The 57671-nt window shown below is 38.1% G+C and carries 48 protein-coding genes (1 of these 48 running past the window's edge); 16 read left to right on the plus strand and 32 right to left on the minus strand.

From position 1 onward, the window contains the following. Nucleotides 1-691: 691 nt before the first annotated feature. The 10 genes from H4J39_RS03685 to H4J39_RS03730 all read right to left on the minus strand — a co-directional run bounded on the left by H4J39_RS03685 (nt 692) and on the right by H4J39_RS03730 (nt 11592). Nucleotides 692-1498: an enoyl-CoA hydratase gene (locus H4J39_RS03685; RefSeq protein WP_182226052.1), complete on the minus strand. Its 807-nt coding sequence runs from the start codon at nt 1496-1498 to the stop codon at nt 692-694. Continuing rightward, nucleotides 1498-1968 carry a PaaI family thioesterase gene (locus H4J39_RS03690; protein ID WP_182226053.1) on the minus strand — a complete coding sequence of 157 codons (471 nt, stop codon included), beginning with the start codon at nt 1966-1968 and terminating at the stop codon, nt 1498-1500. The genes H4J39_RS03685 and H4J39_RS03690 overlap by 1 nt, the downstream gene beginning before the upstream one ends. 14 nt (nt 1969-1982) lie before the next feature. Beyond that, on the minus strand, nt 1983-3233 hold the full coding sequence (locus H4J39_RS03695) for a phenylacetate--CoA ligase family protein (protein WP_182226054.1): 1251 nt from the start codon (nt 3231-3233) through the stop codon (nt 1983-1985). A gap of 47 nt (nt 3234-3280) precedes the next feature. Then, nucleotides 3281-4102 carry an ABC transporter ATP-binding protein gene (locus tag H4J39_RS03700; RefSeq protein ID WP_182226055.1) on the minus strand — a complete coding sequence of 274 codons (822 nt, stop codon included), beginning with the start codon at nt 4100-4102 and terminating at the stop codon, nt 3281-3283. 84 nt (nt 4103-4186) lie between these two features. Next, nucleotides 4187-5434: an ABC transporter substrate-binding protein gene (locus tag H4J39_RS03705; protein WP_182226056.1), complete on the minus strand. Its 1248-nt coding sequence runs from the start codon at nt 5432-5434 to the stop codon at nt 4187-4189. 122 nt (nt 5435-5556) lie between these two features. Next, nucleotides 5557-6630 carry a branched-chain amino acid ABC transporter permease gene (locus H4J39_RS03710; RefSeq protein WP_182216632.1) on the minus strand — a complete coding sequence of 358 codons (1074 nt, stop codon included), beginning with the start codon at nt 6628-6630 and terminating at the stop codon, nt 5557-5559. Nucleotides 6631-6714: 84 nt separating this feature from the next. Next, complete coding sequence (locus H4J39_RS03715) at nt 6715-7608, minus strand: branched-chain amino acid ABC transporter permease (RefSeq protein ID WP_182216630.1); 894 nt, start codon at nt 7606-7608, stop codon at nt 6715-6717. After that, a complete protein-coding gene (locus tag H4J39_RS03720) occupies nt 7605-9557 on the minus strand; it encodes a long-chain fatty acid--CoA ligase (protein WP_182226057.1) in 1953 nt (650 codons plus the stop codon). The genes H4J39_RS03715 and H4J39_RS03720 overlap by 4 nt, the downstream gene beginning before the upstream one ends. After that, the gene (locus tag H4J39_RS03725) at nt 9557-10363 is read right to left on the minus strand and encodes an ABC transporter ATP-binding protein (protein WP_182226058.1); all 807 of its coding nucleotides are present in this window, start codon (nt 10361-10363) and stop codon (nt 9557-9559) included. The genes H4J39_RS03720 and H4J39_RS03725 overlap by 1 nt, the downstream gene beginning before the upstream one ends. A gap of 185 nt (nt 10364-10548) precedes the next feature. Further along, nucleotides 10549-11592, minus strand: coding sequence for a DcaP family trimeric outer membrane transporter (locus H4J39_RS03730; protein ID WP_182226059.1), 1044 nt, complete (start codon nt 11590-11592; stop codon nt 10549-10551). Nucleotides 11593-11861: 269 nt separating this feature from the next. Here H4J39_RS03730 and H4J39_RS03735 point away from each other — a divergent pair, with 269 nt between their 5' ends. Then, entirely contained in the window at nt 11862-15338 is a 3477-nt protein-coding gene (locus H4J39_RS03735) for a PAS-domain containing protein (protein WP_182226060.1), read from the plus strand. Here H4J39_RS03735 and H4J39_RS03740 read toward each other — a convergent pair. Beyond that, nucleotides 15311-15967: a response regulator transcription factor gene (locus tag H4J39_RS03740; protein ID WP_182226061.1), complete on the minus strand. Its 657-nt coding sequence runs from the start codon at nt 15965-15967 to the stop codon at nt 15311-15313. The genes H4J39_RS03735 and H4J39_RS03740 overlap by 28 nt on opposite strands. A 247-nt stretch (nt 15968-16214) precedes the next feature. On the opposite strand from H4J39_RS03740, the gene H4J39_RS03745 reads away from it, so the two are divergent. The 4 genes from H4J39_RS03745 (at nt 16215) to H4J39_RS03760 (ending at nt 23642) form a co-directional block, all read left to right on the plus strand. Next, the gene (locus tag H4J39_RS03745) at nt 16215-16562 is read left to right on the plus strand and encodes a DUF2946 domain-containing protein (RefSeq protein WP_182226062.1); all 348 of its coding nucleotides are present in this window, start codon (nt 16215-16217) and stop codon (nt 16560-16562) included. Between the two features lie 94 nt (nt 16563-16656). Then, a complete protein-coding gene (locus H4J39_RS03750) occupies nt 16657-17781 on the plus strand; it encodes an efflux RND transporter periplasmic adaptor subunit (protein WP_220462117.1) in 1125 nt (374 codons plus the stop codon). Between the two features lie 14 nt (nt 17782-17795). After that, nucleotides 17796-20951 carry an efflux RND transporter permease subunit gene (locus H4J39_RS03755; protein ID WP_182226063.1) on the plus strand — a complete coding sequence of 1052 codons (3156 nt, stop codon included), beginning with the start codon at nt 17796-17798 and terminating at the stop codon, nt 20949-20951. Nucleotides 20952-21284: 333 nt separating this feature from the next. Next, nucleotides 21285-23642 (plus strand): hypothetical protein, encoded by a 2358-nt coding sequence (locus H4J39_RS03760; protein WP_182226064.1) that lies wholly within the window; start codon nt 21285-21287, stop codon nt 23640-23642. Between the two features lie 136 nt (nt 23643-23778). On the opposite strand, the gene H4J39_RS03765 is transcribed toward H4J39_RS03760, so the two are convergent. The 6 genes from H4J39_RS03765 to ffh form a co-directional block, all read right to left on the minus strand. After that, complete coding sequence (locus H4J39_RS03765) at nt 23779-24027, minus strand: transposase (RefSeq protein WP_404842679.1); 249 nt, start codon at nt 24025-24027, stop codon at nt 23779-23781. Between the two features lie 149 nt (nt 24028-24176). Continuing rightward, nucleotides 24177-24530: a 50S ribosomal protein L19 gene (rplS, locus tag H4J39_RS03770; RefSeq protein ID WP_070375882.1), complete on the minus strand. Its 354-nt coding sequence runs from the start codon at nt 24528-24530 to the stop codon at nt 24177-24179. Between the two features lie 37 nt (nt 24531-24567). After that, a complete protein-coding gene (gene trmD, locus H4J39_RS03775; RefSeq protein WP_259368749.1) occupies nt 24568-25389 on the minus strand; it encodes a tRNA (guanosine(37)-N1)-methyltransferase TrmD in 822 nt (273 codons plus the stop codon). A gap of 1 nt (nt 25390) precedes the next feature. Then, complete coding sequence (rimM, locus tag H4J39_RS03780; protein WP_404842677.1) at nt 25391-25921, minus strand: ribosome maturation factor RimM; 531 nt, start codon at nt 25919-25921, stop codon at nt 25391-25393. 26 nt (nt 25922-25947) lie between these two features. Continuing rightward, nucleotides 25948-26196 carry a 30S ribosomal protein S16 gene (rpsP, locus tag H4J39_RS03785; RefSeq protein WP_070375880.1) on the minus strand — a complete coding sequence of 83 codons (249 nt, stop codon included), beginning with the start codon at nt 26194-26196 and terminating at the stop codon, nt 25948-25950. Nucleotides 26197-26514: 318 nt separating this feature from the next. Then, a complete protein-coding gene (gene ffh, locus H4J39_RS03790) occupies nt 26515-27900 on the minus strand; it encodes a signal recognition particle protein (RefSeq protein ID WP_182181764.1) in 1386 nt (461 codons plus the stop codon). Nucleotides 27901-28164: 264 nt separating this feature from the next. On the opposite strand from ffh, the gene H4J39_RS03795 reads away from it, so the two are divergent. The 3 genes from H4J39_RS03795 (at nt 28165) to H4J39_RS03805 (ending at nt 31513) form a co-directional block, all read left to right on the plus strand. Next, nucleotides 28165-29274 (plus strand): SO_0444 family Cu/Zn efflux transporter, encoded by a 1110-nt coding sequence (locus tag H4J39_RS03795; protein ID WP_182226067.1) that lies wholly within the window; start codon nt 28165-28167, stop codon nt 29272-29274. Between the two features lie 78 nt (nt 29275-29352). Continuing rightward, nucleotides 29353-30153, plus strand: a complete 801-nt coding sequence (locus H4J39_RS03800) for a cytochrome c biogenesis protein CcsA (RefSeq protein WP_182226068.1) — start codon at nt 29353-29355, stop codon at nt 30151-30153. 76 nt (nt 30154-30229) lie between these two features. Beyond that, nucleotides 30230-31513, plus strand: a complete 1284-nt coding sequence (locus tag H4J39_RS03805; protein ID WP_182181761.1) for an HlyC/CorC family transporter — start codon at nt 30230-30232, stop codon at nt 31511-31513. A 559-nt stretch (nt 31514-32072) separates the two neighbouring features. On the opposite strand, the gene H4J39_RS03810 is transcribed toward H4J39_RS03805, so the two are convergent. After that, a complete protein-coding gene (locus tag H4J39_RS03810) occupies nt 32073-32693 on the minus strand; it encodes a hypothetical protein (protein ID WP_182226069.1) in 621 nt (206 codons plus the stop codon). A 547-nt stretch (nt 32694-33240) separates the two neighbouring features. Continuing rightward, nucleotides 33241-34812 carry a glutamate--cysteine ligase gene (gene gshA / locus H4J39_RS03815; RefSeq protein WP_310649711.1) on the minus strand — a complete coding sequence of 524 codons (1572 nt, stop codon included), beginning with the start codon at nt 34810-34812 and terminating at the stop codon, nt 33241-33243. A 259-nt stretch (nt 34813-35071) separates the two neighbouring features. Between gshA and H4J39_RS03820 the strand changes: the two genes are divergently transcribed. Continuing rightward, on the plus strand, nt 35072-36433 hold the full coding sequence (locus H4J39_RS03820) for a Na+/H+ antiporter NhaC family protein (protein ID WP_182226070.1): 1362 nt from the start codon (nt 35072-35074) through the stop codon (nt 36431-36433). Further along, entirely contained in the window at nt 36434-37141 is a 708-nt protein-coding gene (locus tag H4J39_RS03825) for a TIGR01621 family pseudouridine synthase (RefSeq protein WP_310649712.1), read from the plus strand. It abuts the gene before it with no gap. Nucleotides 37142-37447: 306 nt separating this feature from the next. Here the strand turns inward: H4J39_RS03825 and H4J39_RS03830 are convergent, their stop codons facing one another. Further along, a complete protein-coding gene (locus H4J39_RS03830; protein ID WP_182226071.1) occupies nt 37448-38803 on the minus strand; it encodes a sodium-dependent transporter in 1356 nt (451 codons plus the stop codon). Between the two features lie 242 nt (nt 38804-39045). After that, nucleotides 39046-39528: a YajQ family cyclic di-GMP-binding protein gene (locus H4J39_RS03835; RefSeq protein WP_182224577.1), complete on the minus strand. Its 483-nt coding sequence runs from the start codon at nt 39526-39528 to the stop codon at nt 39046-39048. Between the two features lie 143 nt (nt 39529-39671). Between H4J39_RS03835 and H4J39_RS03840 the strand changes: the two genes are divergently transcribed. Next, entirely contained in the window at nt 39672-40034 is a 363-nt protein-coding gene (locus H4J39_RS03840) for a VanZ family protein (protein ID WP_182226072.1), read from the plus strand. A gap of 1 nt (nt 40035) precedes the next feature. Further along, nucleotides 40036-40965, plus strand: coding sequence for a ketopantoate reductase family protein (locus H4J39_RS03845; RefSeq protein ID WP_182226073.1), 930 nt, complete (start codon nt 40036-40038; stop codon nt 40963-40965). A gap of 9 nt (nt 40966-40974) precedes the next feature. Here the strand turns inward: H4J39_RS03845 and thiI are convergent, their stop codons facing one another. The 3 genes from thiI to pomA all read right to left on the minus strand — a co-directional run bounded on the left by thiI (nt 40975) and on the right by pomA (nt 44328). Continuing rightward, complete coding sequence (thiI, locus tag H4J39_RS03850; protein WP_182226074.1) at nt 40975-42429, minus strand: tRNA uracil 4-sulfurtransferase ThiI; 1455 nt, start codon at nt 42427-42429, stop codon at nt 40975-40977. Between the two features lie 177 nt (nt 42430-42606). Next, nucleotides 42607-43548 carry a flagellar motor protein MotB gene (locus H4J39_RS03855; protein WP_182226075.1) on the minus strand — a complete coding sequence of 314 codons (942 nt, stop codon included), beginning with the start codon at nt 43546-43548 and terminating at the stop codon, nt 42607-42609. 12 nt (nt 43549-43560) lie between these two features. Then, nucleotides 43561-44328, minus strand: a complete 768-nt coding sequence (pomA, locus tag H4J39_RS03860; protein ID WP_182226076.1) for a flagellar motor protein PomA — start codon at nt 44326-44328, stop codon at nt 43561-43563. 443 nt (nt 44329-44771) lie between these two features. Here pomA and H4J39_RS03865 point away from each other — a divergent pair, with 443 nt between their 5' ends. From H4J39_RS03865 to H4J39_RS03880, 4 genes are all read left to right on the plus strand, one after another. Next, on the plus strand, nt 44772-45035 hold the full coding sequence (locus tag H4J39_RS03865; protein WP_182226077.1) for an exodeoxyribonuclease VII small subunit: 264 nt from the start codon (nt 44772-44774) through the stop codon (nt 45033-45035). Further along, complete coding sequence (gene ispA / locus H4J39_RS03870) at nt 45035-45925, plus strand: (2E,6E)-farnesyl diphosphate synthase (protein WP_182226078.1); 891 nt, start codon at nt 45035-45037, stop codon at nt 45923-45925. Before H4J39_RS03865 ends, ispA begins: the two co-directional genes overlap by 1 nt. Nucleotides 45926-45963: 38 nt before the next feature. Then, nucleotides 45964-47847 carry a 1-deoxy-D-xylulose-5-phosphate synthase gene (dxs, locus tag H4J39_RS03875; protein WP_182226079.1) on the plus strand — a complete coding sequence of 628 codons (1884 nt, stop codon included), beginning with the start codon at nt 45964-45966 and terminating at the stop codon, nt 47845-47847. A 345-nt stretch (nt 47848-48192) separates the two neighbouring features. Next, nucleotides 48193-50184, plus strand: a complete 1992-nt coding sequence (locus H4J39_RS03880) for a TonB-dependent siderophore receptor (RefSeq protein ID WP_182226080.1) — start codon at nt 48193-48195, stop codon at nt 50182-50184. Nucleotides 50185-50251: 67 nt separating this feature from the next. Here H4J39_RS03880 and ribBA read toward each other — a convergent pair whose 3' ends face one another. The 8 genes from ribBA to H4J39_RS03920 form a co-directional block, all read right to left on the minus strand. Next, on the minus strand, nt 50252-51361 hold the full coding sequence (gene ribBA / locus H4J39_RS03885; RefSeq protein ID WP_182226081.1) for a bifunctional 3,4-dihydroxy-2-butanone-4-phosphate synthase/GTP cyclohydrolase II: 1110 nt from the start codon (nt 51359-51361) through the stop codon (nt 50252-50254). A gap of 97 nt (nt 51362-51458) precedes the next feature. After that, nucleotides 51459-52124 carry a riboflavin synthase gene (locus H4J39_RS03890; RefSeq protein WP_182226082.1) on the minus strand — a complete coding sequence of 222 codons (666 nt, stop codon included), beginning with the start codon at nt 52122-52124 and terminating at the stop codon, nt 51459-51461. 55 nt (nt 52125-52179) lie between these two features. Further along, nucleotides 52180-53316 (minus strand): bifunctional diaminohydroxyphosphoribosylaminopyrimidine deaminase/5-amino-6-(5-phosphoribosylamino)uracil reductase RibD, encoded by a 1137-nt coding sequence (ribD, locus tag H4J39_RS03895; RefSeq protein ID WP_220462118.1) that lies wholly within the window; start codon nt 53314-53316, stop codon nt 52180-52182. A 1-nt stretch (nt 53317) separates the two neighbouring features. Next, on the minus strand, nt 53318-53773 hold the full coding sequence (nrdR, locus tag H4J39_RS03900) for a transcriptional regulator NrdR (RefSeq protein WP_182226083.1): 456 nt from the start codon (nt 53771-53773) through the stop codon (nt 53318-53320). Nucleotides 53774-53973: 200 nt separating this feature from the next. Then, nucleotides 53974-55230, minus strand: a complete 1257-nt coding sequence (gene glyA / locus H4J39_RS03905) for a serine hydroxymethyltransferase (RefSeq protein ID WP_182181744.1) — start codon at nt 55228-55230, stop codon at nt 53974-53976. 306 nt (nt 55231-55536) lie between these two features. After that, the gene (locus H4J39_RS03910; protein WP_182226084.1) at nt 55537-56226 is read right to left on the minus strand and encodes a hypothetical protein; all 690 of its coding nucleotides are present in this window, start codon (nt 56224-56226) and stop codon (nt 55537-55539) included. After that, a complete protein-coding gene (locus H4J39_RS03915) occupies nt 56223-56825 on the minus strand; it encodes an RNA polymerase sigma factor (RefSeq protein WP_182226085.1) in 603 nt (200 codons plus the stop codon). Before H4J39_RS03915 ends, H4J39_RS03910 begins: the two co-directional genes overlap by 4 nt. 31 nt (nt 56826-56856) lie before the next feature. Continuing rightward, nucleotides 56857-57671, minus strand: partial view of an ABC transporter permease gene (locus H4J39_RS03920; RefSeq protein ID WP_182226086.1) — the 3' portion only. Its footprint extends 349 nt past the window's final position; 815 of the gene's 1164 nt are visible here — the last part of the coding sequence; the start codon falls outside the window, past its right edge; it ends in the stop codon at nt 56857-56859.

Here is a 57671-nt window from a genome sequence, read left to right on the forward strand (position 1 = left end):
GCATGCCTGCCTCCATAAAAACGGCCCCTGCACTGATAAAGTTAAAGTTTCTAAAATATTCAACGTTATCAAGTGGGCTGTAAATAAAAACCTCATCCAATTTGAGGTCTTTTGCAATAGCGAGTCATGCCAATAAAGCATAAGACGCTTTATATATGAGGCATGACCATAATATTCATTAGTGGTGTACAGCTTTATTTGCACTAAAATTGTAAAATCGCTGTTCAACATTATTAATAACAAGTTACATCAGTAATTCGTCGCAATTATTTAATAAGTGAATAAGTCAGCCAGAATAACGGAGAAATAATAGTCTCATTTAATAGAATATAAGGGAGTAAATAAATAGATTAAGAGATTATTCTAATGAGGTTTATTTAAATTAAAACTAATAATTTCATAGCTTAATGTAGATAAAACCAGTAAGTAGCAGTAAAAATATATACAAGTACTTTTGTCGTGATAATAGCTTAAAGGTAGCTTGAACACGTTATTGATTTAAACATAAAAAGGGTTACTTATATCAATAGATACAACCGATATTGAGTGGCGAAGGACGCTCAGAAAGCACAATGAGTTAAATGACAAATATTTATACGATTAAGCTGTTCATTAATCATTACTGTTTAATAAACAAGCATTAAATAATCAATAAAAATATATTATTTCTTCACGCATTCACATATACGTTTCAGAGATCTCCCCACTGTGGTTCACGTTTATCAAAAAAAGCACAAACACCTTCCTCACATTCCTCTGAAAGCATCGCTGCAACCATGCTTGCGCCAGCATGAGCGAAAGCAGCTTCAATTGGCATTTCTAGTTGCTGATAAAAAGCGTCTTTACCCGCTTTTATACCGATAGCAGATTTACTGGCAATTTTTTGTGCCAGCTTTTCTGTTTCTTCCATTAGAAAATCAGTAGGTACAGCACGATTAAGTAAACCAAAACGTACCGCGTCTGCTGCTGAAAAAAGATCGCCCGTTAACGCTAATTCCATAGCATGTTTGCGGTGAATATTTCTTCCTATGCCTACCAAAGGTGTACTACAAAAAGTACCAATATTAACGCCTGGGGTACAAAACTTAGCATTTTCACTGGCAATCGCTAAGTCACACATTGACACTAACTGACATCCAGCTGCGGTTGCAGTGGCTTGCACACAAGCAATAATTGCTTTGGGTGATTTTACTAATGACATCATCATGTCTGCACAGCTATTTAAAACGTCGTTAACACGCTGTTCGCGCGTTAACGGGTCATCTAACGTTCTACCACTCATTTCTTTTAAGTCATGACCTGCCGAAAATACTTTACCAGAGCCGGTGATCACAATAACTTTTACTTCACGGTCATTGTTCGCTAAGGTTATTGACGATTTCAGTGCCGAGATCATGGCTGAAGAAAGTGGATTTCTTGCTTCAGGTCTATTTAATGTTAGCCATAGCACTCGACCTGACATCCGGGATAAAACATAGGGCTGTGCTGAGTCACTCATCACTTTACCGCCATAGTTGTGGGCATTTTTACAGCGATCACCGTCCCTTTTGCACAAGTAACCCCCTTAGCTGAGACAGTAACTTCTACGATTATTTTTCGTTCTTTTACTTCAACAAATGTGCCTATTAGTTCAAGTTCAACCGCCTGAGGCGTTGGCGCTAGATAATTAATATTCAGCGCAGCAGTAACAAAACGTAGCGCAGGAGAGCTGCCCATTTCTCGATCTTCACACTGATACGCCATGGCAGAGGCACTTCCTGTGCCGTGACAATCAATTAATGACGCAATTAGACCACCATAAACAAAACCAGGGATCGCTGTGTGGTAAGGCTCAGGGGTAAAATGAGCAATTGTTTTCTCACCAGACCAATAACTTTTTAACTGATGCCCCTCGGGGTTATTGGTGCCACAACCATAACAATGACTTAAATCGTCTGGGTAACACGCTTGAAATGCTTTGCTGTTCATATTTATTCCTTAAATTAAGAGAGCGTTCTCAAATCATCAATAACTTTGCCATCATCTTTTAATTGCTTTAGTGGTAATAATTCCACATTACCTGATAATTTGGTAATAGACTTTAGGCTTAACGAAATAGCTAATACCAGCGCGGCTGCTTGCTCAATCGAATAGTTTTCATGGTTAATTTCACATTGTAAAAGCATACTGTCATTAAAGTTTTCACTGGTGATCAACAAACGAACCTTAGCAATTTCAGTATGGGCTTGGCGTACTCGTTCAATTTGAATAGGATGTACAAACATCCCTTTTATTTTAGCGGTTTGATCAGCACGGCCTAACCAGCCTTTAATACGTTTATTGGTGCGACCACAGGTACTGATTCCTACTTTTATGGCTGACAAATCACCGGTTGCAAAACGAATGAGTGGGTAATCTTTATTAAAATTAGTGATGACCACTTCACCCACTTCACCATCAGGCACAGGCTCTGTTGTGCCCGGTCTAACAATCTCAACAATAATATCTTCAGCAATGATTAAGCCATCAGACTGCGCACTTTCATAAGCAATTAAACCCACATCTGCTGAGGCGTAGGCTTGTAAAGTTTCAACGCCTCGTGCTTGTAATTCACTTCGCAAGCCCTCGGGTAAAGCCTCACCCGTTACTAACGCTCTAGAGATACTAGAGATATCTCTATTTTGTTGTTGAGCTTTATCTAATAATATTTTCAAAAATGAGGGTGTGCCGCAATAGCCTGAGGGCTTTAAATTTTCAATGACCTCAAGTTGCTGTTCGGTTTGTCCTGGCCCTGCGGGTATAACGGCACAGCCACAAGCTTTCGCGCCCGAGTCCATAATAAAACCACCCGGCGTAAGGTGATAAGACAGGCAGTTTTGTATACGGTCTCCCGTGCGAAAGCCAGCCGCATAAAAGGCGCGCCCCATTCGCCACCAATCATTACCCTCACCTTCTGGATCGTTTATTGGTCCTGGTGATTGAAAAATTCGTCCAATATTGGCTGACTTAGCATCTAGACCCGCAAAAATAGGTTGTGCTTGTTGCAAAGCAATTAAGTCTGATTTATGCATTATCGGCAATGAAGCAAGTAAAGCCCTAGAGCTTATTTTTTCAAGAGTAATGTCAGCTAGCTTGTCTTGGTAATACGAGCATTGATTTTGAGCAAACAGAAGTTGCGTGGGTAATTGCGCAAATAATGTGTTTTCTCGCTGCTGTTCACTTTGGTGTTCTTTGTCATCATAAAAGCTATTCATGTCGTTGTTCATTCCTTAATATTATTTGCGGGTCTATTATTCAAAAATCACAACCACCGTTTACGACGCTTATAAGACTTAAGATTCTTAAAGCTTTTACGGTTTTCATTACCACCGCCTAAGTAGAATTCTTTTACATCTTCATTATTTAGCAATTGACCTTGCGTGCCATCAAGCACTATTTTTCCTGACTCCATAATGTAGCCATAGTCTGCTGCTTTGATTGCGTAATTGGCATTTTGCTCAACCAGCAGCATAGTAATACCTTGATCACGATTAATTTTGCCAATAATATCGAACACTTCTTTCACTAAAAGTGGCGACAAGCCCATGGAAGGTTCATCAAGACAGATCATTTTAGGACGCGCCATTAATGCTCGCCCTATCGCTAGCATTTGTTGCTCACCTCCTGACAAATAACCGGCTAATCCGGTACGTTCTTTTAAGCGGGGAAAATAGTTATAGACCATTTCGATATCTTGATTAATTTTTTTGTCATTGCGGGTGTAAGCGCCTAATTTTAGGTTTTCAAGTGACGTCATATCTTCAATAATACGTCGGCCTTCCATTACCTGAAACAGACCACTGCGCACTACGTCTTCAGCATTTTTACTGTCAATACGCTCCCCCATAAAGGTAATGTCGCCGCGAGTAACTTCACCTTTTTCACTTTTCAACAAACCTGAAATCGCTTTTAAAGTGGTCGATTTACCAGCACCATTTGGCCCCAATAAAGTGACGATGTCCCCCTCAGGAACTTCTAACGAAACTCCGCGTAAGACTTGAATAACGTCATCGTAAACAACTTCAATATTATTCACTGACAATAGCGGTTTAGCTGTTGCTATTTTAACTGCAGCTTGTGACATAAATACTCCATAAAACTTCATAAAGGCAGGTGCTCAATTGTTCCCTGCTTTTATGAGGCTAAAATAAATAAAAACGAATGAAGATTAGTAACCTAACCAGTCATCACGACGTTCTAAAGTAACCGATGTCACTTTTTCAATTTTTATATCTCCGCCGTTATAATTACCTTTATAGATGTTTACTTGGTTAACGCCTCGGTGATCTTCATTGGTCCAGTTAGCGGCTAAACAAACGCCCTCTAAACCTTTTGGAACCCAGTCAGTATTTGCGTACATGCCTTTTTTAATATTTTCGCCGGTAATGCCGCCATTATCTTTCGCCCACTCCATTGCTTCTTTCATAAAGTAAGCAGAGCAAACACCGCGCATATAGTGATGTGAACGTGACTCATTTCCTGACTCATCAGACATTTTTGAAATTTCACGTACTAATTTCATACCTGGGACGTCGTCGGTCCAAAAAGGTGTCATGGTGGGGAAGATATAATCTTTAATACCAGGTCCTGCTGCTTGGAAAACTTGTTTATCGCCTCCCCAAATATTCGACATAAATTGAATGTCTGTGCCTATGGTATTACATGATTTAATCAAGGATTGAACTGACCCCCCTAAGTTACCTATGTAGCCATAATTAGATTCAGAGCTCTTTAAACTCAGACATTGCGCTTTAAAGTCACCGGGTTTCATTGAAACAACAACCGGTGGTTGCACATCAAAGCCCAGCTCTGTCGCATATTCTGCACAAGCGGCTTTGGGCGCATTAGGATAAGGATGATTAGCACCAATATGGGTAAATTTAGGTTTGCCTGAACTACCTTTTGTTTTCCAATCTTGTGCTGCCCATTGCACTAATCCCCGACAAGCGTCTGAGTATGAAGCGCCATAGAAAAAATTATAAGGTGCTGGCTTTTTAGTCTCTGGATTTTTGCCCGTTGGGTCAGTTAAATGTCCAGAATAAGAGGCTGAAAAAACAGGGACTTTGTCTTTAGCGACAAAAGATATTAACGCTTCGGTGTCAGCAGTACCCCAACCTTGCATCGCGACCATTTGTTTACGCGACTTCCACTTTTTATAATTAGAAATGGCTTGTGGCACTTTATAAGCATAATCAACGGTTTCAAATTCAAGCTTGGTCCCTTTTATGCCGCCATGCTCATTAATATAGGCCAATGAATCACGTACACCGTCAGCATACACTTTACCTACAAAAGCGGTTGGTCCAGACATATCAGCCAAATGCCCCACAAATACTGAATCTTCTGACATTGCTTGTCCACTTGCTCCTAATACCGCACACGTAATAATTGAACGCACTAATAGTTTTTTCTGCATGGTAATAATCCTTTTGTAATGTGATTGGCTGATACAGTTAATGTAGTTGCCATTATTATTTTTTAGTTTATTGAGCCAGCAAGTAAATCTCACTGGCTTTTTATTCTCCCTGATACTTAGCTTTAATAAGCAAAAGGGTAAAATTTCCAGTAATTTTTAATTTGAGCCCAGCGATGCGCTAAACCTTCAGGCTCGAAGATTAAGAACAAGATAATCACTAAACCAATAGCCATTTCTTTAATGAAAGCTAAACCATCAATCACCATAGGAATATTTCCCCAAGTGGTTTCTTTCATCATGCCAACCCCACCAGCAAGAAACTCAGGTAATAACACCATAAAAATCACCCCCATCATGGTGCCTTTCACTGAACCTAAGCCGCCGATAATGATCATCGCTAAAAATTGAATGGAAAGAAAAATAGTGAAGCCTTCAGCCGACACATAACCCAAATAGTGAGCATATAACGCACCACCAATACCTGCATAAAAAGACGATATACCAAATGACAACAAACGATATTTATTCAATTTAACGCCCATTATTTCAGCTGACAAATAATGGTCGCGTACCGCAACAAAAGCTCGACCATCTCGACTTCTTATTAAATTGCAGCCCCAAATAAACATAAAGACAAAAGCAAATAAAGCGATGTAATAAAAGCTTTGGTCGGTATCAAAAGCGTAACCAAATAAATTAACAGGCTCTGCCATTGAACCTGAAGACCCTCCAGAAAACCAATCAGCTCGAGCAAAGAAATCTTGAAGAATAAACTGAGCAGACAACGTTGCTATCGCAAGATATAAACCTTTAATTCTTGCTGCGGGCATACCAAACATCATGCCCACCGCCATCGTTAAAAACCCAGCTAAAGGTATGCAGAGAAAAACGGGGATCTCCATTGACATATTTAGCCAGGCTGATGCAAATGCACCAAAACCAAAGAACGCACCATGGCCTAAAGATATTTGCCCGGTATAACCAACCAAAATATTTAGCCCGAGTGCTGCAATGCCTAAGTACGACATTTGGATCAGTAGACTTAAAATATAACCATCAAAAAATAGCGGTACTGTAATTAAAAACGCGACAGCGATAATCGCCATAATTCTAATATTTTTTGTTTCGAAAATAGTATTATCTTGTTTATAGCTCGTGCGAAAATCTCCGCACGGGCGCATCGTTAAACTCGACATAATTTGCTCCTTAAACTGGTTTGATCAATGAGTGCTCTATTTAACTGCAAGTAACAACTCATTAATGAATAATTCTATCAATGGCTATATGCGTTCAATATCTTTTGTGCCGAATAAACCGTAGGGTTTAAACCACAAGATAATTAACAACACATAAAAAGGAGCGATGTCGTACATGTTGCCAATATGGAAATATTGACTGTCAAAGAACTCAGCAACATTTTCTAAAACACCAATAAACAATCCACCAACGATGGCACCAACAATAGAGTCAAGCCCACCAAGAATTACCGCTGGAAAAACCTTAATACCCATAATAGATAACGAATCTGAAACACCGTTGACTAAGCCAATAACAATACCGGCAGTTGCTGACACCGTAGCGGCAATTCCCCAGCTCATCGCAAAGACGCTTTTTACTGATATACCCAAACTTTGAGCAACTTGTTGATCAAAAGCGGTCGCTCGCATCGCTAAACCATGTTTTGAATATTTGAAGAAAAAGAAGAACGCCAACATCACAAATAAAGCAATACCGGTACTCAGCAAATAAGCTACTTCTACATTTAAACCAAATATTTCGATACTTTGCTTTTCAAAGACCTGCGGGTAACTTTGTGGATTTAAGCCAAAAATCCATTTCATTAACGCTTGAAAGAACATCGACAAACCTATGGTGATCATAATGACTGAGATAATGGGCTCACCGATCATTGGTCTAAGCACAATCATTTGCAGCAACACACCAAAACCTGCCATAAAAAATAACGTTAAGAAGAACCCAACGATAAAGGGCAGTTCCATGTAAATTAAAAATGCCCAACACACCCAAGCACCAATCAGTAAAAATTCACCTTGAGCAAAGTTAACTATTTGTGTTGATTTATAAACCAGCACAAAACACATCGCGACGACGCCATATAACAAACCGACAATCAGGCCATTAGTAATTAACTGAAATAGAAGTTCAAAATTCATGATGCTTTCCTCTGTTCATGTGCAGATGGGGCGCAGACATTGTTTTTATTAGATAATGTTGCGACTTTTAATTGAGTTTGGATACGCGTTTTACCGCCATCTTGGAAGGTGATCACCGTATCAACATCAACATATTCTTGGTCATCATAGATAGAGCTAATGATGTCGCCATACTTGTCAGCAATGACTGAACGCCTAACTTTTCGAGTACGAGTTAACTCGCCATCGTCGGCATCAAGTTCTTTGTAAAGTAATAAGAATTTATTAATTTTTTGTGCATCGGGTAGTGTCTCATTAACCTTCGAAACTTCTTCAGTTAGCTTTTGATAAACTTCTGGTAACGCAGACAAACTGGTGTAGTTGGTAAAAGATAAACCTTGTTGCTCAGCCCACTTAGAAACGATACTAAAACGTATACAAATCATCGCCGACAGGTAAGGTTTGTCTTTACCCAAAATAACCGCTTCGCCAATAAAAGATGAAAATTTCAACTTGTTTTCAATATATTGCGGAGAGTATTGGTTACCATTGCTGGTTTTGGCTAAATCTTTAATTCGGTCAATAATAACCAGGTGGCCTGATGGTTTAAAATAGCCAGCATCACCCGTGTGCATCCAACCATCTTTTACGTCATCGTCGTATGCTTTTTGGTTATCAATGTAACCCGTAAACATACCAATTGTTTTGCCGAGGACTTCGCCAATACCTTGAGCATCTTCATTAATTATTTTTACATCAGCGCAATCAAAAGCAACACCGACGCTGTCATAATCAATGTCATTTTCTTGATGTACCGTATAAGCGCCACACAATTCAGTTTGCCCATAAAGTTGACGAAGCGGCACTCCAATCGTTTGGAAAAATCTAAAGGTGTCAGGTCCCATAGCAGCGCCACCTGTTGCAGCAGATTTTAAGAAGGTAAAACCTAAACGGTCACGGAGCGCTTTCATTAATAGTACGTCGGCCAACCAAGACTTCTCTCCTTTTGCTTGCGCGCTTTCGGCTAACTTCATCGCGTAATTAAAGAGCTTTTGTTTTAACGGTGTAGAGTCCATCATTCTTGAAGTCACGTCCGCTAAAATACCTTCCCAAACTCTAGGCGCCAGTAAAACAAAGCTTGGGCCTATTTCGCGAAGGTCTGCCATTAATGTTTCTTGCTGCTCAACAAAGTTCACAATTTGGCGAGCAATTAATGCCTGACCTACCGCATAAACCTGCTCCATGATCCAAGGTAAGGGCAGGACTGAAACATAGTTATCACCGGGCTGACGAGGGTCAGCGCGTAGATACGATGAACAATGTTTGACAAAATTACCGCCCGCCAACAAGGCAATTTTAGGCTTAGACGTAGTACCAGAAGTGGTGCAATATATAGCGGTGTTTTCAGCTTTCGTAGCGTTAACGAGTGCTTCATATTTATCCGGTGATGCTTGGTCTATTGTCTGACCTTGTTTGTAGATGTCTTCGATACTGACTAACCGAGGATCGTTATATTTACGCATACCTCGCGGATCACAATAAACAATACATTTCACATCAGGTATGCCATCACCAAGCTCTAAAAGCTTATCGCATTGCTCTTCATCTTCGGCGATAACCACGGTCGCATTACTTTTATTGAGCAGATAAATCACTTCTTCATGAAGCGAGTCTTGGAAAATACCAATGGAATAACAACTCATCGCGTGTGCAGCGATTTCACCCCAGACCCATTCAGGGCGATTGTCACCCAGTAAAGCAATCGCGTCACCGGCTTTAATACCACGTTCACCCAAGGCAATCGCTAACCACTTCACGCGATTTTGGTAATCAACCCAACTAAATTCATTCCAGATACCAAACTCTTTTTCTCGCATGGCAATATCATTGGGCCAATTCTTTGCATTTTCTCGAAGTATTTTTGGGAAAGTATCGAGTGCACCCATATCAAAATTATTGGTTATACTCATTAGCCAACTCCTTGTAAGTCTTCGAGTTCAGCATCATCTTCAACGCCTAAGTAAGCACGTTTTACATGTTCATTCGCCATCACTTCTTCGGGTAAACCGCACATCAATTTTTTACCAAAGTCGAGTACCATCACTTCATGAGAAATATCCATAACCACGCCCATATCGTGCTCTATCATCACAACGGTAATGCCAAACTCTTCGTTAAGATCTAAGATATAGCGCGCCATATCTTCTTTCTCTTCTAAGTTCATGCCCGCCATAGGCTCATCAAGTAAAATGAGTTGCGGGTTCAGCGCCATCGCTCGAGCAAGTTCTACCCGTTTTCTAAGGCCATAAGATAAAGTGCCCGCGACTGATTTTCTGATATGTGATATTTCTAAAAAATCAATAATCTCTTCAACATAACGTCGATGTTCTAGTTCTTCTTTTTGTGCTTTAGATGCCCAATAGAGAGGACCCGTGATCCAGTTGTTTTTCAACAAGTGGTGACGACCCACCATAATATTGTCTAACACTGACATATGCCCAAATAAGGCTAAATTTTGAAAAGTACGACCCATACCTAAATCAGCACGGTCATTAGGACGTAAGTGAGTAACTTCTTGATTATTGAAAGCAATAGAACCACTGTTTGGACGGTAGCGCCCTGAGATACAATTTAGCATTGAAGTTTTACCCGCCCCATTTGGGCCGATAATAGAAAAGATAGCGCCTCGTGAAACTTCGAAGCTGACATCAGTAAGTGCTTTAACACCACCGAAAGCTAATGATATTTGATCAATTTTGAGTATTGGTTCAGACATACTCACACTCCTGATAGATAATTATTGTCTTTAGCCGTTTTTTCAAAAAATAATGAAAGCGTAACCACTAAAATAAAAGGTGATCTGGTATTTAGCACTGAGCAAAATAAAGATCCTATTTTTAATAGACTTGCGTAAAACTAGCTAACCGCTTTATCACGAGTTAGCTATAACGTTATTACTTTTTACAAGGTGTATTTGAATGATAATTGCAGGTAATCTGAGTCTTTATTGATTTCGTCCATAGAGAAGTTTCCGACTTCAACACCTACCGCTAACTCCTTAGTGAAATTAGTGAATAAGTTAACACTCCATTGGCTACGTTCAGCACCAGACACATCAGCTTCAGCATGCCCATACATTGCTGTTGAACGTAAACTTTCATCCCAAAAATGACGGTAAGCGACAAGATAAGAAGTCGTATCTTCTATCTTGTCATTATTAAGATCTGGCGCAAATGCTAAACCGACATAACGCCCAAGCTCACCTTTGTGAACTTGAAAGCGTAAATCATCTTTACCAACTGTTTTAATACGACCGGCAATTGATGCGCCAAAAGCACTTTCTGAGTTACCTAAAGAGGTTGTTAAGCTACGTGCCAAACCTGAAAAAGAGACGTTACCCCAATCACCTTTAAGGTTATATCGGGCAACAACATCAGGTTTATCATCTTGTGAAGCATCGCCCCCCCAAGACTCAGGATTTTCTATAGAGACTTGAAAGTTACCTTGGGTATAACGTATTTGGGTTTGACGAACGAAAACTATACCAATGGTGGCGCCAGCAAAATCAGCGGTTTCGGCCAAAGCACTCGTATTCATGAACGTTGACCATGTTTGACCCGCTAATACGTTTTTATAACTGATAAAAGCATGACGAAGACGATTATGAGAAGAGTTTGACCAACGTTGATCACCCCCGCCCCCTAAAAAATCCATTTCAAGAAAGCCCGTGACATCACCATGTGAATATTTAAGATTAAAGCGAGATTCATTAGCATTCATTTTAAATTGAGATTGACTATCAGTAAGCGGCGCTCCTGCTCCAACCCAAAAGTCTCGATACGCAACATCACCATTAACATAGCGAGCATCAACTTTAATATAGCCACCCAGAGTAACTTTATCGGTATCTGTTAGTTTAAATTCATAAGCTGCATTTGCTGAGCCAGCAGCTAAAGAACCCAATAAGGTGGCGAGTAATAGTTTTTTATTCTTTTGAGTTTTCATTGACCAATTCCCCAAGTAATTTTTATAAGTGTTATGTGTCTGAAACAAATATCACTAAAAAAACAGCATGTAACAATTGGCAATAAGTATTAGCTCTAAAGTTGTAATACTTTAGTATTAAGTCTTTGGTATTAGTATCTTAGCTTTAATCGATTTACAGTAAGATTAGTTAAATAAAAGTCGGAATCAATTGATTTACCGTGAATAATTTGTAAATCTGCAAGCTCATCAAAATAAGATGACTTCTGAAGAATTAATGAGATTGATGTATGTTTCCAAATTGGCAATTAGTGATCACAAGTGTTGGTTATATTGGTTTACTTTTTATTATTGCCTTTTTAGGGGATCGTTATCGGCATAAAATAGCAACGAAATATCACACGATTGTTTATGCGTTATCGCTTGGGGTCTATTGTACATCTTGGGGTTTTTTGGGGACGGCAGGACAAACTGCTAATTATTCGTTTTCTTATCTTTCTGTTTATCTCGCCCCGATTTTATTATTCTTATTTGCTTGGCCCTTTATTCAACGGATGATTAAAGTCAGCTTACAATTAAATATCACGTCAATTGCTGATTTACTCGCTTCTCGATTTGGAAAATCACAACGTTTAGCCGTACTTGTCACGTTTGTTACCTTAATTGGCACCATACCTTATATCGCCTTACAGCTAAAAGCGATTGTGCATTCTTATACCATATTGCAAGAAGATCAATATTTATCTTTATGGCAACTTGGCTTAATTGTTAGCTTAATTTTAGCGGGCTTCACTATTATTTTTGGTATTAGAGCGATTGATGTTACTGAGCGTCACCCTGGGGTGATGATGGCAATAGCTTTCGAGTCGATTATTAAGCTGGTTGCTTTTTTATCTATCGGCCTTTTTGTTTCGTTCTACCTCTATGACTCACCGATTACCATTTGGACTCTAGCCACAGAAAACGTTGAACCTGCCCATCACTTTACGCTTTCAAAGTTTGTTTCTATGCTAGGTCTGCTCGTTATTGGTCTGTCTGCTTTTTTATGTTTTCCAAGACAATTTCAAGTAATGGTCGTTGAACTTAAAGAGCAAGCTCATACTAAACTCAGCCGCTGGCTCTTTCCTAGTTACGTAGCCATTTTTGCACTCTTTGCTATTCCAATTGGCTTATCCGGAAGATTGCTCTACGGAGACTCTCTTGATGCAGAAGCTTACGTATTATTTTTACCTGCTTATCAAGGTCAATTATGGTTGACCTTGTTTTCATTCCTTGGCGCAGTTTCAGCAGCCAGTTCTATGGTTATTATTTCAACCATAGCCTTAAGCACTATGCTCAGTAATGAAGTTGTTTTTCCTTTATTATTCAAACACTCAAACATTCAGCAAACTGACTTTAAAAAGTTCAAAGATAAGTTACTAATGATACGTAAAGCACTGGTCTTATTTATAATCTTACTTTGCTACGGTATGTTTGTTGCTGCACCTCCTGGTACTTTAGCCTCTTTAGGCGAAGTATCTTTTGGTGCAATTGCACAAATAGGCCCACCACTTTTTGCCACGTTTTATTGGCGAAAAGTGAGTTTGCACGCTGTATTACTCGCAATAACATCAGGGTTTATGATTTGGTTTTTACTCAACCTATTACCTCAATTAGGCTTTTATGCTCATCCCTTTGCTGATGCGTCAATATCGAGTACCACGTTAGCCACGTTATTAGGGTTAACCATTAATGTAATTGTACTGATACTGGTCTCTAAAATTAGCCGACCGACTATCCAGGAGCAATCTCAGATTGAACACTTTATCGAACGACCAAACATCAATGAGAGGCTTCATTTTAGCCATGGAAAAATAAACCAAAAAGAGTTAGCCTTGTTGTTAACAAGGTTTGTGGGTAGTGAAAAGTCTGCGCAGTGTTTTACTGAATTTAATAAAAAATACGACCCACTTAAAACAAATAAACAAATATATAACGAAGCACTAATTTTTCATATTGAAAATACTTTAGCTAAAGTTATGGGCTCAGCTTCAGCGCGCCTAGTGATCTCTTTTGCCATTACCGGTAAAGATATGGCTCTAGATGAAGTGGCAAAAATTGTTGAGGGTGCGTCAAGCCACCGTATTGAATTTAGTCGTAGCGTGTTATCGAGTGCGATAGAAAATACCAACGAAGGTATCTCAGTTATTGATAGCAAACTGAATATGGTCGCTTGGAATAAACCTTACCTAGCATTATTTAATTACCCTGAAGAGCTTATTTATATCGGTAGCCCTATCAAAGATCTCATTTACTTTAATCTTAAAAGTCGCCCTGAATACGCCCATTCGTTAAATCAGCAAGTTGAAAGGCGCTTACAATTTTTTAGAGAAGGCAGTAAACACAGCGTTGAACGAATACAACCCAATGGCAACATCATTCGTATTGAAGGAAACCCAATACCTGATGGTGGCTTTGTAATGATATTTACTGATATCACTGTTTATAAAAAAGCAGAGCAGTTACTTAAAGAGGAAAATCTTGATTTAGAAAGTTTAGTCTTAGAGCGAACCAAAAAATTAGAAGATGCTTATAAAAAACTGGAACAAGGAAATAAAGAACTTGCTATTGCAAGACAAAAATCTGAGCAAGCACATTTGAAAAAAAGCCAATATCTTAAAGCTTGCAGCCATGATTTAATGCAACCGTTATCTGCTGCACGACTTTTTTCATCAACTTTAGCAATGAGTTCTCATTTAAGTAAAGAAGAAAAAGAAAGCGTGAATTATATCGATAACTCACTTAAAACAGCCAATAATCTCTTAAAAGATCTGAACGAAATAACCCGAATAGAAAGTGGCAATATTGTTCCTAATATAAGCCATCTTTCACTTAATGAGGTCTTTACGAGTATTGCCAGTGAGTTTTCACCCTTAGCTAAAAAACAAAACATTGAGTTTCATTGGGTGCAAACGTCCTTGTGGATTAATAGTGATTCAAAATTATTACGAAGAGTTTTACAAAATTTATTATCCAATGCTTTTCGTTATGCGAGCCCAGGGAAAGTACTACTGGGTTGTAGACGAAAAGACAAAAACATCATTATTCAAGTTATTGATAATGGACCAGGTATTCCCTTTGAGCAGCAGAAAACTGTTTTTGAACAATTTACTCAACTAGAAAGTAACCAGCATGTTGGTGTAAAAGGTTTAGGTTTAGGCCTTAATATTGCTCAAAGTTTAACTCAACTTTTATCGACTCGCGTACAGTTAATTTCTCAGCCCGAGCATGGCTGTAATTTCAGTTTGTCATTCCCCATTGCTTCAGCAATAAAACAGCGTACTGCTAAAAAACCGCCTATTAAGCAAGTGTCATTAGAAGGTGCCAATGTGTTATGTATCGATAATGATCCGGATGTGCTTAAGGGAATGAAGAAATTACTAAGTGCTTGGAGATGTAATGTTTTTTGTGCAAAGAATACCAGAGAAGCTACCGCTATTTTTAAACGATATCAAAGCAGTATTGACATTGTCTTGGTCGATTACCAATTAGATAATAATGAAGACGGTATTCGTTTGTTTAAGCAATTACAAAAAATAAAAAACTATCCGTTGCCCGCCATTTTAATTACGGCGACTACCGATAGTGATGTTTTAGAAAAAAGCCAAGCAGCAGGAATGAGTTACTTAAGAAAATTAATAAAGCCTATTGCCTTAAGAGCTTTGATGAGTTCGCTGCTCACTAAGGCATTACAACAAAATTATTCTAATGATGCTGAAAATGACTGATGATTATTCTGGTTGAGCATAATGACTGCTTGAGTTCGGCTTTTCACACCCAACTTCAAAAAAATTGAACTAGCATGCGATTTTACTGTAGCTTCTGAAAGTGAAAGCTGTGCAGCAATTTGTTTATTGAGTAAACCATCAGAAAACATTTTCAAGATACGGTTTTGTTGGTTAGTTAAACTGGCAATTTTCTTACCTATTTCTGAAATAGGCAAATTGTTTTTATTTTCTTCAAGGTTTGGCGTCCAAAGGCCTCCTGCCAAGATTATTTCCAGTGCTGCAAGCATTTGTGGTACATCAGTTGATTTAGGGATAAAACCAACCGCGCCGTGATCAATCGCTTTAGTAATAATCTCTTTTTCTTCATAACCAGAGACCACCACCACCGCCATTTGAGGATAACGTTCACGCATAGTGATTAATGTATTAAAGCCTTGGGCTCCAGGTATATTAAGATCGAGTAATAATAAGCCAACGTCTTGATGCTCTGCTAAGGATCGCTCTAAATCATGAACATCTTCGGCTTCAAGTACATCAACATCGCTAAAATGAGCTGAAATCATCAACGTTAATGCTTGACGAAAAAGGGGATGGTCGTCAGCTATTATTATTTTTTCTGACTGGAACATATAAATACCTCAAACAAAGTTGCTTACATTCTAACCCAATAAAAATTGTAATTCCAAAGGATACCACGCAATAATATTCCTATTTATGCTTTTATTTTAAAATAGCCCTATTGCCGCTAAATATTGATACCTTGGTATAATTAAACCTGATTGAACACCTCCGGACCATGCGCTAATTATTGACTAAGAATTTGATTTAGCTTAGCATCCGCCGGTCTCTATTTGTAAATTGAAGAATGCAGTAAAAATGAAAAACATTTGGCTTGGCTTTTTAATAGTACTATCGATTGCATTGCAATCGTTTGTTGCTGTGGCTAATTCAGACGATAATCATCAACTTGACGCTCAACATTTGCAAACTAAACATTCTCATGAAGTTGACTATCTCGAATCATTGCAAGAAACTGCTGAAAACCAGCATAACGTTAAAGATTGTCATCACTGTGGGCATTGCCAAGGTTCACATACTCAGTGGTTATTAACCAATAGAACACTCTCTAAAAGCATTAAACTATTAATCCCTAATCAATACTTTTATCTTGTTCATGTAGATAAGAGCTTTACAGAACAACCTATACGCCCCCCCATCGCTTAATTTAAATGTACTAAATTTTCCGCAACAATTTTTTTTGAACTAAATAATAAATTTAGTTTTGTTGCAACGTTTACTTTTAAATAAAGAGATAACCATGACCAACTCTATTAATAACGTCATAAAGCTCAGCCTGCTGAGCACTGTATTTTATGGCTTGATAACTTTTTCAAACAATGTACTTGCGTTTAATAGCACCAAAGAAGCACATACAGAAGGAGTTAGTTTTAGCATTGAACAGTTAACATTAGCGAATATTAAAGTATCAACCCTAAACCCAAGAATTTTTGCTCGAAGCGTCTATGCACCTGGCGAAGTAAAAGCGAATGGTTACACCAGTTATATTGTATCGCCTCGAACAGAGTCGGTAGTCATAAGTCGTCATGCCATCTTGGGTGAACATGTTGAAAAAGACCAACCATTGGTCACTTTATTTAGTGAATCGGTAGCACAAGCGCAAGCAAACTATCGTGTTACCTATAGCGAATGGCAACGTAATAGCAAGTTAGGTAAAGGTACGGTAAGTGAAAGTCTTTTACTGAAAAGTGAAACTGATTACATCGCAGCTTTCGGCCGTTTAACCGCATTTGGGTTAACGAAAACAGCTATTGAAGATATTGCTAAAAATAACTCATCAAATTTGGGTGAATATACCTTAGTGGCAAAGCGTGCTGGCGCCGTATTAAGTGATGATTTTGCACAGGGACAGCGAGTTTCTCCCGGTGAAAAAATTATGATTTTGGCTAACGAAGAAAACTTATGGGTAGAAGCACGTGTTTCGCCAAACAAAAAGCTGAATTTACCCGCAGGAACATCTGCTGAAATAGAGTTTGCTGGCCAAAGTTATGATGCTCGAGTGATCCAAGAAGCACACACTATCGACCCAAGTACCCGAACCAGAATTGTCAGATTGTCGGTCGAAAATAAAGATGACACTTTGCATTCAGGCATGTTTGTTAATGTTAATTTCCAGTTTGATACGCTAACCCCCGTAATTGCGGTGCCCGAAACCGCATTAATGCGAGGAGCTGATGGCGATTGGACTGTCTTTGTTGAAGACAATCCCGGTGAATTTGAGGCTGTTGAAGTTGAATTAGGTCAACCTTTAGGCAATTACCGTCAAATCATTGGTATTGCCCCCAATACACGAGTGGTTACCCAAGGTGCATTTTTTGTTGCTTCTGAAATAGCAAAAGGCGGATTTGATCCGCATAACCACTAATTAGGGGTATGACCATGTTTAATAAAATAATTGATTGGTCGATAGATAATCGACTACTGGTGATCATCGCGCTCATCACCACGATGGTAGGATCTATTATAGTGATCCCAAACCTAAACCTTGATGCGTTTCCAGAGGTAACCAACGTTCAGGTCGCAGTAAATACCGAGGCTCCAGGCTTAGCCGCAGAAGAAGTGGAGCAGTTAATAACCTACCCTATTGAGGCAGTAATGTATGCACTGCCTGATGTAGAACAAGTAAGATCCATTTCAAAAACAGGTCTTTCTGGCGTTACCGTTGTTTTTAAAGAAGGTACCGATATCTATTTTGCTCGCCAACTCGTCTTTGAACGACTCCAAGCTGCTAAAGCGCTCATACCACAAGGTTTGGGTACTCCTGCAATGGGGCCTAATACTTCAGGCTTGGGTCAGGTCTTTCAGTATTTGCTCATTGGAGATAAAGATTCAGGTTACGACTCAATGACCTTAAGAAGTTTAAACGACTGGTTAGTTAAATTATTGGTTATGCCCGTTGACGGTGTTACCGACGTATTATCTTTTGGTGGTAGCGTTAGGCAGTATCAGGTAAATATAGAACCCAGTAAGTTACTTTCTTACCAGCTAACACAAGATGATATTGTCACAGCACTCGATAGAAATAATGCTAATGTTGGGGGTTGGTATATGAACCGAGGACAAGAGCAGTTAGTTATTCGTGGTACAGGTTGGTTTAATAGTGGTGAAGCCGGTTTAGCTGATATTAAACAAGTTCCAGTTAAAACGGTGTCAGGCACTGTGGTCACTATAGAAGATATTGCTACGGTTTCTTTAGGCAGTGAAATTCGTCAAGGCGCTGCCACCATGACGCGAAGAAATAAACAAGGAAATATTGAAAGCTTAGGTGAAGTTGTATCCGGTATTGTATTAAAACGTATTGGCGCAAATACCAAAGCAACGATTGACGGTATTAATGATCGCATTCCAATGATCAATCAAGCCCTGCCCAATGGTGTTCGTTTTGAACCTTTCTATGACCAAGCAGATTTAATTACAAAGGCGGTTGATACGGTAGCTGAAGCACTTGCCTTAGCCTTTATCTTTATTGCGGTGATACTCGCCTTATTTTTAATGAATTTAACTGCAACGTTTTTAGTATTAATTTCAATTCCCATTTCTGTAGGTATCGCGCTTATGGTGATGTCTTGGATGGGATTATCGGCTAATTTAATGTCTCTAGGCGGTATTGCGGTGGCAATAGGTATGTTAGTTGATGGGTCTGTGGTGATGGTTGAAAATATGTTTAAACATTTAAACCGCGCAGATCCTTTACTCAATAAGAATAGTGCAGAACAAGAGGTTCCTCTGCGATTAAAAGAGGCAGGAAAAGAGGTTGCACGTCCAGTATTTTTTGCTGCTGCTATTATTTTGGTGGTATTTGCCCCCCTCTTTAGCTTTGAAGGTGTTGAAGCTAAGCTTTTTCAGCCTATGGCTATTAGTATTATTTTAGCGGTTATTTCAGCAATTTTGGTGGCGATTTTAGTGGTACCAGCCCTTGCAAGCTTTATGTTTAGAAATGGCATAAAACAAAGGGAGAGCTTTATTTTAAAACCGATAGACAAAGGGTATCGACAATGCCTAAAAGTGGCAATGAGACACACTAAAACAGTGGTTGTTACTTCAATACTCTTATTTTTGTGGGCTTTATCAATAGTGCCTCAAATAGGTACCGAGTTTGTACCTGAACTTGAAGAAGGCACCATTAATCTTAGAGTAACACTTGCACCATCTTCAAGTTTAGAAACAGCATTAACCGTTGCGCCTATTCTGGAAAAAAAGCTAATGGAATTTCCTGAGGTAGAATATGCACTAAGTCGTATCGGCCGTGCTGAAATAGGCGGCGATCCCGAGCCGGTCAATAACATCGAAATATATATCGGTTTAAAACCACTATTACAATGGAGCAGTGCTGAAAATCGCTTTGAACTGCAAAATTTAATGGCAGAGAAACTGGCACAATTTCCCGGCTTACTGCTTAACTTTTCACAGCCAATAGCGACACGTGTCGACGAGCTACTGTCGGGTGTAAAAGCACAATTAGCGATTAAGTTATTTGGCCCTGAATTAGCTACACTTGCTAAAAAAGGGCAAGAAATTGAAGCAGCAATCAAACAGGTTAACGGAGCAAGAGATGTAGCCTTAGAGCAAATTTCTGGTGAAGCCCAATTGGTAATAAAACCTAAAAGACAGCAACTTTCTCGCTTTGGCTTATCTGTCGGCGATGTAATGGATGTCGTTAAAAATGGCATTGGAGGGGTAAGTGCTGGGCAGATTATCAACGGTAATGAGCGATATGATATTTACGTGCGACTAGCAGAAAAATATAGAAATAGCCCTGAAGCCATTGCAGATCTTCGTATACAGTCACCTACTGGAGCTTGGGTGCGCTTGGGAGATATTGCCACTATCGCATTTGAATCAGGCCCTCCACAGGTTCGCAGAGATGATGTTCAACGTCGTGTTGTTATTCAAGCAAATGTACAAGACCGAGATATGGGCAGCGTTGTTGCTGACATTCGTAAAACAATTGCAAACAAAGTGGATTTGCCTGCAGGTTATTCGGTAGTTATTGGTGGTCAGTTTAAGAATCAACAACGAGCACAGCAAAGGCTGTTACTTGTTGTACCTTTATCGCTGGCATTAATTGCTTTATTACTTTATTTTGCTTTTGGCTCAGTTGGTCAAGCGATGCTTATTTTGGTTAATGTCCCCTTAGCTATTATTGGTGGTATTTTCTCACTTTATCTAACTGAGCAATACTTATCTGTACCGAGCTCTGTTGGTTTTATTACTCTATTTGGTGTTGCTGTGCTCAATGGTGTGGTGATGGTCGAAAGTATAAATCAACGTATTAAAGAAGGTCTTACAACGTCAAGTGCGGTCTTTGATGGTGCGACGTCTCGACTGCGCCCAGTTTTAATGACGGCAATGACTTCTGCATTAGGTTTAATCCCCATAATGATGTCTGATGGGGTTGGTGCTGAAATACAACGCCCGCTTGCCAGTGTTATTGTCGGCGGACTGGTTACAGCAACTTTTTTAACCTTATTTGTTTTGCCTGTTTTATATCGCTTCTTTTCTGAAGCTAAAATAAAACAACTAACAATAAGTTAATACGATAAAAAAGACACAGCGTGAATTAGAAATTATTTATGCGTATTGCTAAAGCAACACGCATAACATCTTATAGCTTTCTGATAAAAAATTGTTTTTTATATCTGCCCTTCCCACCATGCACCATAGGAACATAGGAACATATGAACATAGGAACATAACATTAACGCTACACAAACATTATACAAACTTTATATAAGTATTGTATGAATATCGTACAAGTACGTGTAAACATCGTGTAAATATTGTGTAAATATTGTATTTACAATAATATTCATTTACCCTATATTACCCCCGTCAAATATATGAACAATAATAAGAAAGGGAATATTTATGAATAGATTACAATTAATACTGATGTTAATTAGCACAATGATCATCAGTTATAGCTCAAATGCATCCAACGCCGTCAAAATCAGTAACTCAAATTTGATACTGAATCAGGGAAATGGCTGGGCATTAGTTAAGCCTAATGTTGATTCTTACCAACAAATGTTAAGTAGTAAAGGCGGAGCGGGTAGTGCCGATTACCTTGAAGCTGAAGAGTACCGTGGGAAAAACTTAGTCGCTATAACTACAGTAGAAGGGTTAATATCTTCAGGGTATTTACCTATAGGGTATATTCAAGACAAACTAGCCGAATATGGATACTCTTACCCAGTAAGCCCTCAAAACTTTAGCCAAGGAATTGGTCCGATAATAGTAGATCCGGTACGAGTTAACGAAGTGTATAACTCCAATTCAAATAGCTATGCACAAGCATCAGCAGGTTGTAGTGATCAGTATCGAAGTAAATCATTTTCATTAGATGTTGGAAATAAAAACCTTAGTAAAGATTATGATGTTAATAATTATGTCAATGTAAGTGCTGATATTGGATTTGGCGCAACAGGAACTGCAGACATCGAAGTATTTTATAAAAAAGATCGTGGGGGATTTATCAAATGCTTTACTTATGATGTCGATTACAAATCTCATGAAATCAAAGCAAATATGAATTTCGTTGATACGACTATTGCTTTAAATGGCACAGCTACTTATAAATATGAAGCAAATTTATTTCATGACAGGTACAAACTTTGGAAAGGTTATGGCCAATTTTGGGTGTGGATTGTTCAGTTTGAATGGGAATTGGAAGTCGGTGTAGGTTTAGATGTTGACCTAACCGCAGAGGCTAATGCAACTATTTCATATGAAGGTAAAGTAAACGGTAATTTGGATATTCAATGGACATGTAAGAATTCTGAATGTACACCGATGAAACCTGACGTGATCGATATAGATTATTCACCGAATGAACAATTAGTTTATTCGCTCGATGTTGAAATTATAATAGATCCAAAAGTTACTTTATATGCAAAAGCAGATTTAGAAATTTACTGGGGAATTCTTGATATTGTCGAAGCAGAAGTAGGTATTGTTCTAAGTGCACCATTACGATTTTATGGCTATTATGGTAACGCCTGTTCTGATGGCGATGGTGATGGCACCAATGAACTGGTTAAGGCGGCAATTGTTGATTGGAATGCCAAACTTTATGCATATTGGCGTGTAGGGTTATTAGGATCAAACGGGAAAGCCTTACAGATTTCACTTTCTATTCCAGGATGGGATGACGTTTATTCTACAGACACTATCTTTGATAGTGAGAAAAATATCCTTAGTAAGCATTTATGGTTCAAAGATTTTCTGAATCCATCTGGAATTTTAACTCCAGTAATTTCTGGAACTACAGAAGCAATGCCAAACGGGAGTTTGTTCAATATCAAACCTCGTTCATGCTACCCATTTAATGACGACGTTAGGTTTGAAATTAACTGGGGAGATGGTCAATTTGAACAATTAGAAACGTCTATTGATGGTAAAGTTGTTTCTCATAATTGGTCGTCTATTGGCCCTAAACAGGTTAGTGTTACTTTACTTAATGATGTCGAAGGCCGTACCTTTGGCTCTGATTACAAAACAACTAGAACTATTCAGGTAACAACTGACGGTAAACCTGCACAAGTATCTTCATTGACAACTGCAGTTCTACCTGTTTCACGTTACCAAGAGGCTGGGGTTAATTTTAATTGGGGAGGTGATGCTCACCATTATTTGATTAGTTATACCAACGTAACAGCCAGTGGAACTAGAAATACCCGTAGTCCTTTTGAAGTCACTGGTAATACAAAGTCTAAATTTTTCGAGTACGCAGGTAAGCATACTGGGCATGTAATTATCTTTAATATCAAAGCTTGTAACGTAAATGACATCTGCTCTCAATCAAAAACATTGAGCCATACCGTTGTCAACAATACAAGTGTTCCAAGTTCCGTTGGCAATATGTGGGTTACTTCATTACTTAACACACAGCCAGGCCCGATAGGGAAAAACCCACCAAATGCAGTCTCGGGAACATATTCTTATTGGAATGTACCTTCAACAGGTATTCCAGACCATTATAAAGTTGAAATTTCGTATCTAAGCACTGATATATTTAAGTTTCGTACAAATCGTACTTTAAAAACACATAATTTCAACCTCCCAAATCACGTAAAATCTACATACTTCTCAAGTAGTGGTATCGCGATTGGTGAGTTAATAACCGTTAAAGTTTCGGCCTGTAATGTTGATAATCAATGTGGTGCTATCAGCACGATTAGTTATGATAATGGTACTGTTATTAATGATGGTGGTGTGTTCATGTAACCTGATATAGAATTAAACTTCTATCATTGGCCCTATCTTTCGTTCAATAAAGTTAAACGGTGGCTTATTGCATTTTATGGAATAAGCCACAGTTTATCCAATGTCAATTTAGAATCAGTATGAATTCCGGGTGATTTTAACCCACTTCAACTAGCTGGTTTTGAAAATATTTTCGAATAATTTCTACTGCCATATTTCCAATCGTTTCAACAAAGAAACTTTGACTCCACATTTTAACACCCCAAAAGTATTTCTTTGGAAGTCCATTAACAGAATAGCTTCTATAGTTAAATGCTGACTCAGAAGTTAACCGGCGAGGAAATCTCGACATCTTGCAGCTAAAATCATAACAAAAAATTGAGAGCCCATTCAGAACGATATAAATCTAAGCTGTATAACTTCTAATTGAAAGCACTATATGAAAAAAAGCACATAGACGAAACTGAGATATATTAAGATCAAAAAAGCCTGAATAACGAATTATTCAGGCTTTTTTTATGCGTGTTGCTAAAGCAAAACGGGCTTAAAAAGAGCTTATCTTTTTGCCAATTTTTCTTTAATACGTGCTTTACGGCCAGATAGCTCGCGCAAGTAGTAAAGTTTAGCTTGACGTACATCACCGCGACGTTTGACTTCAATAGAGTCAACAATAGGGCTATGTGTCTGGAATACACGTTCTACACCAACACCGTTCGAGATTTTACGAACAGTGAATGCAGAATTGATGCCACGGCTTTTTATTGCAATAACTACACCTTCAAATGCTTGAAGACGTGATTTATCACCTTCTGTAACTTTTACTTGTACAACAACAGTGTCGCCTGGTGCGAATGCTGGTAAATCTGTTTTCATCTGCTCTTTTTCGAGCATATCAATAATGTTACTCATAATACCTTCTTCCTAGAGTTCACAGGCATCAACAACGTTATTTGTTATCATCTTTAATAGAAGCTAACATTTTCTGTTGTTCCGCTGTCAGAGCTAGGTTAGTTAATAATTCTGGTCTTCTGGTCCATGTTCTTTCTAGTGACTTAAACATACGCCATTGCTTTATGTGCTCGTGATTACCACTTAATAACACTTTAGGTACCGACATAGCTTCTATTGAAGTGTCGAGTACTTCTGGCCTTGTGTAATGAGGACAATCTAACAACCCCTCTGAGAAAGAATCTTGCTCAGCAGATTGATTATGTCCTAATACACCCGGCACAAAACGTGCTATAGCATCGATCATATTCATTGCGGGGAGTTCTCCTCCACTCAAAACATAATCACCAACAGACCATTCTTCGTCGATTTCCGACTCAATTAATCGTTCGTCTATGCCTTCATAACGCCCTGCTATAAATAACAGTTTATTATGTTGTGCTAATTCACGTACACCAGCTTGGTCGAGTTTACGTCCCTGCGGCGACAAATATATAACCTTAACTTGTTCTTTATCAGAACTACTATCATCACCTGTTGCAGAATCTGTTGCGATATTCGCAGCAGCTTTTGCGGTTTTAATAGCATCACGTAGCGGTTGCACCATCATTAACATGCCCGGACCACCACCATAAGGACGGTCGTCAACGGTTCTATGCTTATCGTGTGTAAAGTCTCTTGGATTCCACTTATGAAATTCAATTAACCCGTTACGGATCGCTCGGCCTGTCACCCCATACTCTGTAATGGCGTCAAACATCTCAGGGAAAAGGCTTATCACCCCATACCATCGTTTGTTTGTTGAAACGCTATTACTCAAGTTAGAAACCTGGGTCCCAGTCAACACAAATTTGTTTATTTTCAGCACTAATCGATTTTACAACTTGTTCAAAAAGATACGGAATTAAACGCTCTTTTTGACCAAAACCGTCATTACGATTAGCTTTTACAACCAGTACATCGTTAGCGCCAGTTTCTAAAATTTCAGAAACTTGACCAAGGTCGTAACCTTTGTCAGTAACAACAGACATGCCGATTAAATCGCGCCAGTAAAACTCCCCGTCGGGCAATTCTGCTAGTGCGCTTTCGTTAACAAATATTTCTGAACCAACAAGCTTTTGGGCTATATCGCGATCATCAATGCCTGCAACATGAACAACAAGACCGTTATTGTGTTTGCGCCAATCAGATATATCGACTGATTGTATTTTATTCCCTAATTTTAGAGACCAAGGAAAATAGTCTAATATAGCTTCGGTTTCATCAGTGAATGAATGAATTTTCAACCAACCTTTGATACCGTAAACTGCGCCTACTTTACCTAGGATGACTTCTTTATTTATTTCTTCCACAACAACTCCTCAACCTACTAAATTAATTAAGCTGCTACTTGAGCGTCTTTAACTAACTTAGCCACACGATCAGATAAACCAGCACCCTGACCAACCCAATGGTTGATACGGTCTAGGTCTAAGCGTAATTTCTCAGCTTGACCTTCTGCTGTTGGGTTGAAAAAGCCAACTTTCTCGATGAAACGACCATCGCGAGAGTTACGGCTATCTGCAACAACAACCTGATAGAATGGACGCTTTTTGGCGCCGCCACGAGCTAAACGAATGGTTACCATATCGCCCTCTATTATTTAAAGTGTTAAAACGAATTTTCCAGACATTTCCTGACACCCTAGGTGACAGAAAAGCTCGCGTATTTTACGCTTCCTAGGATAAATAGCAAGTATAAAGATCGCCCAGTGCTAATGATAAACCTGAAAGACTAAAGACTAAAAGCAAAAAAGGTAGCAAATGCTACCTTTTGAAATAAAATATTGTTTATCTTAACGGCCGAACATCCCGCCACCTGGGCCACCACCTGTACCGCCGCCTGGGGGCATCATGCCTTTCCATAGGGTATTGCCGCATCATTATTTTTTATAAATGATGTTATCTTAACGGCCGAACATCCCGCCACCTGCACCACCACCGCCTGGAGGCATCATGCCTTTCATGGAACGCATCATTTTTTGCATACCACCTTTACCCGACATTTTTTTCATCATTTTTTGCATTTGCATAAATTGTTTTAATAAACGATTCACATCTTGAATTTGTGTGCCAGACCCTGCTGCAATTCTCCGCTTTCGAGAACCTTTAATAATATCAGGTCGCGCACGCTCACCTTTCGTCATAGAGCTAATAATAGCTTCCATACGTAAGGTCAGTTTATCGTCCATCTGATCTTTGATTTTATCAGACATGTTGCCCATACCTGGCAATTTGTCCATCATGCTGGTCATGCCACCCATATTTTTCATTTGCACGAGTTGCTCACGAAAGTCTTCTAAGTCAAAGCTTTTACCACTTTTAAACTTTTTCGCGAGTTGTTCAGCTTTCTTCTTATCAACCTTTTGCTCAACTTCTTCAATTAAAGAAAGTACATCACCCATGCCAAGAATACGTGAGGCAATACGGTCAGGATGAAAAGGTTCTAATGCTTCAATTTTTTCGCCAACACCCATAAATTTAATAGGCTTGCCGGTAATATGGCGAATAGAAAGCGCAGCACCGCCTCGGGCGTCACCGTCAGTTTTTGTTAAGATAATACCGGTTAGTGGTAAAGCGTCACCAAAGGCTTTCGCCGTGTTAGCAGCATCTTGTCCCGTCATTGCATCAACGGTGAATAATGTTTCTATTGGATTTATAGCGGCGTGTAGATCTTGAATCTCAGTCATCATGTCTTTATCGACATGTAAACGACCCGCTGTATCAACAATTAATACGTCAAAGAAATTCTTTTTCGCATGATCAATAGCCGCATTAGCAATATCTATTGGCTTTTGTGAAATATCACTTGGAAAAAAATCAACGCTTATTTCATTGGCCAATGTTTCAAGTTGTTTAATAGCTGCAGGTCGATAAACATCAACACTGACCACTAATACTTTTTTCTTCTCTCGTTCAGTGAGATATTTTGATAATTTTGCAACAGAGGTGGTTTTACCCGCACCTTGTAAACCAGCCATTAATACAATAGCCGGTGGAGCCGCTTTTAAATTAAGTGTCTCATTCACTTCCCCCATAGCATGTTCAAGTTCTTTTTGAACAATTTTTACGAAGACTTGCCCTGGGGTTAAGCTTTTAGAGACATCTTGACCAACTGCGCTTTCCTTTACTTTAGCGATAAAGTCACGAATAACAGGTAAAGCGACATCGGCTTCAAGAAGTGCCATACGCACTTCACGTAACGTTTCTTTGATATTGTCTTCAGTTAACCGGCCTCGGCCACTGATATTTTTTAACGTTTTGGTTAAACGATCGGAAAGATTCTCAAACATGTGCGACTCTATATTGTGTTGTGCTGAATATAAAAATTATTGCATATTATACCCGCCAATAAAATAAGCGAAAGGATTAATAGCAATTCCAATAAGTTTCTTCGCATTCAACACCCATTAAATTTATCAATTGGGTACGGCATTAGATAACAGCCGGTGAAATAAATAAATCATCGTTATGTGATGTAGTGTAATGCACCTTAAAATAAATATGGTAAGCTGTAGTCTTGTTTAACTTTTTACATAAATAACAGTGTGAATGTCTTGGAATATTTATCTACATTACTGACAAACTTTTTAGCCTTAAGTGCTGAAGCGAGTCCTTGGTTATTATTAGGTTTACTCATTGCAGGTTTGATGAAATCTTGGGTACCGACTAAAATTTTAAGTAAACATTTGGGTGAAGGAAAACTCGCCATTATTAAAGCTGCTATTATTGGTGCCCCCCTACCTTTATGCTCATGTGGTGTTATCCCAGTAGCGACTGAATTACGCCGCAGCGGTGCTTCAGCATCAGCAACCTCATCCTTTTTAGTGGCAACTCCCGAAACCGGTGTTGACTCAGTTTCAGTATCTTACGCTTTATTAGGCCCCGTTTTTGCGATTTATCGACCAATAACGGCAATATTTTCTGCCATTATCACGGGCTTACTCGTTTCAACAATAAAAAAAGAAGATATTACCCTACCTAAAGCGACATCTAAAGATACCCCTAGTTGTTGTCCGAGTAAGAAAGAAGTCGCTGTTGAGCCATTACTAACAACCGAAGATGTTAAGTCTTCGTGTTGTGCGAGTGAAAAAACAATAGCTACAACTAAAAAATCAGCAAGCTTTCTAAGTAAAACCACCTCAGGTATTCATTACGCCGCAACACAATTGATTGACGACATCATCATCTGGTTATTAGTCGGTCTGATTTTTGCCACCTTAATAAAGACATTCCTACCCGCCTCTTTTTTACTCAGCTATGGTAGTGGTTTAGGCGCAATGTTAGTGATGATTATTATTTCAATTCCAATGTATATTTGTGCGACCGCATCAACACCTGTCGCTGCGGGTTTTATTTTAGCCGGTATATCACCCGGCACTGCATTAGTCTTTATGATGGCAGGCCCAGCAACAAATATTTCAACATTAGGCGTCATTAAAAATGAAATGGGCAGCAGTGTTTTAATAAAATACTTATTAGGCATTTCGTTATGTGCGATAGGCTTTGGTTTGTTACTTGATTGGGGCTTAATGTTTTTCGATATAAACATTACTCAGCAAATGCAACACAGCCATGAATTACTGCCTTTTTGGTTTGGAATAACTTGCGCAGGTTTAATTGCCTTCTTATCGATAAAACCCTTAAGAAAATTAGTTTTAATATAGGGTGTCTTACTCGCATTCTGATAGAATCGTTTGCGGGTATAAAGACCTAACTTTTAAGTTCTTGTGTGGGAGCACGTTGTGAGTTTTTCGGATATTTGTTCTTTAATTGCATTTTTTGCTTATGCGGTTGCAACTTCTGCAATGTTATTACGTTTGTTTCACCCAAAAGGGCCTAATTTAATTTTTGTGTTATTTTTTGGTTGTTTAGCTATGGTGCTACACACCTTAAGTAATGCACAGTTTTTAGTGGTTCAAGCGGACATTAACTTTGCATTGCCTAATGTTATTTCTTTAGTCAGTTTAATTATTTGTTTATCTATCTCTGCCTTTGCCTTACGCTTTAAAGTAAATTTATTATTACCGGTTATTTATGGCTTTGCGGGTATTTGGCAATTACTGATGGTATTCATACCTAGCGTAGAACAAGCCCCCTTAATTAACCATCAATTAAGTGTGATAAGCCATGTGACACTTGCGCTGCTTTCTTATTGTACTTTAGTCATTGCGACACTCTATGCGTTTCAAGTCGCTTACATCAATTTAAAATTAAAAACAAAGAATTTGGCGGCGGTTAGTCACCTCCCCCCACTGATGCAGGTTGAAGGTCAACTTTTTATTATTTTAAGTATTGGCACGAGTTTTTTATTACTCAGTCAGGTTATTGGCTTCTTATTTTTAGATGGGATGATCTCACATGAAAATGTACATAAAACCGTATTGTCTATTTTAGCCCTGCTAGTCTATTCAACAACACTCTGGGGGCATTATAATAGAGGTTGGCGCGGTCATCGTGTGTTAATATTAATGGTTACTGGTAGTGCTTTATTAACATTGGCATATTTTGGTAGTCGGTTTGTTAAAGAATTTATTTTACTGTAAATTATCATAATAATGGTTATTAAATACGTTATAACGTAATTAATGACTATCTATAACACAACATAGGGTTCCTTTTTTGGACAACATATCAACGGAAATGCTCTTTGCCATTCTTGGCATTCTAATTATTCTATCAGCCTATTTTTCAGGATCTGAAACTGGCATTATGTCGCTTAATCGCTACCGACTTCGCCATTTAGAAAAACAAAATCATCAGGGTGCTAAACGCGTTAGTAAATTGTTAGAACGTCCAGACCGTTTAATTGGTTTGATACTCATTGGCAATAACCTTGTTAATATTGCAGCGTCTGCGATAGCCACTATTATCGGTTTACGGTTATTTGGTGATATGGGTGTGTTAATTGCAACCATTGCATTGACACTTGTTGTGCTGATTTTCTCTGAAGTAACCCCAAAAACATTAGCCGCGTTATACCCTGAAAAAATAGCCTTTCCGAGCTCAATTGTCTTATCTTTTTTATTAAAACTGTTGTTCCCCTTTGTCGTTGCTGTAAATTGGATAACTAACGGTTTGTTAATGTTGATTGGCGTAAGCTCTGAGCAACGTGTACAACATAGTTTAAGCTCTGAAGAGCTAAGAACGGTAGTGAACGACTCTGGCGCAATGTTGCCAGAACGCGATCAAAATATGTTAGTTGGTATTCTTGATTTAGAAAAAGTAACGGTTGAAGATATTATGATCCCTCGTAATGAATTGGTGGGTATTGATATCAATGAAGACTGGAAAAAAATTCAGAAACAATTAGCCCAATCAAATCATACTCGTGTTTTATTATATCGGGACAACATGGATGATGTCGTTGGCTACATTCACCTTCGTGATGCATTAAAGCTCTTATTCAAAAATCAATTTACTAAAACCACCTTAATCCGAGCAATAAAAGAATTATATTTTATTCCTGAAGGCACAACACTCAATGTACAACTTTTAAAGTTTCAGCATGCCAAAGAACGCTTGGGTTTAGTTGTCGATGAATATGGTGACATTCAAGGTTTAGTCACCCTAGAAGATATTTTAGAGGAAGTCGTTGGCGATTTCACCACAACGATGACACCCACTACAAGCGAAGAAGTTAATGCTCAGCCTGATGGTAGTTACTTAGTTGACGGTAGTGCCACCGTTAGAGACATCAATAAAGAAATGACATGGACTTTCCCCACCAATGGCCCTAAAACACTAAATGGTTTAATCATCGAATATTTAGAAGATATTCCAGAAGCTAATTTGAGTGTTCGCATCGCTGGCTACCCATTAGAAATTGTTGATGTTTCAGATAACATGATCAAAACGGTTAGGATCCTGCCAGAACTTTATATCGATGAAGAGAAAGAAAAGTAACAACGATTCTCTCATCTCTGATAAAAACAAAGGCCTTAAATCACCATTTTAAGGTCTTTTTTTATGATCCACATATCATACTAGTGATTTGATTTTTATGTGCTTATATCCTCTTTTGTGGATAATACCATCAACAAACAAAGTTATTAACAAAGTTACCCACAACCATTAATCTATTAATGGTTTTTCCACAATTTCTGTGGATAACAAAACACAGCCCAATAAGAGCCAGCCCTCGAATAATGCAATGCCTTTCTTTAAAATTTATGAAGTTTTTTTTACAATGGCTTTAATTATATAAAACTTGGGGATTTACGAGTATTTTTACTTTAGAAAGGTTATTTGGGCACTCTTTATGCTAGCGACTATATGTACGATTGATTATTTATTCCTAAAAATTAAAAAGCATGATCTTTTATAAAAGATCATGCTAATTCCAGTTCCACTTATTATCTGATCATTTCAATTGATTAACAGAACCAATGACGATGTATAAAGTAGAACATCTTATTAATGAAGTAGCAGTAAACTTATATACAGCTATCTTAATTAAATCATATTAACCAAAAAATAATCGCCACAACCAACCGTGATTTAAATCAGCTTCACAGCTTTTTAATTGACTACTGTAACGTCGTGCTCGGTTATCCACTTTTCGTGAAACTTTGACCAACCAGGGTTTCTTTTTATAAGAACGGTTCTTAAAGCCACCCCAACCTTCATGATAATTTAAGTATTGATTGTAGGCATCCCATTTAGAGACCTTATTAATTTTTTGTGTCTTAAAAATAAACCAACCCATAAAATCAATAGCATCATCGAAATCATCACGATCCGCGCCTGAATTATCTGTTTCTCTAATATAATCATCCCAAGTCATCGTTTTTGCTTGAGAATAACCATACGCAGTACTTACCCGACCCCATGGAATAAAACCCAGTAAATAATCTCTAGGGGGTAAAGCTCCCGCTCTGAATGAACTTTCTTGATACATCATGCTCATAGGTACATGAATGGGTACGCCCCAACGTTCACGTACTTCTTTAGCTGCAAAATACCAATCACGATGTTCGCGAAAAATCTCACAAATGTTTTCAGGGTTTTTTGGCGGTGGTGTCGCACAACTTGATAGGAGTACAATACTCAACAATGAAATAAAAAAAGGCTTAATAAACGACATAACATCAATACGTTATTGAATTAGGTATTGTTATCATGCCAGAAACATAGCTTTATACCAACTAGATAATTTGTTAGAAAGAGGTGATGAGAAAATTATTTTTAATTTATATGAAATTTATTGAACTATAACAAGTAATCCTGCTCTTACTTGATAAGTGTTTTATGTTTCCCTTAGTGTTTATGTTTTTATTGCGCATTCTTTTTTAAGTAATGCGTTTTTTTTTGCTTAAATTTCACCAAATAAAAAATAAAAAGACACCTAAATAAATTGAACTAAACCACCAACAATCACTCTTACTTTATGAGAGTTATATTTCCCTTAGTGTTTTATGTTTTTATTGCGCATTCTTTTTTAAGTAATGCGTTTTTTTTTGCTTTTTTTTAACGAAGATAAAGAGAAGGGTAATGATAAAATACAGCTGTATTTAAAAAGCGAATAAAAAGGTCATCCGTTAAGGGATATAAAAAGTGGCATATTCAGAAGTGCTTTCAGATGAGTTAATAGCGCGTAACCTACACGCTATTAACGAGTAAATAAACGCAATCTATGTAGAAAAGTAATCGGCTAAAAATGTATCAAAGTCGATTTTATCTGCACTTTCAATATCTTTTTGTTCTTGATGTGATTTTATCGCCGCTTCAGTAAAGTACTGCTCACTATAAATTTGATAATCTCTATTAAGCAATTCTTGACGGTATTCATGTGCTTGTTCTAGAGCGATTCCCGTTAAGCTTTTGTTTTGGTTTACTACACAATCAAGTAATTGAGCAGAAGGCGTTAAGTTAGGATCAATCAATTTTTTTTGTTCGTTCGCTACAGCCTGACTATATTTTTCACCGCCATACGCACTATCCAATAAGGTTGCTACTTTCTGCATTTCTTTGAAAATTTCACTGCCCCACGCTTTAACTGATTTATCACAACCATTATCATTAAGTAGCAAGAGAGGATCTCGACCGCGAACTACAATTTCATCCATATTTTCATCACAACTTTGTTGTTGTTGACAAGTAAATAATGGGCTTTCTGCTAATGCACAATAGGTGATAAAAACATCAAGAAAATAAACTTGATCAATACTTATCCCCGTATCTGAGAATGGATTAACATCAAGAGCACGTACTTCAATATACTCAACCCCTCTATTTCTCAATGCTTCTGAAGGTTTTTCGCCAGATTTAGCGACTTGTTTAGGTCGAATAGGCGCATAAAGTTCATTTTCAATCTGTAGTATGTTGCTATTTAGCTGCTGATATTTACCATTAACTTTTACACCAAAGGCGGCAAACTTTTCTGAGGGTAAATGAATTGCATTTTGCACACCATCTAAATAACCGTCTAAGTCGTTATAACAAATCTCCAGTGATGATTGTTCACTGTTGGTGTAGCCTAAATCACTCATTCTCAATGATGTCGCATATTCAAGATACATATAACCACTGGCTGACCTTTTAAAAGGTAATGAGGTCGTTTTATTTTTCAAAAATGAACCACAAATGGTTGGCGAGCTACCGTAAAGGTAAGGTATTAACCAACAATATCGTTTGTAGTTACGTAATAATGCAAAGTATCCTTGCGATATAAAGTCATTTATTGGTGCCTTATTTTCTGAAATTTTTTGCATACTTTGCCAAAAATTTTGAGAAAATGAGAAATTAAAATGAATCCCCGAAATAACCTGCATCATACTGCCATAACGATTCTTCAACCCTTGACGATAAGCGGTCTTCATCTGACCCACATTTGATGAACCATAGTTTGCAAGTGGTATAGCGTCGTCGTTGTCAACAAAACATGGCATACTCATTGGCCAAATCAATTCACCATCAATTTTACTTAAGGTATATTTTTGAATATCTTGCAGTTGCGCGATAGTGGTTTCGGGGTTAAAACTTACCGGAGTGATAAATTCTAATAATGTTTCTGAATAGTCTGTTGTAATATTAGGATGTGTTAGCGCAGAGCCTAAGCTCTTATGGTGTGGTTTTAACGATAAACGTCCTTCAGGTAAAACACGTAAACCTTCACGTTCTATGCCTCGCCCAATGCCTGTTAAGGAAGATAAATGTTCGTCTTGGCTAAATGCCATTACATAGTCATCAAAAGAAAGTTTCAAAAATAATCCCTAAATACATTAAGCGTAGCTGCTAATCACTATTTGAGGGTAATAATTAGCTTTTCAATACTTTACTGTATTAAAAAGTTAATCTAAAGTAACACCCTCAAAATATTATTTATTTTTCTAAAAATACAAGACCGTAATACTCTGCATTTATTTTCAAAATAAAACTCAAACTCTCCTTAAAGCAGTTTCTAAAAATTTGCGCTTACGGTAAAGTGTTCAACAAAATAATAATAAGAAAATAGTTAAAATCATGCAAGATAGTCCTTTATCATTACTTCCCCCTCTTATCGCCATTGTTATTGCCGTTTGGCGAAAAAATGCTTTATTAGCGTTATTTTGTGGTGTGATTTTAGCCACTATAATGTCGACAAACTGGCAAATAATACATGGCTTAACCGATGGTTTTCTGGCGATTGGCGGTGTATTCACCTCAACGAGTAATCTCTATATTGTTAGCTTCAGTTTACTCATTGGTGCTTTAGTTACCTTAATGAATAAGTCTGGTGCAGTAAATGGCTTTATCGAAAAATTGTCATCCTTAAATTTAGTCAAAAACGCGCGTCAAGCAAGTATGTTACCGACCATAATTGGTACTAGTATTTTTACAGACACTAATTTAAGTATGTTTACTGCCGGTATGGCCAGTCAAAAATTATTTGATAAATATAAAATGAGTCGCGCGAAATTGGCGTACCTTATTGACTCAACTTGTGCACCTGTCAGTATTTTATTATTAGTGAATGGTTGGGGCGCTTATGTATTAGGCTTACTTGATGACTATCAACTTGCTGACTCAGTTGGAGTTTTAATTGGCACTGTTAGTTACAATTTTTATGCGATAATCGCTATTTTATTGGCTTTTTACACCGCTTATAGCGGTAAGCTATATGGGCCAATGAAAAGAGCTGAGTCAATGGCGGTAGCGCAACAACAAGATGCGACCAAGCAAATAGCTCCTGCTTATGTAATGTGGCTCCCTCTATTATCATTATTAACGATGACCTTAGTCTTATTATGGATAACAGGTGATGGTGATATTCGTCGCGGCTCAGGCTCGTTTTCTGTCTTTTGGTCAATCACTAGCGCTTTCATTTTATTAGTCGTATTAATTGGCCTACATAAATTACTTAACTTTAAAGAAATCACCATAAGCTCTATAGAGGGCATTAAACACATGTTCCCTGCTGTTGCCATTCTAGTGTTGTCATTTGCCTTTGGTGCTGCAATAAAAGGTTTGGGTACAGGAATTTATGTCAGTGAATTGTTTAATGTTGAATTACCGTTATATTTAATGGCTCCCGTTATTTTTATTGCCGCGGCTTTAATGGCTTTTGCAACAGGAACCTCTTGGGGGACTTTCGCAATATTGGTGCCTATTGCTGTACCTATTGCTCAGCAAAGTGGTTTACCCATAGAATTTTTAGTCGCTGCCGTGTTAGGTGGTGGTGTCTTTGGCGACCACGCTTCTCCTATTTCTGATACAACCGTGGTCGCATCAATCGCCAGCGGGTGTGATCATTTTGAACATGTAAAAACACAATTACCCTATGCATTATTTGGTGGTGTGATAACCATTATTCTTTATATCTTCGTAGGTTTAGGACTTTCATAAGTGCAATTGATAAATATAATTTTTCAACACGATGATTTTATCATCGCAGAAAAACCGGCAAACGTTAACTTTCATGATGAAGGTGAGCTAGATAATGGTTTTTTCAATCAGGTAAAAAAACAGGAAAAGGAACAAGGTAATGTTGACGATTTATACCCAGTTCACCGCCTTGATAAAATGACGTCTGGCCTGATGATATTTGCAAAGAACTTACCTACGGCTCAACAGTTTCAACAACTTTTTGAACAACATGACATTGAAAAATACTACCTTGCAATAAGTGATAAAAAACCAAAGAAAAAACAAGGATTAATTAAAGGTGATATGGAAAAAAGTCGCCGTGGTATGTGGAAATTACTGCGTAGCCAAATAAACCCAGCTATTACACAGTTTTTGTCGTATTCACTCAGTGATGGACAACGTTTATATTTATTGAAACCCTACAGTGGTAAGACTCATCAATTACGCGTGGCGTTATCGAGTATTGGCTCACCCATACTTGGCGATCCGCTTTACGCAACCCAAACCTCTTATCAAGAACAGCGTGGCTACTTACATGCATATGCGCTGAAGTTTACTTTAAATAAGCAAACCTATCAGTATGTACTGCCCCCTTCTTTTGGTGAAAAATACTTAGCACCACCTTGCCAACAACAATTAGAAGCTATCAACGCACCATGGACACTTGCTTGGCCAAATATAAGTTAGCAGCTTTAGATACTGAACGGGCATGGCGAGCAGAGCACCGTTCATCCTGAACATATACGCTCTTTGCCTTCTCGGTAACTGCTCCTGCGTTACTCTACTTCCTGCATCCATGCAGTCACAGCACCGCGTTATACCGTTGACGTGCAGGGATGCACTAATGCCTGGAAAGACAGGATGTCTGAGAAAGGCCATCCTGAACATATACGCTCTTTGCCTTCCATGGCACCGCGTTATACCGTTCATCCTGAACATAAAAAAGCGAGCTAAGCTCGCTTTTTATTAATCTAACTTTTAAATTTTGCGTGTTTAAAAAAGATTCAGAGAATGAATAAAGACGACACCAATAGCCGTTGGACAAACAAACTTAGTATACCAAGGCCAGATTTTCCAAAAAACACTATGCTCGGCATCATTATTGCCTTCCTTTAGTTCCATCAAAACATCATTTCTGTGCCAGATCCACCCAACGAATACACAACATAACATCGCTATAATTGGCTGACCGTATTGTGTTGCCGTAATAGCAACAAAATCGAGCATTGTTTCAATATTTAAAACAATACCAACGCTCAAAACAAAAATACCGAGACCAATTAAGGTTGTTGCTTTTTCTCTGGGGGTATCATGGCGTTCAACGACATAAGATACAGGACCTTCAAGCATCGAAATAGAAGACGTTAAAGCGGCAATAGACATCAGTAAGAAAAAAGCAAACGCAACAAAAGCGCCCATATTACCCATACTTTCAAACAAACTTGGCAATACTGTAAACACTAAGTTTGAACCATTAATTAAACTACCGTCTTCAGCAAAAATAGCTACACCTTGAGCTTGAGCAACATACATAGCAGGAATAATTAATAAACCCGCTAAGAATGCGATAGAAACATCAATTAAAGTGACTTGCGCGCCAAGCGTGACTAAATTTTCTTTCTTTGAGATATATGAACCGTAGATAATCATAACACTGGTACCTAGCGATAAAGAAAAGAAGGCTTGTCCGAGTGCACTGATCAATAAATCAGCTTCAAATACACGTGAAAAATCAGGGTTCAAATAAGCATTTAAACCTTCTGCCGCACCATCTAAGGTAACAACATAAATAATTAATAAAATTAATAGACCAATAAGCATCGGCATTAACCGTTTAGACCATTTTTCAATACCATTTTCAACACCATGGCGAATAATAAAAACAGTTAAAATCATGAATAAAGCCGTAAAACCTAAATTACGCCATAATGATTGTGAAATAACCCATTGAGCCGCATCACTAAGCCCAATAAAACTCAAAACAGGCTCTGCAGCATAAGCCATCATCCAACCGGCTAAAATCCCATAAAAGCTGAGAATAAGTGCTGCACAGACAATGCCACCAAAACCAACAAAAAAGGCGAATTTTTTCTGCCAAAAACTACGTGACATTTTTTCTAACGAGCTAACAGCATTCGCTTGCCCATATCTACCTATCAACAATTCAGCCATAAAAGCCGGGTAAGCTAAACAGAAGGCTAGAACTAAATAAACCAAAACAAAAGCAGCACCACCATTACTGGCCGTTTGCGTTGGAAAACCCCAAATATTTCCTAAACCAACAGCCGAGCCTGCCGCTGCCATGATAAAACCAATGCGAGAACTAAACCCACCTCTTGAAACACTCATTAAACATAATCTTTATTATTATTAGAATGCGGTTAATTTACTTAATGTACCAACAAATAAACAGTCTTAATTGCGTAAAAGTAAGCAATTTGTCAGTAAAATCATCTAACCCTTGTAAAGATAAGGTTACTCATTAAGTAAAGTTCAAAATTAACGTATAAAAAAACAGCACCAATAGCGCTGTTTATTATAGTAGATTGAATCACCCTATAGATTAAGTTGGCTCAAAATAAGGGACTTAATTAGTCGCGGAAGTTATTAAACTGAAACGATTGCTCTAAATCACTTTCCCGAATGAGTTGCATCACTGCTTGTAAATCATCACGCTTTTTACCTGTTATACGTACTTGCTCACCTTGAATGGCCGCTTGCACTTTTAACTTACTGTCTTTAATGAGCTTAATCACTTTTTTCGCGATAGGTTGTTCAATACCTTCTTTAAATGAAAGTTTCTGAGTAAAGGTTCTACCTGAGTGTTCGGTATTAGAAAGGGTCAAAGCTTTAGCGTCGATATTACGTTTTGCCAATTGTCCGCGCACCATGTCTACTAATTGTCTTATTTGAAAGTCGGCTTCCGCTTTCAATACGACATTGGGCTTTTTCCATTCAATACTCGCTTCAACACCGCGAAAATCGAAACGCGTTTCTAATTCTCTAATACAATTTTCAGTTGCATTTCTTACTTCTTCCAAATTAATTTCGGAAACGACATCCATTGATGGCATGATATTGGCCTTTCGCTAATTCAATAATATAAGTACTGGTAATCTTAACAAAGCACTTGTAGTGGGTAAAGGTCATCGCAACGGCTATTTTCACATGTTATGATGAATTATTACAAACTTATGCATCCATAAAAATACGTTCAATGAAAAGTTACCTTCAACTATTAATTATCTTAATTTCTTTATTGGTTCTAGCACTGATTTTTTTAATTCCTGGTGATTTAAAAACGAGTGTCATTAATAAAATACAGATAGATACTATTGGCCATATTATCGGTTTTTTTGGACTAACTTTCCTTTTAGTTGGTTTACTTAAGCTCCCGCTAACCAATACCGTAATTTGTTTGTTTTTTTATAGTGGGCTCACAGAATTAAGCCAATATTATTTAGGCTTTCGCAGTGGTGAATTTTTTGATTTTATTGCTGACATAATCGGTGTGTCAGTCTTTGCTATTTTCTATTGGGTATTTACCGTTTATGGTAAGCCTCCACGACTAAAAAATTAAGATGAAGACCGTTATTGTTGGTCAAGGCGCTATAGGCTTACTTTGTTATCATCGGTTTTCTCAGTTTACAGAAAATAAACAGGCCAATAAATTAGTTTCTCTGTTGCCGTCAACAGCGCCTTCATTCACTGATTATTATTTTAGTGAGATGAATGAAGAAGCTCATAAATTTCCCTTAAATATTGCTAATAACCAAGCTTTGACACATGCCCACATTATTATTCTTTGCGTAAAGTCTTACCAGGTCACTACTGCTTTAAAAGCCATCCATCATTTACTGAAAGACAACGCTATTATTATTTTGGCTCATAACGGTTTAGGTACGTTCGAAGAGATATCCCCTCTACTCAAACCATCACAGTGTTTACTGGCATTGTTGTTAACACAAGGCGCAAAAAAAGTGGCTGATTATCATGTTGAGCATACGGGAATAGGAAACAGCGACTTGGGTATTGTTTGGGGAGAACTCGACGCAAAAAATAAAAAAAAACTGTTAAATTATTTTCAACAAAGTCTTAAACAGATTTACTGGCAAGAAGACATTCAGCAGGCTCAATGGAAAAAATTAGCCATTAATTGCGTTATTAACCCTATTTCGGCACTAGAAAATATTAATAATGGCGAAATAAATATACAAGTGTATCAAGATAAAATTAAAAGCATTATCAGCGAGGTCGTTGCGATAGCCAATAAAGAAGGCGTGGTGTTAACTGAGCATCTATTGCTAAATTTAGTGAGGGACGTTGCTGAAGGTACAGCAAAAAACACATCATCAATGCGTGCTGATGTACTTAACAAGCGTCGTACCGAAATAGATTATATCAACGGTTACATTGACCGTTTAGCCAAAAAGCACCAACTAACCACAACGGTGAATTCACAATTATGGCTAGCGGTTAAAACGCTTGAAAAGCGGTATTTATCACAGTAAACGACCAAATTAAGGGCGATAAACTTTAACGTTCTTGTAGCCTTCACCAATTAAATAAAGTGCTTGTAGCTTGCTCATCACTCCTTGGTCACAATACAACAAATACTCTTTCTCTTGCTCGAGTTCACTAAATTTATTCGACAATTTATAAAAAGGAATATGAACCACTTTTACATTATCAAGGTCTAGTGGATTCTCGTCTTCTTCATCAGGGCTTCTGATATCAATAACAATTGCATCACTAGGAAGGTCTTCTACAGTATCTACCGCATGAATTTCTTCTTCACTTTCTTTACCAATATCACGTATATCGTACATACGCGTTTCTTCAATAACTTTATCTAAAACGTCAAAATCAAATTTTTCTTCTTCTGCTTGAATTTTAGATAATACAGCTTTAATAGTGGGACGCTTTGATATTACACCGCAATATTCCGGAATTGTTTTAGCAAAGTCTTCAGTACCAATTTTACGGGCGATATCAATAATATCTTGTTTATCATAAGCGACTAATGGACGGAGAATTAATGTATCTGTGACTTGGTCTATCACATTTAAATTAGTTAATGTTTGACTAGATACTTGTCCTAACGCTTCACCGGTAACTAATGATGCTATATTCGCTCGTTTCGCTATTCTCGCCGCAGCACGCATCATCATACGTTTTAAAATAACGCCCATTTGACCGTTTTCAACATTTTCTAAAATTTCAGCAACAACTGGCTCAAAATCAACTGAAAAGAATTTAACTTTATGTGATGCTCCGAATTTGTTCCACAGGTAGTAACTCACTTGTTTTACGCCAACTTCATGCGCAGCGCCACCCAAGTTAAAGAAACAGTAATGAGTACGAGCGCCCTTTTTGATCATTTGAAAACTTGAAACACCCGAATCAAAACCACCTGACATTAACGATAAAACATCTTCTTGGCTTGCTATTGGAAAACCACCTAGTCCTTGGTGACGTTCTGTGACAATAAATAAATATTCATCTTTTATTTCTAATCGAATAGTTACATCAGGTTTTTTCAATTTAACTGTTGACGATTCAACATGCTGATTTAAACCACCGCCAACATATTGTTCAACTTGTAAAGAACTGAAGTCGTGTGTGCCGATTCGTTTGGCTCTTACACAAAATGTTTTGTTTTCAATTGTCTTTTCGTGGGCTGCTAAGGTTTTTTCAAAAATGTTATGCACATCGGTATAGGTAGTTTGTTGAACTTCAAGAAAATGAGCGATGCCCGGCACGCATTTTAAGGTATCAATAAGTGCCAAACGATTTTTAGGACAGTTGTTTTTTGTATTAACTTCAATATTATCCCAGTTTGCCTGAGTAGTAATTTGTTCATCAACTCGACGTAAAACATTTTTAATACTAGATTCTAAAATTTTAGTAAATCGCTTACGAACAGGGCGACTTTTTACGGCAATTTCAGCTTGGAGTTTTACGATGAATTTCATGAACGAACGATCCTAAATATAAAGCGATAATAAAGGCCACAATGGACCTGTAAAAATAATGGCGCGAATTATACACGAAATAGGAATGAAGGTTAAGTTGAAAAGATAGACGTTAGGTAATAAACGAGATGTTTATTGCCTAACGTCTTGCCAACATTTGAAATTTATGACCTTTATTTATTCTTTAGAGATAGAAACGGGCTCAGTTTCTTTTGCTTTACCTTGATTAATTGAAATCTCAACACGACGATTGCGACGGCGATTAAGCGCGTTAGTATTAGGCACTAATGGCCTAGTGTCAGCATGACCCACCACCAGCAGACGTGACTGTTCAAACTCAGGTACTTTAATCAGTTCGTGTGCAATAGCTACCGCTCGTTTACTGGATAAATCCCAATTGGAAGAAAATAATTCAGAACTAATACCCCGATTATCGGTATGGGCAGAAACCATAATTTCACCCGGCACCGTATTAAGTAGTTCACCAATTTCTCTAATAATAGGACGAAATTGTGGTTGTAAAAAAGCAGAACCTGAGGGGAAGGAACCGTTTTCACGGATGCGAATGATCACTTGCTGACCTAACGATTCTAGCTCTATTGCACCATCTTGAATTTGTTGTTCTAGCTGCTCAGCAATTTTTTTAACTAACTCATTCACTTGTTCTTGTGAAGACTGTTCAAGTTCATCTTTTGCTTTTTGCATCGCTTGTGCTGACATTTCATCTGCCGTACTTTGCGATTGCCCACCACGTTCTGTGCCTCGCTGTTCTTGACGGCCACCAGCAGAGGTTTCATCACCTGCTTGGAACTCTAACATCTGTTGTGTCATTTCCATTGTTTGTTGTTGAATAACTTCAATTGGAGTGGGCTCTGGTTTACCCGGGCGGAACTCTTGCGCGATAATACTGGTACCTTTAGGAATATCTTTAACTTCAATTTTATTTTGAACACCAAAAGCGAACTTCATTGAACCCGCTATTTGTTTAAATTTCAAAACATCCATTTCAGAAAATGATAAAAGTAAAACGAAAAAGCACATCAATAGTGACATTAAGTCAGCAAAAGTACCCATCCAAGCCGGGAGTCCGGGAGGTGGACATTTACATTTTTCAGCCATAAATTACTCCCGTTATTCTTCTTCCGTTGTATTTACAGCACGCTTACCTTCAGCAAGATAGTTTTTAAGCAACCCTTCGATAACACGTGGATTTTGACCATCTTGAATACCTAAAATAGCATCAAGAATGAGTTCTTGATTCATTTTCTCTTCGGCTAATCTAAGTTTTAATTTCGCAGCAATTGGAATAGCAATAACGTTGGCAAGGAATGCGCCATAAAGCGTTGTTAATAGAGCAACCGCCATGGCAGGACCAATAGATTTTGGATCATCCATATTTGATAACATCGCCACCAAACCAATTAAAGTCCCTATCATTCCCATTGCGGGTGCAACATCCGCCAGCGCCATCATCATGCCAACACCAGTTTCATGTCGCTCTGAGGTTAATTGAATATCTTTTTGTAAGGTACCTCTAACGACATCAGCGTCGTGGCCATCGACCAACATGTCTACACCTTTTTGCATAAATCCATTGGTAATTTCGGCTTCTTCTAACGCTAGAAAACCACCTTTACGAGCTGCATCTGCCATTTCAACTGATTTTTCAATAAGGTCGTCAGGCTGTTCAATTTTGAACATAAAAGCTTTGCCAATAATTTTTCCAATACCAAAAAACTGACCAAGGTTATAGTTAGATAACACAACAAATATTGAACCACCGAAAACAATAATGACCGACTGAGTATCAATAAACATACCGATATCACCCGACAACATCATCGCCATAATGAGTAAGCCAATTGCGCCTACTACACCTAATATTGTTGCTATATCCACAAAAAGCCTCCAAAAAGAAATAATACGTATCGTCGTATTATTTGATAATACATTAAGGTATTACGATACGCGAATACTTATATTTTTATAGGTATTCAAGATATAAGTTTATTATCGCCCATATTGTCAATAACTTAAGTAATTAGTGATGATTTTTAATGTTTAAAGTTATGAGTTAAATATTTGGTAAGACCTTGTCTGAACGAAATTAAATAGAGGTACAAAATTCATTTAAGTAAAAGCGGCGAGGTTATCTTCCCATTATAGTCAGACCTCATGGGGCTTAATCAACATAAATATAAGCCTTGTAATACATATAATCGGCTTACTAATATAAAGCCAATGATAACAATTAGGGGGTAAAAGCACAGGAAGTTGATTGATTAATTTATGCGTTTGGTATAGATTTGCGCCTATATATTCAATCACTGAACTGCTTGCTAATGGCTAAGAAAAAAATAGAAAATTTAAGCTTTGAAGAATCGCTTTCAGAACTCGAAACTATTGTTCAGAATTTAGAACAAGGGGCGTTGAGCTTAGAAGATTCAATGACGCTTTTTGAGCGTGGTTTAAATCTCAGTCAAGCCAGTCAAGACAAGTTAAAAAGTGCTGAACAAAAAATTCAGATATTGCTTACTAAAAATGGTAAAGCTCAACTTGAAGTTTTTGATAATGAAGGTGATTCAGACAAGACGAGTAACAATTAGTGACCCAATTAAATCAGCTCGATTTTTATCAAAATCGCATTAATAGATATCTTGCTGATAAATTAGCAAAATATGAAATCAATGATAAAAATTTGCTCTTAGCAATGCAATATGGATTATTAATTGGTGGCAAGCGTATGCGACCTTATTTAAGTTATATTACTGGCGAAGCACTTGGACTTAAATTGTCTGATGTTGACGGCATAGCCGCCGCATTAGAATGTATTCATGCTTTTTCATTAATACACGATGACTTACCTTCAATGGACGACGACGATTTACGCCGCGGTCAACCGACCTGCCATAAGGCTTTTAACGAAGCTACAGCAATTTTAGCCGGTGATAGTTTACAAACACTTGCCTTCGACATTTTAGTTAACCATGAATTTAGCGCTCAACTTGAACCCAAACGCCTCACATTAATTCGTCAATTAGTGAACGCTTCAGGCTATCAAGGCATGTGCGGTGGACAAGCGCTTGATATTTCGGCAACCGATAAAATAATAACCTTAGCCGAATTAGAAAAGTTGCATTCACTAAAAACAGGGGCATTATTAAAAGCGTCAGTGACTATGGTCACCGAAATAAGCCAAGATATTTCATCCAATGAAAAGGACCAACTAGCTATTTACGCTGAACATGTTGGTTTAGCCTATCAAGTTCGAGATGATATAATTGACATTATTTCCAGTGAAGAAGAACTCGGAAAACCAGCAGGTTCAGACGTTTCCGCCAATAAAAGCACCTACCCTGCACTGCTAGGTTTAGCGGGCGCTCAACAAAAAGCTGACAACTTATATCAACAAGCACTTCAAGCTTTAGCCACTTTACCCTACAATACAGATAACTTAGCTGAATTTGCGACGTTTATAATAAAACGCGTACATTAATCTTGTAACAAGCAATCTAAAGAACAAACAAAATAAATATGATTATAAATCTTGCCGACTACCCTTTATTGGCCAATATAAACTCTCCTGACGATCTGCGTATGTTAGATAAAACCCAGTTAACTCAGGCCAGTACAGAACTACGTAGTTACTTATTAAGTTCGGTAAGTAAAAGTAGTGGACACTTTGCTTCAGGCTTAGGCACTATCGAATTAACGGTCGCATTACATTATGTTTATAAAACCCCTTTTGATCACCTGATATGGGATGTTGGCCATCAAGCTTATCCACATAAAATTTTAACCGGTCGACGCGACCAACTGCATACTATTCGCCAAAAAGATGGTTTACACCCTTTTCCATGGCGTGAAGAAAGTGAATATGATGTCTTAAGTGTCGGACATTCAAGTACTTCAATTTCTGCGGCACTTGGTATGGCAGTTGCTGCAGAGAAAGAAGGTAAGCAACGTAAAGTGGTTGCTGTTATTGGTGACGGCGCGATGACGGCAGGCATGGCTTTTGAAGCATTGAATCATGCGGGCGACATTAAAAGCGACATGTTAGTTATTTTAAATGACAATGAAATGTCGATTTCAGAAAATGTTGGCGCATTAAATAATCATTTTGCGAAATTATTATCTGGTAGTATATATACCGGTATTCGTGAAGGTAGTAAGCGCATACTTAAAAGCATTCCTCCGATCAAAGAATTAGCCAGTCGTGCTGAAGAACATTTAAAAGGTATGGTCGTACCGAGTACATTTTTTGAAGAGTTGGGCTTTAACTATATTGGCCCTATCGATGGTCATGATGTTAATGGTTTAGTTGATACCATCTCCAATATGCGTAATTTAAAAGGGCCTCAAATTCTACACATTGCCACTAAAAAGGGTAAAGGCTATTACGCCGCAGAGCAAGACCCGATAAAGTACCATGCTGTACCTAAATTTGACCCCACACAAACAAGCTTACCCAAGAGTAAACCAAGCTTACCGACTTATTCAAAAATATTTGGTGATTGGCTTTGTAAAACCGCTGAAAAGGATGATTCACTTATCGCTATTACGCCAGCAATGGGTGAAGGCTCTGGCATGGTGGAATTTAGCCAACGTTTCCCCAAGCAATACTTTGATGTTGCAATTGCCGAACAGCACGCGGTGACTTTTGCTGCTGGTCTGGCTATTGGTGGTAAAAAGCCGGTAGTCGCTATATATTCAAGTTTTTTACAGCGTGGTTACGATCAATTAATTCATGATGTAGCGATTCAAAATTTACCGGTATTATTCGCGATTGACCGTGCGGGTATTGTCGGCGCAGACGGACCAACCCATCAGGGTTCATTTGATTTAAGCTTTATGCGTTGTGTGCCAAACATGGTTATTATGGCGCCATCAGATGAACGTGAATGTCAGATGATGCTCACGACGGGTTTCAAGCATGATGGTCCGGTGGCAGTTCGTTATCCAAGAGGCTCAGGTAACGGTGCAACATTACCTAGCATAGACGAAACCATTGAAATGGGTAAGGCAAGAAAAATCTTACAGGCCGTAACTGATGATACTGAGTCAGCAATTGCGCTTTTAAATTTTGGTAGCACGTTAGATGAAGCCAAAATAGCGGCTCAACAATTAAATGCAACACTTGTTGATATGCGTTTTATTAAACCACTCGATTTAGCACTTATCGACGATGTCGTAAAAAGCCATACCATTATTGTCACGGTTGAAGATAACGCCATCGCTGGTGGTGCAGGTTCAGGTGTTAATGAATATATACTGAGCCAAGGTATTGCAATTAAAATATTAAATATTGGCTTGCCTGATAGCTTTATTAAACATGGTACCCAGCAAGAAATTCATCAAGAACTTGGACTAGACAGCCAAGGTATTATTGATAAAGTTAACGCCTTTCGTAAACTTTAAATATCTAACACCTTCAATAGTGACTAGTAACGCCGTTATTAGTCACTGAATTTCAGTAACCACTCTACTTTCTTCCTCTATAATTATATGTACAAGCAACCATTTGAAGTGATACTTACCCTACGAATATATTCGCTTATAGACTATAAACACTCGCCAATAATTTGAAAAGTTTCTGCATAACGAATTATTTTTAGTTTTATATTTCACCCGTTCAACACTAGAGAATATGTAGTTAAATTTAGTGTTTAAAGCCCCCTTTATTTCCAACAGCGCTCTTTTGTCTTGCATTCGTCAGTATAACCAACTAATTTAATGACAAAGCTACTGATTTATTAATTTTATATGAAAATTGCCGTTTGGGTTATTAGCTGTCTTTTCATTGTTATTAACAATAGTTGCTTAGCTGCTAAAACTGAAAAAGACATATTTGACCTTAGTATAAAAGAGCTAATGCAAGTACGTATTAGTTTAGCCACTAAAACTGAAGAAACTGTATTAACAGTGCCTTCAACCATCACTGTTTTCGAACGTTCAGACATTCAATCATTGGGAGTAAAAAATGCCTATGATGTGATGAATTTTGTACCTGGCTTTCAGATGACTCGAGGTGACTGGGTTGGTGCTGTCCCCAAAGAGCATGCCCGTGGCGTTTATCTAGACAACGGTTATATTCTCGTGATGATCAATGGCGAACGGCTAAATGAAGTCTCTTTTGGTAAAGCCTCTGTCTATACACCACACATTCCTATCGATATTATTGAACGTATAGAGGTTATTCGCGGACCCGGTTCAGCACTTTATGGCAGTAATGCTTTTTTGGGTGTGTTAAATATTATTACCCGCACATCTGATAAACAACTTACTGTCAGTTTAGGTGAAAAAGGGTATCAGCAGCTTTCTACAAGCTGGCAACATCAAGTCTCTGAAAACTTGCGATTGCATAGCAATGTTTCATTTGAAAAATCGACGGGGCATCGGTACATTTCACCTTTAAACCGCCAAGTAAATGACCCTTATAAAAATGCCTATTTAGAAATCGGTATGCACTATAAGAATAATCAAATAAATTTACGCTACAGCGAAAATGAACTCAACGAATTTATGAATATTGGAGGCTACTCTGTTGATAATATCCACACCAGTGAAAGCTTTTCAATATCAGGTAAAAGTGAAATTTTTCAGAGTGAGACACACCAGTTAGATGTTAAAGTGTCTTACAGTTTATTTGAAATAAAGTCGGCCGGTATGGCTTTAGCTAAAGATACTGGTTTTATCCAGAATGATTTTTTAGTGGGCCCTTTTTGGCGCACAGAGTCAACCGATTTAAACCTTGATCACAGCTGGAAAATAAATAAGGAACTTAACCTTAATTCGGGTATTGAGTACAGAAAAGCCAATCAATTTCAGTCAGGAAATGCCGTAACTCATTATGATTATCAACAAGAGCTTATTATCATTAACGATGATAACTATCTAGAAAAAATTGTGCCTATTGCCATCATGCCTGAAACAAAAGCATTAAATCAATCACATGAAATGCAAGGTATTTACAGCCAACTTAAATGGCAAATAGCAGCTGACATTAATTTATTTCTAGGCGCAAGGTATGACAACGTAAAAGGGATCGATGATAAATTATCACCTCGTGCAGCACTGGTTTGGCAAGCCAGTTCAAACCATAGTTTAAAATTACAGTACGGGGAGTCATTTCGTACTCCCGTAAATAACGAGCTCTATTCAAATGACAGTGTTACGACTGGCAACCCTAACTTAACGTCTGAATTTGTAAAAACAACTGAATTAGTTTGGATATATCAAGCGAATAAATTTTCTAGTGAAATCGTCTTTTTTCATAATGACCTACGAGATTTTATCAATAAAGTGCCCTACAACGGTGAAGCACAATTTACCTTTGATAATGCCGTTGATATGAAAATTAGTGGCTTGGAAAACAGTGCAACGTTTGAACTCAGTGAACAACTACGGTTGTCACTCAATTACACTCACCTATTTGATGACCCAGTCAACGAGAGTTTTAAACGCTTCGGTAGTGCCAACCTCACTTACAACTTAGGACGATGGAAACTTAACGCTAACGCCATTTGGCGAGACAAAGTTGAGCTTCCCCAAATTAACGAGGTACGTTTTGTGCAAAAACAATACCTGCTGTTTTCAGGAAAAATCAGTTATGACATTGATGAAAAACAAAAAATTTCATTACTTGCGCAAAATTTATTTAACAAAGATTACGACGTATTCGATCCTAGAGTTTTCAATGGTGAAGTGCCCGGAAAAGGCAGAGAAGTGTCAGTGAGCTATTATTATCAGTTTTAATCTCACTGATAAGCATTAACGCTCATCTACAAAGTTACTTTATAGATGAGCGAAATTCATTAAAAAATTATTCCGCGATGTATTCAACAACCTCAAGACCAAAACCTGATAACGAATGATACTTAGTTTGAGAGCTTAATAGGCGCATTTTACTAACACCAAGGTTTGAAAGGATTTGTGACCCAACACCTACATTACGAGAGCCAACATGACGTTTAACTTCATTAACCACTTCGCCAGCATCAATTTTTGCATATTTTTCCACTTGAGAAATAAGTTCGGCCGTAGATTCATGCTTACCCAGTAAAACCAACACACCCCCCTCTTTAGCAATTTTCTCTAATGCATTCGCCATTGGCCATTGCGCAACACTTTCACGCTGACTAAATAATAAATCTCGGAAGGTGTTCTCTAAATGTACACGCACTAAGGTTGGCTCTTCAGCTTTAATCTCGCCTTTAGTTAAGGCAAAGTGTGCTTGGCCATCAATAGTGTCTTTAAATACAGTTAAATCGAATTCACCGAACGCTGTAGGCAGTTTACATTTTGAAATACGTTCAATAGTTGTTTCATTTGCATTTCTATATTCAATTAAGTCGGCAATGGTCCCCATTTTCAAATCATGCTTTTCAGCGATAATCTCTAAATCAGGGCGACGCGCCATGGTGCCATCTTCATTTAATATTTCAACAATAACAGCGGCAGGCTCTAAACCCGCTAAACGTGCTAAATCGGTACCTGCCTCGGTATGACCTGCACGATTTAATACGCCACCGTCTTTAGCAATTAAAGGAAAAATATGACCTGGCTGAACAATGTTTAAATGGTTAGCGTCTTTGGCAACTGCGGCTAAAACAGTGGTTGCACGATCGCCAGCAGAAATACCGGTAGTTACCCCATGGGCAGCTTCAATTGACACAGTAAAGTTAGTACTAAATTGAGCATCATTTTTTTCAACCATTAGTGGCAACTTTAACTGTTGGCACTTTTCAACGGTCATTGGCATACAAATTAAACCACGGCCATGAGTCGCCATAAAATTAATCGCTTCGGGTGTTACTTTCTCCGCGGCCATAATGAAGTCACCTTCATTTTCTCTGTCTTCGTCATCCATCAAAATGACCATTTTACCTTGAGCAATATCGTCAATAATTTCTTGTGGGGTATTTAAATTCATGATCATCTCTTTTATTTAACTTTTTGGTTAACTTAATTCTGAATAATTCTTGAAGAATACCACAGTGCGTCTTAGTATAAATACGCAGTGTGATAGATTATTTCATAAAACCGCTACGTGCTAATAAATCATGCGTCACGCCGCCACTATAATTATCACCGGTGCTAGCGTCTTTTTTTGTTAAGAGCCTTTCGATATAACGCGCAATTAAGTCAACTTCTAGGTTTACTTTAGTGCCAACTTTATAATGAGCAATGATAGTTTGCGCTGTAGTGTGCGGTACAATCGTTAAACGAAATTTATTATCGGTAACGCTATTCACTGTCAAGCTTGTACCATCGATGGTGATAGAGCCTTTTTCAGCAATGTAAGGTGCTAAATCACTTGGCATTTCAAGCCAATATTCAATACTATTGCCATTATGTTCAATCGAGCTAATAGCAACAACAGCATCAACATGGCCAGACACCATATGTCCGCCAAAACGTGTCGTAGGTAACATGGCTTTTTCTAAGTTAACTGATTGCCCTGTTTGATAATCGACAAAACCGGTACGGGTTAATGTTTCATTAGACACATCGACACTGTAAGTTGACGAGTCAAACGCGACGACCGTTAAGCAAATGCCATTAGTGGCTATTGAGTCACCCAGTTTAACATCGCTCATGTCTAATAATCCGGTTGAAATAACAAGTCTTGCGCCTTGCCCTGTAATATTTATAGCTTGAATGGTTCCAACGGCTTCAATGATTCCTGTGAACATAATTACTCTTTTCGTGATTTGTAGGTCGAGTTAATCTCAACATAATACTAAAATTTTAAGGTAAAAGTTTAGCAATAATACGGATATCTTTGCCGATCATACGTATATCACTTATATTTAGTTCTTTTGCTTGGCTCAAGTTTTCAATACTCTTCATATTTACCAAACTTTTACTGTCAGCGCCCATCAATTTTGGTGCTTGGTATAAAATCAATTCATCAACTAAATCTTGTTCAATAAATGCGCCAGCTAAACGAGCACCTGATTCAATGAGCACATCATTTAAGTTTAGTTGCGCTAAATATTTCAATAAAGCGTGCAAATCAATGTACTGTTCACCTGTTGATGTTGGTGCAAAAGGTAAAGGCACTTGCTTTACGAAGTGAGGCCATTGATGAATGTTTTCAATGGTGTTTCTAATTAATATTATGGGGCTATTTTCATTAAAAAACGCTAAATGAGGTGTTAAGCGATTTTTAGTATCGATAACAACCCGAATAGGCTGTCTAACTATTTCTTTTTTATAACTATTCTTTAATTCACCCAATTCAGACCAACGAACGGTCATTTTAGCATTATCGATTAATATGCTGTCAGCGCCACTAATAATGGCACAACTTTGTGCGCGTAAACGCTGAACGTCTTGTCGAGCTTGTGGAGAAGTTATCCATTTACTTTCTCCATTTTTCATGGCGGTTTTTCCATCTAGGCTTGCGGCTAATTTGCAACGAACATACGGTAAACCGCTCGTCATTTGTTTTATAAAACCGATATTTAATGCTTCAGCCGCAGCGGTTAGTAAACCATGTTGCGTAGAAATACCTGCTTGCTCTAGCATTTTCAAGCCATTACCCGCAACTTTAGGGTTTGGGTCAACCATTGCCGCTACAACGTGTTTGACACCCGCTTTGATTAGCCCTTCAGCACATGGTGGCGTTCGACCATAGTGGCTACAAGGCTCAAGGGTTACATAAGCGGTTGCGCCTTTTGCCTTTTCGCCTGCCATTGTTAGCGCATTAACTTCGGCATGACCTTCACCCGCTTTTTGATGATAACCTTCACCAACAACTTTCCCTTTATTAACTAAGACACAACCCACTCGCGGATTAGGAGAGGTGGTAAAGTGCCCTTCCTTGGCAAGCATGATGGCACGTTGCATAAAGTGATAATCGTCACTAGAAAATTGGTTCATATTACTTTTCATCACCTAAACGGGCAATTTCTTCACTGAAGTCACGAATATCTTCAAAAGACCGATAAACCGACGCAAAACGAACGTAAGCGACTTTATCTAAATCTTTTAATTGTTCCATGATGATATTGCCAAGTAGGCCACTCGATACTTCTCTTTCACCAGTAGCACGCAGCTTTGATTTCACTTTATTAATTGAGAGTTCGACTTGTTCGACACTAACGGGGCGCTTCTCTAGAGCTCTCACTAAGCCATTTCGCATTTTGTCTTCATTGAAAGGTTCACGTGACCCGCCATTTTTGATAATACGCGGCATGACTAATTCAGCGGTTTCAAAAGTAGTATAGCGCTCATGACAAGCGAGACATTCGCGGCGACGGCGAACTTGATGACCATCAGAGACCAAACGAGAATCAATAACTTTGGTGTCTACCGCTCGGCAAAAAGGACAATACATGGGAAGCTCCAATAAAATTATTTATACCTATTTCAATAAGTTTTTCAGTGTAAAAACTTATTGATTGGGTTTTATCAGCAAATAGCTCTGTTTATACGTTAGAAACAATAATGGCCGCTAATGCGGCCATTTTAATCTAATTAAGCTGTTGTTACATCAACTTATTTATCTTGAGTTTTTATGCTCAACATAAACTTAACTTATGCGTAAACAGGGAAGCGTGCACAAAGTTCTTTAACACTTGCTTGTACTTTACTGATCGTATCTTCATTGTTAATGTCGTCTAAGATATCACAAATCCAACCTGTCAATGCTTTGGTTTCAACGATACCAAAACCACGACGTGTAATCGCAGGAGTACCTAAACGCAAACCAGACGTTACAAACGGAGAACGAGGGTCGTTTGGTACTGAGTTTTTATTAACAGTAATATGTGCACGGCCTAATGCAGCATCGGCATCTTTACCCGTAATATCTTTATCGATTAAATCAAGTAATAACAAGTGATTTTCAGTACCGTTAGAAACAACTTTATAACCACGTTCTTGAAGAACAGCAACCATCGCTTTAGCGTTATCTAAAACATTTTGTTGGTATACTTTAAATTCAGGCTCTAATGCTTCTTTAAATGCTACAGCTTTAGCCGCAATAATGTGCATTAATGGGCCACCTTGGCCACCTGGGAAGACAGCAGAATTCAATTTTTTATAAATAGCTTCGTCGTCACAACCTGAAATAATTAAACCACCACGAGGGCCGGCTAATGTTTTATGCGTTGTTGTTGTAACAACATGAGCATGTGGAACTGGATTTGGATATAGACCTGCTGCAATTAAACCAGCAACGTGAGCCATATCTACGAAAAAGTAAGCGCCAACGCCATCAGCGATTTTACGCATACGCGCCCAATCAACAACACCAGAGAATGCAGAAAAACCACCAATGATCATTTCTGGCTTATGTTCTTGTGCTAAGCGTTCCATTTCTTCGTAATCGATATCGCCTGTTTCAGGGTGAAGACCATATTGAAAAGCTTCGTAAGACTTACCTGAAAAGCTCACATGTGAACCGTGTGTTAAATGACCACCATGCGCTAAGCTCATGCCCAATACTTTACCACCGGGTGTTACTAAGGCTTGAAATACAGCTGCATTAGCTTGAGAGCCAGCATGTGGTTGTACATTAGCGTAAGTTGCACCAAATAATTCTTTTGCACGGTCAATGGCTAACTGTTCAGCAATATCTACAAATTCACAGCCGCCGTAATAACGCTTGCCAGGGTAACCTTCAGCATACTTATTGGTTAATTGAGAACCTTGTGCTTCAAGCACACGAGGACTACAGTAATTTTCTGAAGCAATAAGTTCAATGTGCTCTTCTTGACGAACTTTCTCATTGCTCATCGCTTGATAAAGTTCAGGGTCAAAATCAGCAATATTCATATCACGTGTAAACATGGTTTTTCCTCAATAATTCAGCCAAGGCTGTTACAGACAATTGTCTAATGGATAGCAAAATTTATGCGACATATTTTGCCTCAAATCAGCTGAGTTGTACACGAGTAAAGGTACAATTCTTAGCTCATTTATTCATCTAATATGCCGTAAGTGTTTTTGTTATTATTGATAAAAACTTTTAAAGTCTCGATCAATACTTTTAGTATGGCAGAATATAACCAAGAAAAAACACAATAACAAGGAATTTTAAACAACACAAAACGTAAAAACAAAACATAATCTGACTTCACGTGAATTATCCATATTTTATTTTGAAAGCAATTCTTGTAGCTGCTTTAATTCGTTACGCCTTTTTATATGAAAATAATGAGTAATAGCCCATATTAAAAGAACAAATACATTCATTAACACCAAACCTAAAACAGGTGACTGACTTTCTTGCTCACTCATGGTAAAAATATACCAATTAACAAATGGTAAAAGAACAATGCATGATAATTTAATTAACTTAATATAGTTAATAGAAGACAAACAGCCAGAAATAGCGTGATCAATCGCTTTATCTGGACTACCACAATTAACTTTCCATGCAGCCAGTCGAATGTTAATCGCGTAGTAAACAAATACAACAGACAAAAAACTACCGATGCCAAAGTAAATTATAGTTGCTTGATCTTCCGACCCGGTAAGCCACATATATAAAGCGGCTAAAAGCATCACCACCGTGGCGATAATATCTATAGCTAATAAACACTTTGCCCAAACTGTTCTTTGCTTAGTTTGCTTGAGTAATTTAGCAATGTCAGTTTTAGCCGTCGGTTGGCTTTGCCAGTCTTGTGCCATTTCAGCCCACTGCTCATCGAACATAGCAGGCTCAGGTGGAACACTCTTAGCCTTCTCTGGTAAACTGGTCACATCAAGTACTATCTCTGCTTGAGTTTTTGTCTGCAAAGTCACTTTGCTTTTTTCATTCAAAGGGGATTCTTTATTATTCATAACGTTTCCAACAATTGTGCTAAAGCCTTTTTCGCACGTTGTAATCGCACGCCGACAAGGTTTGTGGTGATCACTAACACCTCAGAAATTTCCTGATAACTCATCCCTTCAAGAGCGAGGGTTATCACTTGCTGTTGATCGAGTTTAAGTTGTCTGATTGCTTGTGCTAAGCGCTGTTGCCTTTGCTGCTTATCTAAGCTTTGATAAGGTGTAGGTTGAACTCGGTCGTGTTCAGCCTCTGGACTTAATTCATCAATATCTTGTTCAGCCTTTACGGATTTAACCGCTTTTGCCACATGAGTCGCTAAAACATTATGAGCAATTCGTGCAACAAATGTTTTTACTGCTGAATCGTTTCTAAAATTAGGCAGTGCTCGCCAAATATTGAGGGCTATCTCTTGAAAAAGCTCATCTTGAATAGCCGGCTTTGCTTCAAAGCCGGTAATGATATGACGGAGTAGCTTTTCATACTCTGTCATCCACTGCGTGAATACTTTTTGATAATCTGAAGTTGGGTTCAAAGAATAACTCAATAAATTACTATGCGCCGTTTTAGAACGGTCTTGTTCTTGTTTTATTAATTCTATCGAGTTATTCATCTCAATACCAACTCAACTTAATATCTTGAAACTAACTTAATGACATTACCACTTTTTCTGACTTCAACTTTTGTGCTAACGCCAACACTAATGCCACAGTCATTGCGACTGTAATGGCTGTTGTGCTTGCAAGAACGGTCCAGTCAACAGGTAACCCCTTAAAGACATCTTCCATCAACATTGACTGCCCAGAAATTGGCAACCAATTTACCCACTCAGGTTTATCATCAATCATCATGATGGCAAACGGTACCATGGCAGGTAACATAATGAGCATCGAAACTGTTGATTGTGCCTCTTTGAAGCTTTTCGCTTGAAACGAGAAAAATAATTGTAATGCCGTAGCAAAAAAGCAGAGCGGGATAAGTAAGATTAATAAAGCAGCAATGCTAAAAGCGTTTAAACTAAACGTTGCCCCTATTTTAGTGAGATCAATAAAGCCAACTGAAACCGTTGTTAATACCAACATAATAACAATAGATAATACCGATATAGAACTTGCACAGGTCATTTTAGCAAGTACAATTTTAAGGGTACTAACGGGTTGGCATAAAAGCATCTCTAATACATTACGTTCACGTTCACCTGCACTTGAATCAATCGCAATAGAAAGCCCTGAAACAAAAGCGCCCATTAATAAGTACATACCTAAAAACATAGACACCATCACCGCATTACTGGTGGGTAGTGACGTATCTTGTTCTTGTAAAATAATGGGTTGTAACAATTTAACGTCAACCCCGCGAACTAATAAACGCTTATAGCCAATTGATTGCGAATAGCCTCGAACGATTTCTTTAACACGACGGATAGGTGCACTTGATGCTTTTTTCTCAAAGTCTGCGC

The organism is Colwellia sp. Bg11-12, from assembly GCF_014076955.1.
In the GTDB taxonomy this organism is placed as follows: Bacteria; Pseudomonadota; Gammaproteobacteria; order Enterobacterales; family Alteromonadaceae; genus Colwellia_A.

Bases quoted from the DNA above. Each gene is read 5' to 3' on its own strand.
- H4J39_RS03685 (WP_182226052.1), bottom strand. From the start codon at position 1,498: ATGAGTGACTCAGCACAGCCCTATGTTTTATCCCGGATGTCAGGTCGA.
- H4J39_RS03690 (WP_182226053.1), bottom strand. From the start codon at position 1,968: ATGAACAGCAAAGCATTTCAAGCGTGTTACCCAGACGATTTAAGTCAT.
- H4J39_RS03695 (WP_182226054.1), bottom strand. From the start codon at position 3,233: ATGAATAGCTTTTATGATGACAAAGAACACCAAAGTGAACAGCAGCGA.
- H4J39_RS03700 (WP_182226055.1), bottom strand. From the start codon at position 4,102: ATGTCACAAGCTGCAGTTAAAATAGCAACAGCTAAACCGCTATTGTCA.
- H4J39_RS03705 (WP_182226056.1), bottom strand. From the start codon at position 5,434: ATGCAGAAAAAACTATTAGTGCGTTCAATTATTACGTGTGCGGTATTA.
- H4J39_RS03710 (WP_182216632.1), bottom strand. From the start codon at position 6,630: ATGTCGAGTTTAACGATGCGCCCGTGCGGAGATTTTCGCACGAGCTAT.
- H4J39_RS03715 (WP_182216630.1), bottom strand. From the start codon at position 7,608: ATGAATTTTGAACTTCTATTTCAGTTAATTACTAATGGCCTGATTGTC.
- H4J39_RS03720 (WP_182226057.1), bottom strand. From the start codon at position 9,557: ATGAGTATAACCAATAATTTTGATATGGGTGCACTCGATACTTTCCCA.
- H4J39_RS03725 (WP_182226058.1), bottom strand. From the start codon at position 10,363: ATGTCTGAACCAATACTCAAAATTGATCAAATATCATTAGCTTTCGGT.
- H4J39_RS03730 (WP_182226059.1), bottom strand. From the start codon at position 11,592: ATGAAAACTCAAAAGAATAAAAAACTATTACTCGCCACCTTATTGGGT.
- H4J39_RS03735 (WP_182226060.1), top strand. From the start codon at position 11,862: ATGTTTCCAAATTGGCAATTAGTGATCACAAGTGTTGGTTATATTGGT.
- H4J39_RS03740 (WP_182226061.1), bottom strand. From the start codon at position 15,967: ATGTTCCAGTCAGAAAAAATAATAATAGCTGACGACCATCCCCTTTTT.
- H4J39_RS03745 (WP_182226062.1), top strand. From the start codon at position 16,215: ATGAAAAACATTTGGCTTGGCTTTTTAATAGTACTATCGATTGCATTG.
- H4J39_RS03750 (WP_220462117.1), top strand. From the start codon at position 16,657: ATGACCAACTCTATTAATAACGTCATAAAGCTCAGCCTGCTGAGCACT.
- H4J39_RS03755 (WP_182226063.1), top strand. From the start codon at position 17,796: ATGTTTAATAAAATAATTGATTGGTCGATAGATAATCGACTACTGGTG.
- H4J39_RS03760 (WP_182226064.1), top strand. From the start codon at position 21,285: ATGAATAGATTACAATTAATACTGATGTTAATTAGCACAATGATCATC.
- rplS (WP_070375882.1), bottom strand. From the start codon at position 24,530: ATGAGTAACATTATTGATATGCTCGAAAAAGAGCAGATGAAAACAGAT.
- rpsP (WP_070375880.1), bottom strand. From the start codon at position 26,196: ATGGTAACCATTCGTTTAGCTCGTGGCGGCGCCAAAAAGCGTCCATTC.
- ffh (WP_182181764.1), bottom strand. From the start codon at position 27,900: ATGTTTGAGAATCTTTCCGATCGTTTAACCAAAACGTTAAAAAATATC.
- H4J39_RS03810 (WP_182226069.1), bottom strand. From the start codon at position 32,693: ATGTCGTTTATTAAGCCTTTTTTTATTTCATTGTTGAGTATTGTACTC.
- H4J39_RS03820 (WP_182226070.1), top strand. From the start codon at position 35,072: ATGCAAGATAGTCCTTTATCATTACTTCCCCCTCTTATCGCCATTGTT.
- H4J39_RS03830 (WP_182226071.1), bottom strand. From the start codon at position 38,803: ATGAGTGTTTCAAGAGGTGGGTTTAGTTCTCGCATTGGTTTTATCATG.
- H4J39_RS03835 (WP_182224577.1), bottom strand. From the start codon at position 39,528: ATGCCATCAATGGATGTCGTTTCCGAAATTAATTTGGAAGAAGTAAGA.
- H4J39_RS03840 (WP_182226072.1), top strand. From the start codon at position 39,672: ATGAAAAGTTACCTTCAACTATTAATTATCTTAATTTCTTTATTGGTT.
- H4J39_RS03845 (WP_182226073.1), top strand. From the start codon at position 40,036: ATGAAGACCGTTATTGTTGGTCAAGGCGCTATAGGCTTACTTTGTTAT.
- thiI (WP_182226074.1), bottom strand. From the start codon at position 42,429: ATGAAATTCATCGTAAAACTCCAAGCTGAAATTGCCGTAAAAAGTCGC.
- H4J39_RS03855 (WP_182226075.1), bottom strand. From the start codon at position 43,548: ATGGCTGAAAAATGTAAATGTCCACCTCCCGGACTCCCGGCTTGGATG.
- H4J39_RS03865 (WP_182226077.1), top strand. From the start codon at position 44,772: ATGGCTAAGAAAAAAATAGAAAATTTAAGCTTTGAAGAATCGCTTTCA.
- dxs (WP_182226079.1), top strand. From the start codon at position 45,964: ATGATTATAAATCTTGCCGACTACCCTTTATTGGCCAATATAAACTCT.
- H4J39_RS03880 (WP_182226080.1), top strand. From the start codon at position 48,193: ATGAAAATTGCCGTTTGGGTTATTAGCTGTCTTTTCATTGTTATTAAC.
- ribBA (WP_182226081.1), bottom strand. From the start codon at position 51,361: ATGAATTTAAATACCCCACAAGAAATTATTGACGATATTGCTCAAGGT.
- H4J39_RS03890 (WP_182226082.1), bottom strand. From the start codon at position 52,124: ATGTTCACAGGAATCATTGAAGCCGTTGGAACCATTCAAGCTATAAAT.
- ribD (WP_220462118.1), bottom strand. From the start codon at position 53,316: ATGAACCAATTTTCTAGTGACGATTATCACTTTATGCAACGTGCCATC.
- nrdR (WP_182226083.1), bottom strand. From the start codon at position 53,773: ATGTATTGTCCTTTTTGCCGAGCGGTAGACACCAAAGTTATTGATTCT.
- glyA (WP_182181744.1), bottom strand. From the start codon at position 55,230: ATGTTTACACGTGATATGAATATTGCTGATTTTGACCCTGAACTTTAT.
- H4J39_RS03910 (WP_182226084.1), bottom strand. From the start codon at position 56,226: ATGAATAATAAAGAATCCCCTTTGAATGAAAAAAGCAAAGTGACTTTG.
- H4J39_RS03915 (WP_182226085.1), bottom strand. From the start codon at position 56,825: ATGAATAACTCGATAGAATTAATAAAACAAGAACAAGACCGTTCTAAA.